The 57,671-nt window shown below is 75.4% G+C and carries 43 protein-coding genes and 1 pseudogene (2 of these 44 only partly in view); 28 read left to right on the top strand and 16 right to left on the bottom strand.

Annotated features, from left to right (window positions below; genetic code table 11):
- The 4 genes from ACI769_RS11410 to ACI769_RS11425 form a co-directional block, all read left to right on the top strand.
- On the top strand, positions 1 to 470 hold the 3' portion of the coding sequence (locus ACI769_RS11410; protein WP_034650615.1) for a glycosyltransferase family 2 protein. Its footprint begins 247 nt before the window's first position; the window shows 470 of its 717 coding nt (coding positions 248–717); its start codon lies off the left edge, out of view; it ends in the stop codon at positions 468 to 470.
- 12 nt (positions 471 to 482) lie between these two features.
- Complete coding sequence (locus ACI769_RS11415) at positions 483 to 911, top strand: DUF2304 domain-containing protein (RefSeq protein WP_051876380.1); 429 nt, start codon at positions 483 to 485, stop codon at positions 909 to 911.
- Positions 912 to 980: 69 nt separating this feature from the next.
- Positions 981 to 2,267: an LCP family protein gene (locus tag ACI769_RS11420; protein WP_081599807.1), complete on the top strand. Its 1,287-nt coding sequence runs from the start codon at positions 981 to 983 to the stop codon at positions 2,265 to 2,267.
- A gap of 4 nt (positions 2,268 to 2,271) precedes the next feature.
- Positions 2,272 to 3,717 carry an LCP family protein gene (locus tag ACI769_RS11425; protein WP_409141605.1) on the top strand — a complete coding sequence of 482 codons (1,446 nt, stop codon included), beginning with the start codon at positions 2,272 to 2,274 and terminating at the stop codon, positions 3,715 to 3,717.
- 9 nt (positions 3,718 to 3,726) lie between these two features.
- Here ACI769_RS11425 and purE read toward each other — a convergent pair whose 3' ends face one another.
- Positions 3,727 to 4,266, bottom strand: coding sequence for a 5-(carboxyamino)imidazole ribonucleotide mutase (gene purE, locus ACI769_RS11430; protein WP_085387509.1), 540 nt, complete (start codon positions 4,264 to 4,266; stop codon positions 3,727 to 3,729).
- Positions 4,263 to 5,504, bottom strand: coding sequence for a 5-(carboxyamino)imidazole ribonucleotide synthase (locus ACI769_RS11435; RefSeq protein WP_085387508.1), 1,242 nt, complete (start codon positions 5,502 to 5,504; stop codon positions 4,263 to 4,265). The genes purE and ACI769_RS11435 overlap by 4 nt, the downstream gene beginning before the upstream one ends.
- Positions 5,505 to 5,614: 110 nt before the next feature.
- Between ACI769_RS11435 and ACI769_RS11440 the strand changes: the two genes are divergently transcribed.
- Entirely contained in the window at positions 5,615 to 6,166 is a 552-nt protein-coding gene (locus tag ACI769_RS11440; RefSeq protein WP_085387507.1) for a GtrA family protein, read from the top strand.
- Positions 6,167 to 6,187: 21 nt separating this feature from the next.
- Here ACI769_RS11440 and ACI769_RS11445 read toward each other — a convergent pair whose 3' ends face one another.
- Both ACI769_RS11445 and ACI769_RS11450 read right to left on the bottom strand, forming a co-directional pair.
- Entirely contained in the window at positions 6,188 to 7,519 is a 1,332-nt protein-coding gene (locus tag ACI769_RS11445; RefSeq protein WP_086150836.1) for an ATP-binding protein, read from the bottom strand.
- Positions 7,520 to 7,562: 43 nt separating this feature from the next.
- Positions 7,563 to 8,246: a response regulator transcription factor gene (locus ACI769_RS11450; protein WP_031316534.1), complete on the bottom strand. Its 684-nt coding sequence runs from the start codon at positions 8,244 to 8,246 to the stop codon at positions 7,563 to 7,565.
- A 104-nt stretch (positions 8,247 to 8,350) separates the two neighbouring features.
- Between ACI769_RS11450 and ACI769_RS11455 the strand changes: the two genes are divergently transcribed.
- The 5 genes from ACI769_RS11455 (at position 8,351) to ACI769_RS11475 (ending at position 18,957) form a co-directional block, all read left to right on the top strand.
- Positions 8,351 to 9,922: a sensor histidine kinase gene (locus tag ACI769_RS11455; protein ID WP_144722727.1), complete on the top strand. Its 1,572-nt coding sequence runs from the start codon at positions 8,351 to 8,353 to the stop codon at positions 9,920 to 9,922.
- 42 nt (positions 9,923 to 9,964) lie between these two features.
- Complete coding sequence (locus ACI769_RS11460; RefSeq protein ID WP_051028602.1) at positions 9,965 to 10,699, top strand: response regulator transcription factor; 735 nt, start codon at positions 9,965 to 9,967, stop codon at positions 10,697 to 10,699.
- 218 nt (positions 10,700 to 10,917) lie between these two features.
- Complete coding sequence (locus ACI769_RS11465) at positions 10,918 to 11,730, top strand: ABC transporter ATP-binding protein (RefSeq protein WP_085387504.1); 813 nt, start codon at positions 10,918 to 10,920, stop codon at positions 11,728 to 11,730.
- Positions 11,730 to 14,288, top strand: a complete 2,559-nt coding sequence (locus tag ACI769_RS11470) for an ABC transporter permease (RefSeq protein WP_409141606.1) — start codon at positions 11,730 to 11,732, stop codon at positions 14,286 to 14,288. Before ACI769_RS11465 ends, ACI769_RS11470 begins: the two co-directional genes overlap by 1 nt.
- A gap of 112 nt (positions 14,289 to 14,400) precedes the next feature.
- On the top strand, positions 14,401 to 18,957 hold the full coding sequence (locus tag ACI769_RS11475) for an FtsK/SpoIIIE domain-containing protein (RefSeq protein ID WP_409141607.1): 4,557 nt from the start codon (positions 14,401 to 14,403) through the stop codon (positions 18,955 to 18,957).
- A 123-nt stretch (positions 18,958 to 19,080) separates the two neighbouring features.
- On the opposite strand, the gene ACI769_RS11480 is transcribed toward ACI769_RS11475, so the two are convergent.
- Positions 19,081 to 19,542: a hypothetical protein gene (locus ACI769_RS11480; protein ID WP_228485038.1), complete on the bottom strand. Its 462-nt coding sequence runs from the start codon at positions 19,540 to 19,542 to the stop codon at positions 19,081 to 19,083.
- A 240-nt stretch (positions 19,543 to 19,782) separates the two neighbouring features.
- On the opposite strand from ACI769_RS11480, the gene ACI769_RS11485 reads away from it, so the two are divergent.
- The gene (locus tag ACI769_RS11485; RefSeq protein WP_021481972.1) at positions 19,783 to 20,031 is read left to right on the top strand and encodes a WhiB family transcriptional regulator; all 249 of its coding nucleotides are present in this window, start codon (positions 19,783 to 19,785) and stop codon (positions 20,029 to 20,031) included.
- Between the two features lie 140 nt (positions 20,032 to 20,171).
- On the opposite strand, the gene ACI769_RS11490 is transcribed toward ACI769_RS11485, so the two are convergent.
- Positions 20,172 to 21,653, bottom strand: coding sequence for a sensor histidine kinase (locus ACI769_RS11490; RefSeq protein ID WP_085387501.1), 1,482 nt, complete (start codon positions 21,651 to 21,653; stop codon positions 20,172 to 20,174).
- Between the two features lie 134 nt (positions 21,654 to 21,787).
- On the opposite strand from ACI769_RS11490, the gene ACI769_RS11495 reads away from it, so the two are divergent.
- The 7 genes from ACI769_RS11495 to ACI769_RS11525 all read left to right on the top strand — a co-directional run bounded on the left by ACI769_RS11495 (position 21,788) and on the right by ACI769_RS11525 (position 30,143).
- Entirely contained in the window at positions 21,788 to 22,288 is a 501-nt protein-coding gene (locus tag ACI769_RS11495) for a DUF2505 domain-containing protein (protein WP_021481970.1), read from the top strand.
- 292 nt (positions 22,289 to 22,580) lie between these two features.
- Positions 22,581 to 23,915, top strand: coding sequence for an ABC transporter substrate-binding protein (locus tag ACI769_RS11500; protein WP_043653372.1), 1,335 nt, complete (start codon positions 22,581 to 22,583; stop codon positions 23,913 to 23,915).
- Positions 23,916 to 24,031: 116 nt separating this feature from the next.
- Entirely contained in the window at positions 24,032 to 25,156 is a 1,125-nt protein-coding gene (locus tag ACI769_RS11505; RefSeq protein ID WP_409141608.1) for a carbohydrate ABC transporter permease, read from the top strand.
- Positions 25,153 to 26,073 (top strand): carbohydrate ABC transporter permease, encoded by a 921-nt coding sequence (locus tag ACI769_RS11510; RefSeq protein ID WP_034651858.1) that lies wholly within the window; start codon positions 25,153 to 25,155, stop codon positions 26,071 to 26,073. Before ACI769_RS11505 ends, ACI769_RS11510 begins: the two co-directional genes overlap by 4 nt.
- A 135-nt stretch (positions 26,074 to 26,208) precedes the next feature.
- Positions 26,209 to 27,759 (top strand): glycoside hydrolase family 1 protein, encoded by a 1,551-nt coding sequence (locus ACI769_RS11515; protein ID WP_163188318.1) that lies wholly within the window; start codon positions 26,209 to 26,211, stop codon positions 27,757 to 27,759.
- A 67-nt stretch (positions 27,760 to 27,826) separates the two neighbouring features.
- Positions 27,827 to 28,843 carry a LacI family DNA-binding transcriptional regulator gene (locus ACI769_RS11520; RefSeq protein WP_144722733.1) on the top strand — a complete coding sequence of 339 codons (1,017 nt, stop codon included), beginning with the start codon at positions 27,827 to 27,829 and terminating at the stop codon, positions 28,841 to 28,843.
- Between the two features lie 82 nt (positions 28,844 to 28,925).
- Entirely contained in the window at positions 28,926 to 30,143 is a 1,218-nt protein-coding gene (locus ACI769_RS11525; RefSeq protein WP_409141609.1) for a DNA glycosylase AlkZ-like family protein, read from the top strand.
- 73 nt (positions 30,144 to 30,216) lie between these two features.
- Here the strand turns inward: ACI769_RS11525 and ACI769_RS11530 are convergent, their stop codons facing one another.
- Positions 30,217 to 33,753, bottom strand: coding sequence for a bifunctional proline dehydrogenase/L-glutamate gamma-semialdehyde dehydrogenase (locus ACI769_RS11530; RefSeq protein ID WP_409141610.1), 3,537 nt, complete (start codon positions 33,751 to 33,753; stop codon positions 30,217 to 30,219).
- Between the two features lie 53 nt (positions 33,754 to 33,806).
- On the opposite strand from ACI769_RS11530, the gene ACI769_RS11535 reads away from it, so the two are divergent.
- The 3 genes from ACI769_RS11535 to ACI769_RS11545 all read left to right on the top strand — a co-directional run bounded on the left by ACI769_RS11535 (position 33,807) and on the right by ACI769_RS11545 (position 36,880).
- Positions 33,807 to 34,556, top strand: coding sequence for an AraC family transcriptional regulator (locus ACI769_RS11535; RefSeq protein ID WP_076405902.1), 750 nt, complete (start codon positions 33,807 to 33,809; stop codon positions 34,554 to 34,556).
- A gap of 90 nt (positions 34,557 to 34,646) precedes the next feature.
- Positions 34,647 to 35,447: an aldo/keto reductase gene (locus ACI769_RS11540; RefSeq protein WP_144722735.1), complete on the top strand. Its 801-nt coding sequence runs from the start codon at positions 34,647 to 34,649 to the stop codon at positions 35,445 to 35,447.
- Positions 35,448 to 35,533: 86 nt separating this feature from the next.
- On the top strand, positions 35,534 to 36,880 hold the full coding sequence (locus tag ACI769_RS11545) for a Glu/Leu/Phe/Val dehydrogenase (protein WP_249355976.1): 1,347 nt from the start codon (positions 35,534 to 35,536) through the stop codon (positions 36,878 to 36,880).
- An 84-nt stretch (positions 36,881 to 36,964) separates the two neighbouring features.
- Here ACI769_RS11545 and ACI769_RS11550 read toward each other — a convergent pair whose 3' ends face one another.
- The 3 genes from ACI769_RS11550 to ACI769_RS11560 all read right to left on the bottom strand — a co-directional run bounded on the left by ACI769_RS11550 (position 36,965) and on the right by ACI769_RS11560 (position 40,044).
- Complete coding sequence (locus ACI769_RS11550) at positions 36,965 to 37,798, bottom strand: tryptophan-rich sensory protein (RefSeq protein WP_137281163.1); 834 nt, start codon at positions 37,796 to 37,798, stop codon at positions 36,965 to 36,967.
- A 232-nt stretch (positions 37,799 to 38,030) separates the two neighbouring features.
- Positions 38,031 to 38,765 carry a hydrogen peroxide-dependent heme synthase gene (gene hemQ / locus ACI769_RS11555; RefSeq protein ID WP_061267467.1) on the bottom strand — a complete coding sequence of 245 codons (735 nt, stop codon included), beginning with the start codon at positions 38,763 to 38,765 and terminating at the stop codon, positions 38,031 to 38,033.
- Positions 38,766 to 38,805: 40 nt separating this feature from the next.
- Positions 38,806 to 40,044 (bottom strand): ferrochelatase, encoded by a 1,239-nt coding sequence (locus tag ACI769_RS11560; RefSeq protein WP_114553513.1) that lies wholly within the window; start codon positions 40,042 to 40,044, stop codon positions 38,806 to 38,808.
- A gap of 201 nt (positions 40,045 to 40,245) precedes the next feature.
- On the opposite strand from ACI769_RS11560, the gene ACI769_RS11565 reads away from it, so the two are divergent.
- Entirely contained in the window at positions 40,246 to 41,286 is a 1,041-nt protein-coding gene (locus ACI769_RS11565; RefSeq protein ID WP_409141611.1) for a DUF2804 domain-containing protein, read from the top strand.
- 163 nt (positions 41,287 to 41,449) lie between these two features.
- Positions 41,450 to 42,757: an alkaline phosphatase gene (locus ACI769_RS11570; protein WP_085387496.1), complete on the top strand. Its 1,308-nt coding sequence runs from the start codon at positions 41,450 to 41,452 to the stop codon at positions 42,755 to 42,757.
- A 124-nt stretch (positions 42,758 to 42,881) separates the two neighbouring features.
- Here the strand turns inward: ACI769_RS11570 and ACI769_RS11575 are convergent, their stop codons facing one another.
- The 5 genes and pseudogenes from ACI769_RS11575 to ACI769_RS11595 all read right to left on the bottom strand — a co-directional run bounded on the left by ACI769_RS11575 (position 42,882) and on the right by ACI769_RS11595 (position 49,723).
- The gene (locus ACI769_RS11575; RefSeq protein ID WP_255179421.1) at positions 42,882 to 43,943 is read right to left on the bottom strand and encodes a carbohydrate ABC transporter permease; all 1,062 of its coding nucleotides are present in this window, start codon (positions 43,941 to 43,943) and stop codon (positions 42,882 to 42,884) included.
- Positions 43,940 to 44,905 carry a carbohydrate ABC transporter permease gene (locus ACI769_RS11580; protein ID WP_170982177.1) on the bottom strand — a complete coding sequence of 322 codons (966 nt, stop codon included), beginning with the start codon at positions 44,903 to 44,905 and terminating at the stop codon, positions 43,940 to 43,942. Before ACI769_RS11580 ends, ACI769_RS11575 begins: the two co-directional genes overlap by 4 nt.
- A gap of 161 nt (positions 44,906 to 45,066) precedes the next feature.
- Positions 45,067 to 46,467 (bottom strand): ABC transporter substrate-binding protein, encoded by a 1,401-nt coding sequence (locus ACI769_RS11585; RefSeq protein WP_409141612.1) that lies wholly within the window; start codon positions 46,465 to 46,467, stop codon positions 45,067 to 45,069.
- A 110-nt stretch (positions 46,468 to 46,577) separates the two neighbouring features.
- Positions 46,578 to 48,237: pseudogene (locus ACI769_RS11590) on the bottom strand (glycoside hydrolase family 13 protein).
- 454 nt (positions 48,238 to 48,691) lie between these two features.
- Positions 48,692 to 49,723 (bottom strand): LacI family DNA-binding transcriptional regulator, encoded by a 1,032-nt coding sequence (locus ACI769_RS11595; RefSeq protein ID WP_043658239.1) that lies wholly within the window; start codon positions 49,721 to 49,723, stop codon positions 48,692 to 48,694.
- A gap of 132 nt (positions 49,724 to 49,855) precedes the next feature.
- Between ACI769_RS11595 and ACI769_RS11600 the strand changes: the two genes are divergently transcribed.
- From ACI769_RS11600 to ACI769_RS11620, 5 genes are all read left to right on the top strand, one after another.
- Positions 49,856 to 51,637, top strand: coding sequence for a beta-N-acetylhexosaminidase (locus tag ACI769_RS11600; RefSeq protein ID WP_391516180.1), 1,782 nt, complete (start codon positions 49,856 to 49,858; stop codon positions 51,635 to 51,637).
- Positions 51,634 to 53,286, top strand: a complete 1,653-nt coding sequence (locus ACI769_RS11605; RefSeq protein ID WP_137281157.1) for an amidohydrolase family protein — start codon at positions 51,634 to 51,636, stop codon at positions 53,284 to 53,286. Before ACI769_RS11600 ends, ACI769_RS11605 begins: the two co-directional genes overlap by 4 nt.
- Before the next feature lie 49 nt (positions 53,287 to 53,335).
- Entirely contained in the window at positions 53,336 to 54,712 is a 1,377-nt protein-coding gene (locus ACI769_RS11610; protein ID WP_085387490.1) for an alanine racemase, read from the top strand.
- Positions 54,713 to 54,779: 67 nt separating this feature from the next.
- Complete coding sequence (locus tag ACI769_RS11615) at positions 54,780 to 55,187, top strand: RidA family protein (RefSeq protein WP_021483739.1); 408 nt, start codon at positions 54,780 to 54,782, stop codon at positions 55,185 to 55,187.
- A gap of 98 nt (positions 55,188 to 55,285) precedes the next feature.
- On the top strand, positions 55,286 to 56,494 hold the full coding sequence (locus tag ACI769_RS11620) for an AAA family ATPase (protein WP_409141613.1): 1,209 nt from the start codon (positions 55,286 to 55,288) through the stop codon (positions 56,492 to 56,494).
- A 54-nt stretch (positions 56,495 to 56,548) separates the two neighbouring features.
- Here the strand turns inward: ACI769_RS11620 and ACI769_RS11625 are convergent, their stop codons facing one another.
- Positions 56,549 to 57,671, bottom strand: partial view of a glycerate kinase gene (locus ACI769_RS11625; protein WP_409141614.1) — the 3' portion only. The gene runs 80 nt beyond the window's last position; the window shows 1,123 of its 1,203 coding nt (coding positions 81–1,203); its start codon lies off the right edge, out of view — the gene reads right to left on this strand; the stop codon is at positions 56,549 to 56,551.

Below are 57,671 nucleotides of genomic sequence, written 5' to 3' on the forward strand. Positions count from 1 at the left end.
TCCAGACCGGCATCGAGTACGCGCGGGCGCAGGAGGGCGCGCGGTACCTCGTGACGTTCGACGCGGACGGCCAGCACCAGGTCGAGGACGCGCTCGCGATGGTGGAGCTCGCGCGCGCCGAGGACGTGGCGATCGTGTTCGGCTCGCGCTTCCTCGACGACCGCACGAGGCCGGGGCTCCTCAAGCGCCTCGTCCTGCGGACGGCGGTGTGGTTCACCAACCAGAGCACCGGGCTGCGGCTCACCGACGCGCACAACGGCCTGCGGGTCATCCGCGTGGACGCGGCGCGGCACGTCGACCTTCGCCAGGACCGGATGGCCCACGCGAGCGAGATCGTCCTCCAGCTCGGCCGGACGCGGCTGCCGTGGCGGGAGCACCCGGTCCACGTCCTGTACACGGACTACTCCAAGGCCAAGGGCCAGTCGCTCTGGAACTCGGTCAACATCCTCGTCGACCTCGTCTTCAAGTAGCAGGGATCGGTCATGCTCATCCAGGTCATCCTCGTCGCCGCGGTCGTCGTGGTGACCGTGCTGCTCACCCGGTCGACCGCGAACGCCCGGCACCAGGCGATCCGTCGGCTGCTGCTCGTCGCGTTCGTCATCGGCGCGGTCCTCGCGATCCTCTTCCCGGAGTGGCTCACCTTCGTCGCCAACCTGCTCGACGTCGGGCGAGGCACCGACCTGCTGCTCTACGCGCTGGTGATCGCGTTCGTCAGCTTCATCGCGACGAGCCACCGGCGCACGAACCAGCTCGAGCGGAAGATCACCGTGCTCACGCGCGAGCTCGGCCTGGCCGAGGCCACGCTCGAGCGCGTCGACGACTCGGTCGGCCAGCTCGAGCACGACGAGACCGCGCGGACCGCCACGATCGACGACGGCGCGGTGCCCACGCGTCCCCGGTCGGAACCGTAGGTTCCACAACTCCTCCACGCCGCGAGCCCCGTGCACGCGCCAGCGCGTCGCGGCGTCCGCCTATGCTCGATGCCCGTGACCCCACGCTCCCGCGCCCAGAACCGCAGCGCCGCGGCCTCCCGGCCGTCGCGCGGTCCTGCGCACGCGAGACGGCAGCGCACCCACCGGGTCGCGCGCTCGGTGGGCCTCGTCGCCACGGCCGTCCTCGCGTTCGGCGCGGTCGGCGGCGCCTCGGCGCTGTCGAACATCCAGGGCAACATCACGTCGTCGAGCGCGCTCGACCTGCTCGACGACCGTCCCGCGCAGACCACCCCGGACCCGAGCGACCCGAACGCCGGGAAGCCCCTCAACATCCTCGTGATGGGGTCCGACGCGCGCGGCGGGGAGAACGGCCACGAGGTCGAGGGCGTCGAGGGCATGCGCTCGGACACGACGATCCTCGTGCACGTGTCCGCCGACCGCTCGCGCGTGGAGATGATCTCGATCCCGCGCGACTCGCGCGTCGACGTCCCGGCGTGCAACACGACGAGCGGGAAGACGACCGCCCCCGCCAACACCCGCTTCAACGCGGCCTTCGCCAACGGGGCGACCGTCGGCGGCGACGTGGACTCCGCCGCCGCGTGCACCATGCAGACCGTCGAGAGCCTCACCGACGTCTACGTCGACGGTTTCGTCGTCGTCGACTTCGCGGGCTTCCAGAACATGGTGTCCGCGATCGGCGGGGTGCGCATGTGCATCCCCGAGGCGATCGACTCCCCCAAGGCGGACCTGAAGCTCGCCGCGGGGTGGCAGACGCTCGACGGTGCCCAGGCGCTCGGCTTCGCGCGCGCCCGGTACGGGGTGGGCGACGGGTCGGACCTCAGCCGCATCGGCCGGCAGCAGCAGCTCCTCGCCGCGACGGTCAACCAGGTGCTGTCGAAGAACGTGCTCTCGGACCTCGGCCAGATCTACGGTTTCGTCGACGCGGGCACCAGGTCGCTGACGACGAGCGACAACCTCTCGTCGATCCCGAGCCTCGCCGGGCTCGCCTTCAGCCTCCGGGGCGCGACGAGTGGCAACATCACCTTCATGACCGTTCCCAACGCGCCGGACCCGCGGGACCCCGACGCGAAGGTCGTCTGGACCTCGGAGGCCGACGAGCTGTGGGCGAAGGTGCGCGCGGACGAGCCGATCGTGACGCCCGCCCCCGCGGCCGACCAGCCGGCGGACGACGCCGCGACCGACGCGCCACCGGCGAGCGAGGGCGACGACGCCCCGGTGCCGGACACCGCCTCGGACGAGCCCGCGCCGGTGCAGACGAAGGAAGCCGGCAAGGAGGCGTTCTCCGCCGCCGACGAGACCGCGCAGTGCGGGTGATCCCATGACCGACTCCCGCGATCCCCGGTCGCTGCCCCCGAGCTTCACGCCCCAGGGCGGTCGCTCGCCTCGGCCTACGTCGGCCGACGACGCGATCGCCGTCGGGAACAGCGGTCGCCCCCGTCCGCCGGCCCGGCCCGTGCCCGACGACGCCGTCCGGGCCGAGCCACGCATCCGGCGCCAGTCGTCGCGCGAGATCCCCGTGACCCCGGCCCGCCAGGGCACGCCGCCGCCGGCGCCGCCCGCGGGGCGCGCACGACCTCGGAGCGAGCCCGTGGCCTCGGCGCTGCCCCCGTCCGTCGCGCCGGCGCGGTCGCCCGAGCGCTCGGCTCCCGCTCGCGTCTCGTCGTCCCCGCACGCGAGCGCGCGCGCCGCGACCGCGACCGCGGGACGTCGACCCACCGCGGCACCTCGCCCGCGCCCGGCCGGCCCCGGCGGCCCGGGCAGCGGACGCCCACCCACCGCCACCGGGGCGTCCCGTCCGGGCGGCGGCTTCCGCGTCCGCAAGGGCCGCATCGTCGGGCTCGTCGCCGGCGTCGTCATCGTCGCGCTCCTCGCCTGGCCCGTCGGCCTCCTCATCTGGGCCAACGGCAAGATCCAGCACGTCGAGGCGCTCTCCGGCGCTCCCGGCACCGCGGGCAACACCTACCTGCTCGCCGGGTCGGACGCGCGGGGGGACGGCATCAGCGAGGACGGCACCGAGGGCGCCCGCACCGACACGATCATGGTCCTCCACGCGCCGCCGAGCGGCCCGGTCGCCCTCATCAGCCTGCCGCGCGACACGTACGCGGAGATCCCGGGCAACGGGTCGAGCAAGCTCAACTCGGCGTACTCCTGGGGCGGCCCGGCGCTGCTCGTGCAGACCGTCGAGCAGCTCACCGGCCTCACGGTCGACCACTACGTCGAGGTCGGGTTCGGCGGTGTCGAGGGGATCGTGGACGCCGTCGGCGGCGTCGAGCTGTGCCTCGACTACGACGTCGACGACCCGAAGAGCGAGCTCGTCTGGACGGCAGGCTGCCACGTGGCCGACGGGCACACCGCGCTCGCCTTCTCGCGTATGCGGTACTCCGACCCGCAGGGCGACATCGGACGGGCCGAGCGCCAGCGCCAGGTCGTCGGCGCGATCAGCTCGCAGGCGGCGAACCCCAGCATCCTCTTCCGCCCGGGCGACCAGGTCTCGTTGCTCGACTCCGGGCTGGGTGCCCTCACCGTGGACGAGAAGACCGGCATCGTGGACCTCGGCAAGCTCGCGCTCGCCTTCCGCAAGGCCAACGGGCCGGACGGCATCACCGGCACCCCGCCGATCTCGAACCCCGACTTCCGCCCCGGCGGGAACCTCGGGTCGACCGTGCAGCTCGACCCCGAGACGGTCGGCCAGTTCTGGGTCGACATCCGGGACGGCAACCTCGCGCCCGGTCAGGTGGGCGGCCTCCCGCAACCGACGGGCTGACGCCTCGGCTCAGGCGCCGAAGCCGGTGCGCTGCTCGCCGGCGCGCGACGCGCGCAGCCGGCCACCCTTGGCACGCGCCTGCTCCCCCAGGTCCGCCTGGAAGGCGACCATGCGCTCGCGCAGCCGCGCGGCGTCGTCGTCGGTGCCCGCGGCGAGGATGCGCGCGGCGAGCAGGCCCGCGTTGCGCGCGCCGCCGACCGACACCGTCGCGACGGGGACGCCCGCGGGCATCTGCACGATCGACAGCAGCGAGTCCATGCCGTCGAGGTGGCGCAGCGGCACGGGGACGCCGATGACGGGCAGGGGCGTGACGGCGGCGAGCATGCCCGGCAGGTGGGCCGCTCCCCCGGCGCCCGCGACGATCACGCGCAGGCCGCGCTCCGCGGCGGTGCGGCCGTAGTCGATCATCTCGACGGGCATCCGGTGGGCGGAGACGACGTCGACCTCGACGGGCACGTCGAACTCGGCCAGCGCGTCGGCGGCGGCCTCCATGACGGGCCAGTCGGAGTCCGACCCCATGACGATGCCGACGACAGGGTTCTGGCTCATGCGCGCTCCTCGTTCGGGTCGGTCGCGGGGCGCTCGCCCCGCAGGGTCGCGGCGGCGGCCAGGGCCCGACGCCGGACGTCGTCCAGGTCGTCGCCGCTCACGTTGACGTGGCCGAGCTTGCGCCCGGGACGCACGCCCTTGCCGTAGAGGTTGACCCGGGCGTCGGGGAACGCGGCGAGGACGTCGGGCAGCGCGTCGGTGAGCTCGTCGAGGGTCGAGCCGAGGACGTTCGCCATCACGGTCCAGCGCGCGGTCGCCGCGGTGTCGCCGAGCGGGAGGTCGAGCACGGCGCGCAGGTGCTGCTCGAACTGGCTCGTCACCGCGCCGTCGATCGTCCAGTGGCCGGAGTTGTGGGGGCGCATCGCGAGCTCGTTGACCAGCACGCGCGGGCCCTCCTCCCCCGGGACTTCGAACATCTCGACCGCGAGCACCCCCGTGACGCCGAGCCCCTCGGCGATCCGCACGGCGGCGTCGCGTGCGCGCTCCGCCTCGGCGTCGGTGAGGCCGGGCGCGGGCGCGATCACCTCGGCGCACACGCCGTCGCGCTGGATCGACTCCACGACGGGCCAGGTACGCACCTCGCCCCGCCCGTCCGCGCCGCCGCTCGGGCGCCGGGCGACGAGCACGGCGAGCTCGCGCGTGAACGGGACCTTCTCCTCGACGAGGAGCTCGGGGCCGTCCGTCGCGGCCGACTCGATCCACTCCGCCACCTGCTCGGGGCCGCCCTCCGCGGCCGAGACCACGCGGACGCCCTTGCCGTCGTACCCGCCGCGCGCCGTCTTCACCACGGCCTCGCCCCCGACCTCGGCGAGGAAGTCGGTGAGCGCGGCCCGCGCCGCCGTCGGGTCCGTGGGGAGCGCGGCCCAGCGCGGGCACGGCACGCCGAGCTCGGTGAGCCGGCGGCGCATGACGATCTTGTCCTGGGCGTGGACGAGCGCGTCCGGGCCCGGGCGCACGGGCGTGCCGTGCTCGAGGAGGTCGGTGAGCAGCGCGTTCGGGACGTGCTCGTGCTCGAACGTCAGGACGTCCGCCGGGGCGGCGCCCGCGGGGGCGATGAGGGAGCGCACCGCGGCCTCGTCGGACGCGACGCCGACGGGCGCGTCCACGACGACCTGGGCCGCGGACGAGTCCGCGGCCTCCACGAGCACACGCAGGTGCACGCCGAGCTCTCCGGCCGCGGGGGCCATCATGCGTGCGAGCTGTCCTCCGCCGACCACGGCGATCACTGGGGCTGCCACGTGCACCCACCCTAGTGCCTGGCCGCGGGACGGCCCTCCTTCGACCGCCCGTCGGACGGACGGCGGACGGCACCCGGGCGGGGCCCAGGACCGGCCGGTAGCCTCGAGGGGTGGTGAACGACCTGGACCGGCGAGCGGAGACGTCCGCGACGTCCGGGTCGCGCCGCGAGCGCGTGCTGGCGCGGGTCCGCGAGCTCGCGAAGTTCGGGTCGGTCGGCGCGCTCGCGTACGTCGTCGACCTGGGCCTGTTCAACCTGCTGAGCTTCGGCCCGGGCGAGCTGCTCGGCCACAAGCCGCTCACCGCGAAGATCGTCTCCGTCGCCGTCGCGACGCTCGTGGCGTGGGTCGGCAACCGGTACTGGACGTTCTCGGACCGGCGCACGCAGTCGCGCGGGCGCGAGCTCGCGGCGTTCGTCGTCGTCAACGTGGGCGGCATGCTCATCGCCGTGGGGTGCCTCGCGATCTCGACGTACGCGCTCGGGCTGACGTCGCCGCTCGCCAAGAACGTCTCGGCGAACGTCGTGGGGCTCGCCCTGGGCACGGCGTTCCGCTACGTCGCGTACCGCCACCTCGTCTTCACGGGAGACCGCGCCGACGCCGCGACCCCGGCGAAGGCCGCGGACGGCGCGCCTCGCCCTCCTGCGGACGTGCGGACCGACTGAGCCGCACGCGTCCCGGAGGTGTCAGCCGCGTCGGCGCCGGCGTCGGCCACCGGCCGCGACGGCCGTCCCCGTCGGCAGCACGACGCGCGGGTCGAGGCGCCGCGGCACCCCCGCGAGGAAGAGCGCGAAGACCGCGGGCCGACGCTGCGCCAGCTCCAGGCGGCCGCCGTCGGACGCGGCGAGGTCCCGGGCGAGCGCGAGGCCGAGACCGGTCCCCGCGCCCGAGGTGACCTCACGCTCGAAGATGCGCGGCGCGAGGTCGTCGGGGACGCCCGCGCCCTCGTCGGACACCTCGGTGACGATGGCGCCGCTCGTGCCGGACGGGCGCGCGCGGACCGTCGTCGTGCCGCCGCCGTGCTTGAGCGAGTTCTCGATGAGCGTGGCCAACACCTGAGCGAGCGCGCCGGGCGTCGCGAGCACCTGGTACTCGGGCGGCACGTCGACGACGAGCCGGCGTCCCGCCTTGGCGAACGTCGGCACCCACTCCTCCTCCTGCTGGTGCACGACGTCGAGCAGGCTCACCGCCTCCGTCGTCCCGCCCTGCGCGCGCCGTGACGACGCGAGGAGGTCGTCGACGACCCCGACCAGCCGCTCGACCTGCTCGAGGGAGATCCGCGCCTCCTCCTGGACGGCCGGGTCGTCGGACGCGAGGGAGATCTCCTCGAGCCGCATGCTCAGGGCCGTGAGGGGCGTGCGGAGCTGGTGCGACGCGTCGGCCGCGAACTGACGCTCCGCGGCGAGCCGGCCCGCGAGCCGGTCGGAGCTGCGCGCGAGCTCGGCCGCGACGAGGTCGATCTCCTCGACGCCCGAGGGTTCGAGCCGTGGGCGCACCTGCCCCGAGCCGAGCTGCTCCGCCGACGCCGCGAGGTACACGAGCGGCGCGGCGATGCGGTTCGCCTGCCACACCGCCATCCCGATGCCCGCGGCGAACGCGACGATCGCCGCGGCCACGACGAGCAGCACGACCTGCGCGGCCTGGAGATAGGCGTCCCAGTAGGAGACGGTGAGGGTCACGAGCGCGCCCGAGTCGGAGTGCAGGGGCTGCTCGATCTCGCGGCCGGTGACCTCGTCGCCCGCCGTGAGCACCGTGCCGTCGGGCAGCGCGACGTAGACGTGCGCCGGCGGGTCGCTCGCGCGCGGCTGGACCGCGTCCTCGATGACGTAGTCGGGGATCTCGTCGCCCGCCGCGAGGCGCGCGTCGATGGACCGGGAGAGGCGCTCCACGCGCGAGGAGACGTCGTCGACCTCGCCCTGGAGTACGAACCGGGCGCCGTAGAAGGCGAGGGGGAACCCGAGGAGGATCACGGCGACGGCCACGGCCGCCACCGTCGCCTGCAGCATCCGACGCCGCACGCTGCTCCTCGCTCCCCGTGTCCCTCGTCCCGTCAGGGGACGGTCAGCTCTCGCCGGTCTCGAAGCGGAAGCCGAGGCCCCGGACGGTCGAGATGTAGCGCGGCGCGTTGGCGTCGTCACCGAGCTTGCGACGCAGCCACGACACGTGCATGTCGAGCGTCTTCGTCGAGCCGACGGGCTCCGAGCCCCACACGTCGCGCATCAGGGCGTCGCGGACGACGACCGAGCCCGCGCTCGCGACGAGCACGCGCAGCAGCTCGAACTCCTTGGTGGTCAGGTGGAGCTCGCGCTCGCCCTGGAACGCCCGGTGCGCGGAGACGTCGATGCGGACGTCCTGCGCCGCGAGCTCCTCCTCGTCGACCTGCTCGCCGTGCGAGCGCCGCAGGAGCGCCCGGACCCGGGCGAGGAGCTCCGCGAGGCGGAACGGCTTGGTGACGTAGTCGTCGGCGCCCGCGTCGAGCCCCACGACGAGGTCGACCTCGTCGGCGCGCGCGGTGAGCACGAGCACGGGCGTGGTCAGGCCCTTGTGACGGATCTCGCGTGCGACGTCGAGACCGTCCATGTCCGGAAGGCCCAGATCGAGCACCACGATGTCCGCACCGCTGGCCGAGTCGATCGCCCCTTGACCAGTTCCTTGGACGACGACGTTGTAACCCTCACGTGTCAGTGCGCGCGCCAAAGGTTCGGCAATCGCCGGGTCGTCCTCCGCTAGCAGTACGTGGGTCATTCGCTCATGCTAGGGCATCAGTACGACTTCGGTCCCATCGTGCCCGATGAACTCTGCGACCCTGGTCGGACGCCACGGGAGCGCCCCCTGCCTAGGCTGGACGCATGGGTTGGTACGAGCGCCTCGGGCAGTGGTCCGACGAGCACCGCTTCGGTGTGGACCTCACCGTCACGCTCGTCCTCGCGGTGGTGTTCGTGCCCGCGTCGGCGGCGTTCTCCGCGTCCGGCGCGAGCGGCGTCGGCACGAGCGGCGGCTGGGCCGCGTTCTGGGCCGTGCTGCTCCTCGCCCCGCTCCCCTGGCGACGCTCGCACCCGCTCGCGTCGGCGGTCACGGTGTACTCGGTCGCGCTCGTGCACCTGCTCGCGGGCTACCTCCTCATCTTCCCCGCCGACTTCGCCGTGCTCGTCGCGCTCTACTCGGTCACGGTCTACGGGCCGCGCTGGGCGCACCGCACCGCGATCGTCGCCTCGCTCGTCGGGGCGGTCGTCCTGGGCGTCGCGCTCGGGCTGCTGTCGGGCCGGCTCCAAGACCTCGCGCTCATGGTGTTCCTCACGTCCGCGTTCGGCGGCATGACGTTCCTCGCCGTCTGGGCGTTCGGCCTCGTGCGGCGGTCCCGGCGCGAGACGATCGCCGCGCTCGTCGACCGCGCCGAGCGCCTCGAGGTCGAGCGCGACCAGCAGGCCCAGATCGCGACCGCCGCCGAGCGGGCGCGCATCGCCCGCGAGATGCACGACATCGTGGCCCACTCGCTGTCCGTCATCATCGCCCAGGCCGACGGCGGCCGGTACGCCGCCGCCCACGACCCCGACGCCGCGGCCCGCGCGCTCGCGACCGTCTCGGAGACGGGCCGCACCGCCCTGGCCGACATGCGTCGTCTGCTCGGCGTGCTGCGGTCCGAGCCGCCGCGCCCGCCCGCGCCGGGGGCCGCCGTCGGGCCCGGGGGCACCCTGGCGCTGCCCGCGGGGCGCGGCGGCGTCCTCGGCCCGGGCTCGCCGTCCGGACCCGGTGCGGCCACGCAGCAGCTCCCGGGGAACCCCCCGCCGGCCGCCCTCGAGCGCGCGCCGCAGCCCGACGCCGCCGACCTCGAGAGCCTCGTCGCCCAGGTGCGCGACAGCGGGATGCGCGTGTCGTTCGTGCGCGTGGGCGAGGCGCGCACCCTGCCGCCCGGGGCCGGGCTCACGGTCTACCGCGTCTGCCAGGAGGCGCTCACCAACGTCCTCAAGCACGCGGGACCGGACCCGGAGGTCACGGTCGTCGTGCGCTGGGGCGCCACGACCCTCGACCTCGAGGTCGAGGACGACGGCCGGGGCGCCTCCAGCGCGGCGGAGGCCCGGCAGGACGCCCGCTCCGGCGGCTACGGCGTGCTCGGGATGCGCGAGCGGGCCGCGCTCTTCGGCGGGTCCGTCCAGGTGGGGCCGCGCGCGGGCGGCGGGTTCCGCGTGCACCTGCGCCTGCCCGTGCCGCCGGTCCCCGGTCGCGCGCCCGTGCCGCCCGGCCCCGTGCCGTCGGGACCTGCGCCGTCGGGACCTGTGCCGCCGGGCCCCGCGCCGTCTGGCCCCGTGCCGTCGGGGCCCGCGCTGCCGGGCAGGTCGGGACCGTCGGGCAGGATGGGACCGGGCAGGACGGCCACCGGACCGGCGCCGGGCCTGTTCGCCCCGCCCCCGCCGCCCCCCTGACCCGCGCGCGAGCCCTCCGACCGGACCGACCGACAGGACACCATGACCGACGCCCTCCCCGTGCCCGGCGACGCGTACGCCGCCGAGCCGCACGCCCCCGTGCGCATCGCGCTCGTCGACGACCAGCAGCTCGTGCGCGCGGGCTTCCGCATGGTGATCGACTCCCAGCCCGACCTCACGGTCGCCGTCGAGGCGGGCGACGGGCTCCAGGCGCTGCGCCTGCTCGCGGACCACCCGGTCGACGTCGTGCTCATGGACGTGCGCATGCCGCACCTCGACGGGCTCCAGACGACGGCCCGCCTCACGGCCGCGGCGGCCGACGGCGCGCACGCCCCCAAGGTCATCGTCCTCACGACGTTCGACCTCGACGAGTACGTGCTGGAGGCCATCCGCTCGGGCGCGAGCGGCTTCCTGCTCAAGGACGCGCCGCCCGAGGAGATGCTGGCCGCGATCCGCACGGTGCACCGCGGTGACGCGGTCATCGCGCCGTCGTCCACGCGGCGCCTGCTCGAGCACCTCGTGACGGCGCTGCCCGCCGAGCAGGTCCAGGACTCGCCCGCGCACGCGGCCGTCGAGGGCCTCACCGAGCGCGAGCGCGAGGTGCTCGTGCTCATGGCGCGCGGCCGCTCCAACACCGAGATCGCGAGCGACCTGTTCGTCGCCGAGGCGACGGTCAAGACGCACGTCGGGCGCATCCTCGCCAAGCTCGGCGCACGCGACCGCGTGCAGGCCGTCGTGACGGCCTACGAGACGGGGCTCGTGCGCCCCGGCGCCTGACCCGCTCCGCCCGCGCCCCACCGGTCCCCGACCGGTGGGGCGTCGTCGTGTCCACCCTGGGCGGGGCACTCCTACGACCAGAGGATGACCCGGCCCGCGGCCATGACCCGACCGTCGCCGGACGCGGCGGGCCGGGCCCTCTCCGTAGCGTCGTCCACGATCCCGACGCACGCCCGTGACCACCGGTCCGCGTGCGGCACGACGAACCAGGAGACGACGTGGACACGACCGTGTACCGACCCACCGACCCGGCCCCCGCCGGCCCGCCCGCGGTGCGGGCCCGCACGCTGCGCAAGACCTACGGCACGGGCGAGGCGGCGGTGCACGCGCTCGACGGCGTCGACGTGGACTTCGAGCGCGGGCACTTCACGGCCATCATGGGGCCGTCGGGCTCGGGCAAGTCGACGCTCATGCACCTGCTCGCGGGCCTCGACACCGCGACGAGCGGGCACGCCTTCATCGGGGACACCGAGGTCACTGGGCTCAACGACAGCGCGCTCACGCAGCTGCGCCGCGACCGCGTGGGCTTCGTGTTCCAGTCGTTCAACCTCCTGCCGATGTTCACGGCGGAGCAGAACATCACGCTCCCCGTGGAGCTCGCGGGCGGCAAGGTGGACCGTGCGTGGTTCGAGACGCTCGTGCGCACGCTCGGCCTCGAGGCGCGCCTGAGCCACCGTCCGAGCGAGCTGTCCGGCGGGCAGCAGCAGCGCGTCGCCATCGCGCGCGCCCTCATCGCCGGCCCGGAGGTCGTGTTCGCCGACGAGCCGACGGGCAACCTCGACTCGCGCTCGGGCGCGGAGGTGCTGAGCTTCCTGCGCCGCTCGGTGCGCGAGCTCGGCCGCACGATCATCATGGTCACGCACGACCCGACGGCCGCGGCCTACGCGGACCGCGTCGTGCTCATCGCCGACGGGCGCATCGCGGGCGACATCACGGACCCGACGCCGGAGTCGGTGCTCGCAGGGCTCGACGCGCTCCGCACGCTCGACGCCGGCACCGACGGCCCCGCCCCGCAGGCGGTGCGCGCCTGATGTTCCGGCTCACCCTGGCGCAGATGCGCCGCAGCATCGGCCGCCTCGTCGCGGCCGGCGTCGCGATCGTCATCGGGACGGCCTTCGTCACGGCGACGCTCATCGCGGGCAACGTCATCACCCAGACCACGAACGACTCGATCGCCGCGCAGTACGCGGACGCCGACCTCGTCGTGTCCGTCCCGGACGACCTCACGGCGCCCGACGTCGAGGCCCTGCGCTCCGTGCCCGGCGTCGAGGCCGTCGACGCCACGGCGTTCACCTACCTCGACCTCTCGCACGGTGCGAAGCGCGTGTTCCAGCTCGGCGTCCCGGCGCCGTCCGACCCGCGCTTCGAGGCGCTCGAGGTCGTCGAGGGCTCGATGCCCACCGCGTCGGGCCAGGTCTCGCTGCCCACCGCCGTGGCCGAGCGCCTCGGCGTCGGGATCGGCGACACCGTCACGAGCTCGCGCAACGTGTGGGACGAGACCGCGCCCGACGGCGGCGACTACACGGAGGTCCGCGACGAGCTGACCGTCGTCGGGACGACCGACGACCCGTACGGCGCGTACGCCCAGATGGGCGGCGCCGTCGTCGTCCCGGCCGAGGACGTCGCCGCCTGGGAGGCCGCACAGGCCACGCCCGACGACCCGGCCCGCACCTACTCGTCGGCGATGGTGGCCCTCGCGCCCGCCACGGACCTCGAGACGGCGCGCGCCGAGCTCGTCGCCGCCTCGCCGGACGGGGCGAAGGCCGTCACGCCGGACGAGCACGCGCAGGAGCAGGCGCGCAAGATGACCGGCGACCAGGACGTCTTCACGTACGTCATCCTCTCGTTCGCCGCCGTCGCGCTGCTCGTCGCCGCGCTCGTCATCGCGAACACGTTCCAGGTCCTCGTCGCGCAGCGCACGCGCACCCTCGCGCTCCTGCGGGCGGTCGGCGCGAACAAGTCGCAGCTCGCCCGGTCCGTCCTCACCGAGGCGACGATCCTCGGCGTCGTGTCGTCGCTCGCCGGCATCGTCCTGGGCGGCCTGCTCACGCAGATCGCGCTCCTCGTGGCGCGCGGCGCCGACCTGGGCGTCCCGGTCCCCGCGACCATCACGGTCACGCCCGTGGTGGTGCTCGTGCCGCTCGTGGTCGGCACGCTCGTGACGGTCGTCGCGTCGCTCGCCCCCGCTCGCGCCGCGACCCGCGTCGCCCCGCTCGAGGCGCTGCGCCCGGCCGACGCGCCGAGCATCCTGCGCGGCGGCGGCCGCGTGCGGCTCGTCATCGCGTCCCTGCTCACGCTGGGCGGCGTCGCCGTCCTCGCGGGCGGGATCTGGCTCGGGCTCACCGACAAGCCCGAGATCGGGCTCCTCGCCGGGGTCGCCGGCGGCGCGCTGTCGTTCGTGGGCGTCCTCGTCGGAGCGGTCTACTGGTTGCCCGCCGTCGTGTCGTTCGTCGGCCGGCTGCTCGCGGGCACCGGGTCGACGGCGCGCCTCGCCACCGCGAACACGCTGCGCAACCCGCGCCGCACCACCGCGACGAGCACCGCGCTGCTCATCGGCGTCACGCTCGTCGCGATGATGTCGACCGGCGCCGCGAGCGCGCGCACCTCGCTCGACGCCGCGCTCGACGACCAGTACCCCGTCGACGTCATGGTCGCGACGGACGCGTACGGGTCGACCGGTGAGCCCGTGCCGTCCGACGTCGTGCGCGCCGTGTCCGGCACCGAGGGCGTGTCCCGCGTCGTCGAGCTGTACGCCGCGACGGTGACCATGCCGGACGGCACCGAGACGTCGTTCCACGGCGCCGACCCCGACGCCGCGCGCTCCGTGGTGCGGACGCCGGACGACCTCGCGGCCTTCGGGCCCGGGACGCTTCTCCTCTCGGAGGGCGAGGCGGAGAACTACGGCCTCGCGGACGGCGAGACCGCCGAGCTCACGGGCCCGACGGGCGAGACGCTCGACCTGACGGTCCGCACCGGGGGGATCGGCTCCGGCGGGCTGCTCACCGTCGACGACGCGCGTGCCGTCGACCCGACGAGCCTCATGTCCCGGCTGTGGGTCGGCCTCGACGACACCGGCGCCGCCGCGCAGGTGGTCCCTGCGATCCAGGACGCCGTCGTGGAGTCGGACACGCCCGTGGAGGTCGCCGGGATCGCCGTCGAGCGCGCGGCGATGCAGAGCGTCATCGACACGATCCTCGGGGTCATCGTCGGGCTGCTCGCGGTCGCGGTCGTCATCGCGCTCATCGGCGTGGCGAACACGCTCTCGCTCTCGGTCATCGAGCGGCGGCGCGAGTCCGCGACGCTCCGGGCGATCGGCCTCAGCCGCTCCCAGCTGCGCTGGATGCTCGCGATCGAGGGCATGCTCATCGCGGGCGTCGGGGCGGTCCTCGGGATCGTGCTGGGCGTCCTCTACGGGTGGGCCGGAGCGGCCACGGCGCTGAGCGTCATGGGTGACGTGTCGCTCGCCGTGCCGTGGCGCGACATCGCGCTCGTGCTCGTGGTCGCGCTCGTCGCGGGGCTCGTCGCCTCCGTCGTCCCCGGCCGCACCGCGGCCCGGACGTCGCCCGTCGCGGCGCTCGCCGTGGACTGAGCGACACGCCCCACCGGCCTTCGGCCGACGCGCGCCCCTGTGGACGGACCCCCGTCCACAGGGGCGCGGTCGTGCCCGGCCCGCGCGGACCGCCGTCGGGCACGATCGCCGGGTGCTCTCCCCCGCCCCGCCCCTCGCTCCCGGTGCACCGCCGGGCGGCACTCCCGCGCCCCCGTCCGACGGCGGGGTGTGGGTGCGCGTGACGGTCCACCCGGGCACGGACGTCCTGCTCGCCGCGGGCACGCGCCTGGGCGACGCGCGACCCGCTCTCGCCGACCTCGGGTGCCGCCCCGAGCTGCGCACGGCACCGCTCGCCGTGGACGGCGTCCCCGTCGACGACGACCAGCGCTGCGGCACGCGCCCGCTGCTCCCCGGGGCGACGGTCACGGTCGTGCGGGCGGGGTCGGACCCGCGCAGTCGCGACGACGGGCCGGTGCCCGAGGACGTGCTCGCGGCGCCCCGGCACGTCGCGGTCCTGGGCGGCCCGGACGCCGGGCGGCTCGTCGCCGTCGGGCACGGCGACCGGGGACGCACCCGCGTCGACCGGCTCGACGTCCGCTGGCGCACCACGCGGCGCGGGCCCCGGGTGCGGGTCCGCGTTCCGCGCGGCACGCGCCGAGTGCCCGACGACGCTGCCGTCCTTCGTACGCGCCCGGCCCGGGCCGGTCGGCGGGTGGGCTCGTGGCGCGCGGTGCGCTGGCGCGTCGGCCGCGCCCTGGTGACGCCCGACGGCGCGTACGCCCTGCGCGCGCGGCCCGCGCTCGTGCACGGTCCCCGGTCGGGACCGGCCGTGGGTCCGGACCGTCCCACCGAGGCCGGCCGCCTCGGGACGGCGCAGCTCGCGACCGCGCTCGTGCCGGCCGTCGCGTCGGTCGGGCTCGCGGTGGCGCTGCGCCAGCCGCTCCTCGCGCTGCTCGCGCTCGTGGGGCCGCTCGCGGTCCTCGGTCCCGCGATCGCCGAGGCGCGCCGCCGCCGCGTCGCGCAGCGCGCCGCGCCGTCCGAGGCCGCGGCGGACGTCGGCACCGCCCCCGGCACCGTGCCGGTGGACCCGCTGGGCCCCCGGCCCGCCGACGTCCTGCTCTGGGCGACGATCGCCCGGCTCGCCCCGGGCGCCGACCTGGCGCGGACGGGAGCAGCGGGGGCGGGGGCGGCGGGCGCTCCCTCGGCGCACGCCGGGTCGTCAGGGGCGGCGCCGGGAACGACGGTCGGCACGACGTCGGGCGGGTCCGTGGGCGCGACCGGTGGCGGGGCGTCGCTCGCGGCGTCGGGTGGGACGAGCCCGTCGCGGGTCCGGCTGCCGGACGGGTGCGTGGCCGTCGTCGGGCCCCGGGACGTCGCGCTCGCCGCGGCCCGGGCCCTGCTCGTGGAGGTACTCGCCTCGGGGGCGCCACTGACGGTGCGGCCCGCGGCGCAGGACGCGACCGCGTGGTCGTGGTGCCGCTGGCTGCCGCACGCCCGCGCCGTCCGGACGCTCGACGCCGTGGCCGCCGCCGACCCGCCCGGCCTCGTCGTCGTCGACGGCCCGGTGCCTGCGGGCGAGCTCGCCCGGGCGTGGGAGCGGTGCGCACCCGTGGGCACGGACGTGCTGCTGGTGCTCGGGGACCGGGCGCAGGTCCCGGCGTGGTGCCGGACGCTCGTCGACGTCTCGGGAGCCGTCGCCGTCGTCACGGGTCCCGACGGCGCCCGGACGCCGCGCGAGCACGTCGGCGTGAGCGCCGGGTGGGCGCTCGGCCTCGCGCGGCGGCTCGCCGCGGCCGAGCACCTCGGCCGGCTGGGCACCGGGGACGGGGACCGTGCGGGTGAGCCCGACCCGGGCGACCCCACGGCGCGGTCGCTGCCGTCGGCGGTCGCGCTCGGTCCCCTGCTGGGCGCACCGCGAGCGCCGGACCGGCTCGCGACGTGGGTCGCCGAGCGCTGGCAGGACGCGGCCCGCCGGGACGGGCACGGTCTGCGGACCGTGCTCGGCGTCGGGCCCGGGGGCGCGCCCGTCGCCGTCGACCTCGTCCGCGAGGGGCCGCACGCGCTCGTCGCCGGCACGACGGGCGCCGGGAAGTCCGAGCTCCTGCAGTCCCTGGTCGCCGGGCTCGCGCTCGGACGCTCGCCCGACGAGCTGTCGTTCGCGCTCGTCGACTTCAAGGGTGGCGCGAGCTTCGGGGCGTGCGGCCGGCTGCCGCACGTCGTGGGCCAGGTGACCGACCTCGACCCGGGGCTCGCGGGACGGGCGCTGGCCGGGCTCCGGGCCGAGCTGCACCGGCGCGAGCGGATCCTCGCCGCGGCGGAGGTCGCGAGCATCGACGCCCTCCCCCGGGGACGGCTCGCGCGGCTCGTGGTCGTGGTGGACGAGTTCCGCGCGCTCGCCGACGACCTGCCCGACCTCGTGCCCGGGCTGCTGCGTGTTGCCGCGCAGGGCCGGTCGCTCGGCGTGCACCTGGTCCTCGCGACGCAGCGGCCCGCAGGCGCCGTCAGCGCCGACGTGCGGGCGAACGTCACGCTGCGGATCGCGCTCCGGGTCGTGGACGTCGCCGACTCGCGCGACGTCGTCGACTCGCCGCACGCGGCCCGCGTCCCGGCATCGACGCCCGGGCGCCTGGTCCTGCGCCGCGGCGCCGAGCCACCGGTGGCCGTGCAGTGCGCACGAGCCGGCGGGCCGCTCGCCCTGCCGGAGGCGCGCGTGCGGCTCGCGGACCCGTGGGGCGCTGGACGCGGCCCGGGCGGGCCTGCGCCGGGCTCCTCGGACGACCACCTGCCGCTCCTCGTCGCGGCGGCGCACGAGGTCGCGGCGCGCTCGGGACTGCGCCCCCACCCCGCGCCGTGGCTCCCCGCCCTGCCCGCTCGCGTCGGACCCGGCGAGCTCGCCGGGGTCGACGGGGTGGACGGGATCGACGGGACCGACGGGACCGACGGGACCGACGGGACCGACGGGACCGACGGGATCGACGGCGAGGCGGTGCGCTCCGACGACCGCGCGCTGCCCGTCGCGCTCGGTGACCTGCCGGCCCTACAGCGCCGCACGGTGGTCCGCTGGGACCCGCGCGACGGTCATCTCGCGGTCCAGGGCCGGCCCCGGTCGGGCCGCACCACGGCCCTGCGCACCGTCGGGCTGGCTGCGCTCGACCGCGGCTGGGCGGTCCACGCGATCGGGTCGGGGCTCGCGGACCTCGCGGCGCACCCCGGCACCGGCACGGTCGTGGACCGGAGCGACCCGCGCCGTGTCGTCCGCCTCCTCCGGCTCCTAGCCGGTCACGACGACGGTCAGTCCCGACCCGCGGGGCTCGACCGCACGACCGGACGCACCCTCCTCCTCGTGGACGACGTCGAGGCCGTGCGGGGCGTGCTCGCCGGCGTCGCGGGCGGAGCCGGCGCCGACGCCCTCGCGGACGTGCTCGCCGACTCCCCCACGGCGGTCGCCGTGAGCGCGAGCGGGCCGACGGTCGGCGGCCTGGCGTCGCTCGTCGGCGTCAGAGCGGTGCTGGCCTCGCGCGACCGCCACGACGACGTGTCGCTGGGCGTGCCAGCAGCGCTCGCCGGGCAAGGCGGACCGCCCGGCCGGGCGGTGTGGCTCGGGCCGGGCGACCCGCTCGTGTGCCAGGTCGTGCTGCCACCGACCGTCGCGCGAGGACGAGCACGGCGCCCGGCGCCGCCCCTGCGGGGCGCGTTCCGGCTGCACCCGCTGCCCGACGACGTCGGGACCGCCGATCTCGACGTGGCCGGGCACGCGCCGGGCGGGATCGACGCGGGCACCGTCCTCGTCGTGACGGACCCCGGCCTCGCGGTCGCCTCGACTGACCGAGACGGCACGGACGTCGCGCCCGGCCCGAGACCCACCTGCGACCCGGTCGGTCGAGGCGCCGCGGACGTCGCGGTCGGCCGGGGCGGCGACGACGGCCGGACGCTGTGGATGGACGTCGCGCGGGGCGCGCTCGTCGTCGGGCCGCCCGGGAGCGGCCGCACGAGCACGCTCGCGCTGCTCGCCCGGCACGCGGCCGCCACCGGCTCGCTCCGCGCGGTCGTGAGCCGCGACGGCGCGCTGGCGGGCGCGGCGATGCCTGCCCCCGGGCGCACCGCGCGCACCACCGGCCGGGCCAGGAGCGGGAACGGCAGGAAAGACGGGAGGGCGAGCAGCAACAGCCATGGCAACCGGGACGGGAGCGGGACGACCGACTGGAGAGCGAGCGGCAGCAGCAACGGGAACCAGAGCGGGAACGGGATCCGGAACGGGAACGGAAACGGGAACCGGAACGGGGCGATCGTCGTGCGGCGGTACACGCCGGCGGACGTCGCGCGCCTCCTCGACACGCTGGAGGCAGGTCAGGGCGCTGCGACGTTCCCGAGCAGGGCGACGGCGCCGCGGGTCGTGGTGGTCGACGACCTGGACGTGCTGACCCAGCTCTGCGTGCTGGAGGCCGACCGGCTCGCGGCGCTGTGCCGGGACGGGCTCGTGCTGCTCGCGTCGGCGACCACGGGCGCCGCGGCCTCGGCGTTGCGCGGTCCGCTCGCGGACCTGCGCGGGGCGCGCAGCGGGATCGTCCTCGCGCCGCGGGAACGCGGGAGCGCCGAGGTGTTCGGGCACGGGCTGGAGTGGCTCACCGAACCCGGCCGACCCCGACCGGGCCGAGGGGTGCTGGTCCAGGGCGCGTGGCTGGCGCCGCTCCAGGTCGCCCGCCCGTGACGGACGAGAGCCGCGCCCGGCGCAGCGTCGGCCACGGCGGGGGCAGGGCCGGTCCTCCGGGGCCGTCAGGCGAACAGGCCGGGCCGCAGGCGTGCGCGCCGGAATCGAGCAGCGCGCCGGGAGTCAGGCAGCCGGGCGGACGTCGCGCGTGGTCGCCTCGACGACGGGACGCAGCATGAGGAGGACGAGCACCACGACGGCGAGCACGAGCGCGACGACGACCCACGGGGTCACGCCCACCTGGAGCGAGCTGACCGCGACGACCCCCTGGAGGATCTGCCAGGTCGCGACGGGCGACCGCGCCCAGCGCTGCCCGCGCAGCAGCCCGCGCACGCTCGCGGCGAGCACGGCCCCCACGCCGAGGGCGAAGACGACGAGGAAGACGCTCACCCCGAACGACTGCGAACCACCGCGGAGGAGCTCGACGAGGATCAGCACGGCGCCCACCGCGAGCGCGGCGATCTCGATGCCGACCCCGGCGACGAGCGCCGTCAGCGCGGGCGGCCGCGACCCCCCGTCGGACGACGGTCCCGGGGGCGTCGGGCGGGGCTCGGGCGGGGTTCCGGAGGGCTCGCGGGAGGGCACGATCACCCAGCGTACGCGCCGACCTGCGGCTTCACACCCGTGTGACGAAGGCCTCACGATTCATGCGACGGAAACTTTCTCGTAACCCCTTGTGCTGTGCTTCACGAGGTGTGAACCTGGTTCAAGCATCAATCACCCCCCGCCTCGAGCCCTTGGCCCGGGCAGCCCCCTGCCGGGTCGCCCAGCGACGAGTCATCACCTCGCGACCAGGCTCCCCTCTGCCCGAAGGAGACGACGAACATGGACTGGCGCCACCGCGCAGCCTGCCTCGACGAAGACCCCGAGCTGTTCTTCCCCATCGGGAACACCGGCCCTGCGCTCCTCCAGATCGAGGAGGCGAAGGCCGTCTGCCGCCGCTGCGACGTCGTCGACACGTGCCTCAAGTGGGCCATCGAGTCCGGCCAGGACGCCGGCGTCTGGGGCGGTCTCTCCGAGGACGAGCGCCGCGCCCTCAAGCGCCGCACCGCGCGCGCACGCCGCGCCGGCTGACACGCCGCTCCGCCTCCGGGCGTCGAGCAGCACGACGGGCCGTCACCCTCCGGGGTGGCGGCCCGTCGTCGTGCGGTGCCTCCGCTCCGCGACCCGTGCCGTGCGCGCCTCCGCGCGGCGGCCGCCGCCGTGCCGGCCGGTCAGCCCTGGCGGTTGCCGTCGCGCAGCACGAGCGCGAGCACGACCTGGGTGCCCCCGCCGGGCCGCGGCGACCACTCGATGGTGCCGCCGAGCTCGTTCGTCACGAGGGTCTGCACGATCTGCGACCCCAGGCCGCTCTTGGCGGCCTTGCCCGCCCGGGCGACGTCGCCGTCGGGCATGCCGACACCGTCGTCCGACACGACGATCCGCAGGGCCGAGCCGTCGCGCTCGACCGCGACCTCGACCGTGCCGGTCTCCTGCTTCGCGAGGCCGTGCTCGACGGCGTTCGTGACGAGCTCGGTGAGGATGAGCGCGAGGGGGGTCGCGTCCTCCGCGGGCACGAGCCCGAAGCTCCCCGTGCGGACGGTGCGCACGCTCGTGTCGGCGGAGGCGACGTCGGCCGCGAGGCGCAGCGCGCGACCGACCATGTCGTCGAACTCCACCTCCTCGTCGAGCGTCTGCGACAGGCTCTCGTGCACGAGCGCGATCGTCGCGACGCGGCGCATCGCCTCCTCCAGCGCCGCGCGCGCCTCGGGGACGTCCATGCGCCGGGCCTGGAGCCGCAGGAGCGCCGCGACGGTCTGGAGGTTGTTCTTCACGCGGTGGTGGATCTCGCGGATCGTCGCGTCCTTGGTGATGAGCTCGCGCTCCCGGCGGCGCAGCTCCGAGACGTCGCGGCACAGCAGGACGGCGCCGATGCGCTGGCCGGACTCGGTGAGCGGGAGCGCGCGCAGCGACAGCGCGACGCGCTGCGCCTCGATCTCGGTGCGCCAGGGCGCGCGGCCCATGACGACGAGCGGGAGCGACTCGTCCACGGGGGTCTGGTGCTCGATGAGGTCGGCCGTCACCTCGGCGAGCGACCGCCCGACGAGCGGGCCGATGACCCCCAGGCGGTGGAAGCAGCTCAGCGCGTTGGGGCTCGCGTAGAGGACCTCGCCCTCGGAGTTCAGCCGGATGAGGCCGTCGCCGACGCGCGGCGCGCCGCGACGCGGACCGGTCGCGGCGTTCGGGAAGGGGAACTCCCCGCGCGAGATCATCGCGATGAGGTCGTCCGCGGCCTCGACGTAGTTGAGCTCGAGGCGGCTGGGCGTGCGCCCGCTCCCGAGGTTGGTCTGCCGCGCGACGACGGCGATCGCCTTCCCGGAGTGCAGGACCGGGATGGCCTCCTCGCGCACGGCGTACGCGCCGAACCAGCGTGGCTCGCGCGAGCGCTGCGACCGCACCTCGGTGAGCGCGCGCTCGAGCTGCGGGCGCTGGCCCTCCGGGGCGAACGACCCGACGATGTCGTCGTAGTGGACGGTCGCGCCCGTCGACGGCCGGCACTGGGAGACGGCGACGAAGTTGCCGTCGCTCGTGGGCAGCCACAGCACGAGGTCGGCGAACGCGAGGTCGGAGATCACCTGCCAGTCGCCCACGAGCAGGTGCAACCACTCGTTGTCCGCCGGGCTGAGGTCGGCGTGGCGGGAGATGAGGTCACTCATGGCAGACACGGACCCCAGCGTAGAGGGGCGCGACCGGTAGAGTCCCCTCAGCGCCCGCGTGCGCGGTCGCCCGAACCGTCAGCCGTCCCGTCGGCCGGTCCGTCACGGGCCGGCGCAGGGCCCGAGGAGGTCCCGTGCACCTGAGCGTCGAGCTCCGCTACCCCGCCCCCGTCCACGCCGTCGGGGCGATGCTCGCGGACGAGGAGTTCGTCCGCTGGCGCGCCGCCCGCTCGGGCGGCGAGGGCGCACACGTCGAGCAGGTGGACGTCACCGGCGGGCCGGACGAGGGGTTCACCGTCACGGTGCGACGGACGCTGCCCACGGACCAGATCCCGGCGCACGTCCGCTCGTTCGTCGGGGGTCGTCTCGAGATCCGGCAGGCGGAGGCCTGGGAGCCGGAGCGCGACGGCGAGCGGTCGGGCACGGTGTCGCTCGAGATCACGGGCGCACCGGTGCGGCTCACGGGCACCGTGACGCTCTCCCCGGAGGGGGACGGCACGGTCGAGCGCTACGACGGCGAGGTCAAGGCCAACGTGCCGCTCTTCGGCGGGGCGATCGAGCAGGCCGCGGCGGAGGCCGTGCGGACGGCGCTCGCCGCCGAGGAGTCCGCCGGTCTCGCGTGGCTGTCGCGCTGACCACCGACCGAGCGGCGCCCGGCCCGACCTGATCGGCGACCCGGCGACGCCGGCCCGGCGACCGGTCTCGAACCGGTAACGATTTCCACAGAACCCGACCAACTGGTAGGTCGCCGTAACGCCCTGACCTGCGGCGATACGTCGGTGGGAGCGCGACCACACCCGTGCGGACCCGACCCAGGCTTGACACGGGTTCGGGCGGGAACGCACGATCAGGCCGTTGTGTGGAAGCGCTACCACATTGGTGGTGGGAGCGCTGCCACGACCCCGCCCCACCGACAAGGGAGTCACCGTGCTGAGCAGCACCCGTACGACCCGCCGGCCCCGCAAGGCGATCACCGCCGTCGCAGGCCTCGCGGCCATCACCCTCACCCTGACCGCGTGCTCGAGCGGCTCCGGCTCGGACGACGACGCGACGGGCTCCGGCGACGGAGACAAGATCACGCTCACCGTCGCGACGTTCAACGACTTCGGCTACACGGACGAGCTCCTCGCCGCGTACACCGCGGAGCACCCGAACGTGACCGTCAAGCAGACGAAGGCCGCCAAGTCCGAGGACGCGCGGACCAACCTCACCACGAAGCTCGCCGCCGGCGGCGAGGGCCTCGCGGACATCGAGGCCATCGAGGTCGACTGGCTCCCGGAGCTCATGCAGTACCCCGACCTCTTCACCGACCTCACCGACTCGTCGCTCGACGGCCGCTGGGTGGACTGGAAGGTCCAGCAGGCGACGACGACCGACGGCAAGCTCATCGGCTACGGCACCGACATCGGCCCGAGCGCGATCTGCTACCGCCAGGACCTCTTCGAGGCTGCGGGCCTCCCGAGCGACCCGGCAGGCGTGGCGGAGCTCCTCGGTGGCGAGGACGCCACGTGGGACGACTACTTCGCCGCGGGCAAGACCTTCGTCGCCGCGAGCGACGCGGCCTGGTACGACTCCGCGATGTCCATCTCGCAGGCGATGGTCAACCAGATCGACAACGCCTACGAGGAGTCCGACGGCACGCCCAAGGACCTCGCGTCCAACCAGCCGATCATCGACATCTACGACACGGTGCTCGAGCAGTCGACGACGAACGAGCTCTCCGCCGGCCTCGAGCAGTGGTCGGGCGACTGGGACGCCGCGTTCCAGAACGACGGCTTCGCGACGATGATCTGCCCCGCGTGGATGACCGGCCCGGTCGAGGAGCGCTCGGGCGGCGTCACCGGCTGGAACGTCGCGGACGTCTTCCCCGGCGGCGGCCTCAACTGGGGCGGCTCGTTCCTCACGGTGCCGGCCTCCGGCCCGAACGCCGAGGCGGCCAAGGAGCTCGCCGCGTGGCTGACCGACCCGGCGCAGCAGACGACGGCCTTCGAGAACGCGGGCACGTTCCCGTCGCAGCTCGAGGCGCAGGAGTCCGACGCCGTGCAGTCCTTCACGAACGACTTCTTCAACGACGCCCCGGTCGGCACGATCTTCGTCAACCGTGCGCTCGCGATCGACAGCGCGCCGTTCAAGGGCGCGAACTACTTCTCGATCCACACGACCGTCCAGGACGGCATCAAGCGCGTGGACGTCGAGAAGACGGACGACGCCGCCTCCTCGTGGCAGAAGACGCTCCAGTCCTTCCAGGACCTGGGCCTGTGACCTGACGGGGCCGGGGGCGGCACGATCTGCCGCCCCCGGCCCCGCGCGCGTCCGCCCGCGGACGACGCCCCGCACCCGCAGCCACCCAGCGCCACCGAGCAGCCCAGGAATCCCACATGGCCGTCCTCACGCCCACCCAGCCCTCGCCGGGGCTCAGCGGGCCGCCGCCGCGCACGCCGCGCCGCGTCGGCTTCTCCCAGCGCCTCAGCCGCTGGGACGTCAAGGTCTCGCCCTACCTCTACATCTCGCCCTTCTTCATCCTGTTCGCGATCACGGGACTCTTCCCGCTCGTGTACACCGCCGTGGTGTCGGTCTACGACTGGAACCTGCTCGGCGGCCAGGGCGACTTCGTCGGTCTCCAGAACTACACGGACGTCCTCGCGCAGCCGACGTTCTGGAAGTCCCTGCGCAACACCGTCTCGATCTTCGTGCTCTCGTCCGTGCCGCAGGTCGTCGCCGCGATCGCGATCGCGGCCCTGCTCGACCAGAACCTGCGCGCCGCGACGTTCTGGCGCATGGGCGTCCTGCTGCCGTACGTCGTCGCGCCCGTCGCGGTCTCGATGATCTTCGGCCGCCTGTTCGCCGACCAGTACGGGCTCATCAACGAGCTGCTCAGCCTCGTCGGCGTCGACCCGATCCGCTGGCACGCCGACGCCCTCGCGAGCCACGTCGCCATCGCGTCGATGGTGAACTTCCGCTGGACCGGCTACAACGCGCTGATCTTCCTCGCCGCGATGCAGGCCGTGCCGCGCGAGCTCTACGAGGCCGCGATCATCGACGGCGCCGGGCGCGTGCGCCAGTTCTTCTCCGTGACCGTCCCCCAGATCCGCGCCACGATCATCTTCGTCGTCATCACGTCGACGATCGGCGGCCTGCAGATCTTCGACGAGCCGCGCATGTTCGACGCGCAGGGCCTCGGCGGCGCCGACCGGCAGTGGATGACGACCGTGCTCTACCTCTACGACGTCGCGTGGGGCAACCAGAAGAACTTCGGCCGTGCGGCCGCCGTCGCGTGGCTGCTGTTCCTGCTCATCATCCTCGTGGGCATCGTCAACTTCCTCGTCACCCGGCGGATCGCCACGTCGAACGCGCAGCCGCGCCCGCCACGCTGGGTGCGTCGCCGCCACGAGGCGCGCAAGCGCCTGCGCGCCGAGGACGCCATGTCCGCGCAGCGTTCCGCCGCGGGGACCGAGGCGTCCGTCCCGACCGCCGCCAGCCCGACCGACCGGAGGAAGCGATGAGCTCCGTCCCCGTCATCGCCCAGACCGCCGGCCCGGGCGCGGCCCGCGCCGCGTCCCGCCGCCGGAGCGCCGGGAAGAACGTCGGCGGCACGCAGCGCCGCCCGCGCTGGGTCACGTACACCATCCTCGGGATCGTCCTGCTCATCTCGGTGTTCCCGCTGTACTTCACGCTGATCCTCGGCTCCTCGACGCCCGAGGAGATCTCGCGCAGCGCGCTGCCCCAGCTCCTGCCCGACGCGAGCCTGTTCGACCGGTTCGCCGACGTCATGAGCTCGGACGCGATCAACTTCTGGAAGGCCGCCTGGAACTCCGTGGTCGTCGCGGTGCTCACGTCCCTCTCGGTCGTGCTGTTCTCGACGCTCGCCGGCTTCTCGTTCGCGAAGCTCCGGTTCCGCGGCCGCGGCCCGCTGCTCGTGTTCGTCATCGCGACGATGGCGGTGCCCACGCAGCTCGGCGTCATCCCGATGTACATCCTCATGTCGGACCTCGGGTGGATCGGCAAGCTCCAGGCCGTCATCGTGCCCGCGCTCGTCACGGCGTTCGGCGTCTTCTGGATGACGCAGTACCTCGGCGAGGCGCTCCCGTACGAGCTCATCGAGGCGGCCCGGGTCGACGGCGCGTCCATGATCCGCACGTTCTGGTCCATCGCGCTGCCGGCGGCCCGCCCGGCCGCCGCGATGCTGGGCCTGTTCACGTTCGTGCAGCAGTGGACGAACTTCTTCTGGCCGTCCATCGTGCTCAACCAGAACAACCCGACGCTGCCGCTCGTGGTGCGGTCCCTGCAGTCGAACTTCTTCGTCGACTACTCGCTCGTCATGGCCGGGATCTTCCTCGTCACGCTGCCGCTCATCGTCATCTTCATCTTCACCGGCCGCCAGCTCGTGGCGGGCATCATGCAGGGCGCCGTCAAGGGCTGACGCCCGACGCCCCGCGCCGCACGACCCGCCCACCGCCCGGTGGGCGCGGTCCGTGCTGCGCGCCGACCGTCGCGCGGGCGGGCCCGACCGGCCCGCCCGCGTGCCATCCCGCGACTTCTCGAAGGACAATCGACCATGACCAGCTTCGTCCCGTCCGCGCCCCTCCCCCCGAACCCGGCGACCGCGACCGGACGCGTCGAGATGCCCCCCGGCTTCCTCTGGGGCGCCGCGACGGCCGCGTTCCAGATCGAGGGCGCGGGGCACACCGACGGACGCACGGACTCCGTGTGGGACGCGTTCGCCCGCGTGCCGGGCGCCGTCGTGAACGGCGACGACGGCATGGTCGCGTGCGACCACTACCACCGGTACCGCGAGGACGTCGCGCTCCTGCGCGACCTCAACCTGGGGACGTACCGGTTCTCGACGTCGTGGGCCCGCGTGCGCCCCGACGGCGGCGCGGTCAACCCCGCCGGGCTCGCGTTCTACGACCGCCTCGTCGACGAGCTGCTCGCCGCGGACGTCCTGCCGTGGCTCACGCTGTACCACTGGGACCTCCCGCAGGCGCTCGAGGACAAGGGCGGCTGGACGTCGCGCGACACGGCGTACCTCTTCGCCGAGTACGCGGTGACGATGCACGAGGCGCTGGGCGACCGCGTCGGCGTGTGGACGACGCTCAACGAGCCGTGGTGCTCCGCGTTCCTCGGCTACACCGCGGGCGTGCACGCGCCCGGCCGGCAGTCGCGCGAGGACGGCCTCGCGGCCGCGCACCACCTGCTGCTCGGGCACGGCCTCGCGGTCCAGGCGCTGCGCGAGCGCGCGCCGGAGGCGAACCTCGGGCTCACGCTGAACTTCACGGTGTCCGACCCGGTCGACCCCCAGGACCCGGCCGACGTCGACGCCGCGCGCCGGATCGACGGCCAGTTCAACCGGATCTTCCTCGACCCCGTCTTCCACGGCGAGTACCCGGCCGACGTCCTCGAGGACGTCGCGCCCTACGGCCTGCTCGACCACGTCAAGGACGGGGACCTCGAGATCATCTCCACCCCGATCGACACGCTCGGGGTCAACTACTACAACGGCGGGGCGGTCTCGGCCCGCCCGCAGACGACGGCGCCCGGCACCGGGAGCGACGGCGGCGGGGGCACGCGCCCCGAGGGCGTCCGCGACGAGGAGGCCGACGCCGCGCCGGTGCGCCCGACGTCGTCCCCCTACCCCGCCGCGGACGGTGTGCACGCCCACTCCCGCGGCCTGCCGCGCACGGACATGGGCTGGGAGGTCCAGCCCGAGGGGCTGACGCGCCTCCTCACGCGCCTGCAGCGCGACTTCACCGGCCCGCGCGGCGTCGCGATGTACATCACCGAGAACGGCGCCGCCTACCCGGACCAGGTGGGCCCGGACGGCTCGGTCGACGACCAGGACCGGCTCGAGTTCCTCGACGCGCACCTGCGCGCGACGCGCGACGCGATCGACGCGGGGGCGGACGTGCGCGGCTACTTCGCGTGGTCCCTCATGGACAACTTCGAGTGGGCGCTCGGCTACACGAAGCGCTTCGGCATCGTCCGCGTCGACTACGAGACGCAGGAGCGCACCGTCAAGGCGAGCGGCGCCTGGTACGCCCAGGTCGCACGCGACAACGCGATCCCGGCGCGCGAGACGCCGGTCGCGGACGCCGCCCCGGCCGAGTGACGGCGACGGTGAGGACACGGTGAGCGGGGCGGTGCGGACCGGGGAGCGCGCGCGCCATACTGTCCCGATGAACAGCCTGCGCTCCGCGCCGACCCTGGACGAGGTGGCCCAGACGGCGGGTGTCTCGCGCTCGACGGCGTCGCGCGCCATCAACGGCGGCCTGCGGGTGTCGCCCGAGGCGCAGGCGGCGGTCGACGCCGCCGTCGCGCAGCTCGGCTACACGCCCAACCGCGCCGCCCGCTCGCTCGTGACGCGCCGCACGGACTCGATCGCCCTCGTGGTCCCCGAGCCCGACGAGCGCATCCTCACCGACCCGTTCCTCGCGGGCACGATGCGCGGCGTGAGCGCCGCGCTCGGCGGCACGGACCTGCAGCTCGTGCTGCTGTTCGCGCGCCCCGACGAGCAGCCGGGCCGCATCGTGCGGTACCTCAGCAGCGGCCACGTCGACGGCGCGATCGTCGCGTCGCACCACCGCGACGACGACCTCGAAGAAGCGCTCCTCGCGGCGCGCCTGCCCGCCGTGTTCGTGGGGCGGCCGTTCCACCCGACGCCGGACCTCCTGTACGTCGACGTGGACAACGTCGAGGGCGGCCGCCTCGCGGCGCGGCGTCTCGTCGAGGCGGGCCGGCGCCGTATCGCGACGATCGCCGGCCCGCAGGACATGACGGCGGGCGTGGACCGGCTCACGGGGTTCCGCGAGGTGCTGCGCGACGCCGGCCTGCCGGACGACGCGGTCGAGATCGGCGACTTCGCCGTCGCGGGCGGCGCGGCGGCCATGGAGCGCCTCATCGCCGCGCACCCGGACCTCGACGGCCTGTTCGTCGCGTCCGACCTCATGGCCGAGGGCGCGCTGCGCGTGCTCGCGGCCCACGGCCGCGACGTGCCGCGCGACGTGTCCGTCGTCGGCTTCGACAACCTCGCCACCGCCGCCACGACGTCGCCCCCGCTCACCACGGTCCAGAACCCCATGGTCGAGATGGTGCGCGGCGCGACCGACCTCCTGCTCGACCTCGTGGGGGGCCGCGGCGACGAGATCGCGTCGCAGGTCCTCGCGCCGGAGCTCGTCGAGCGCGACTCCGTCTGACCCCGCGCCGTCCGCGGCGCCGCGCGGCACCCGAGGCGTGGGGGGCCGAGACGCTGTGGGCGGTCGCTCGTAACCTGGCGTCGTGCACCCGTCCACGGAACCGGTGGTGGCCACGCTCTCGCGGGCCGACGTCCTCGCCGCGCGCTGGCACGCCCACGAGCTCGACCGGGCGCCGGGCGCGGCGGCCGCGGTGACGGACGTCGCCGTCCTCGACCTGGGCGTCCAGGACACGGGGTCCGACGGCGCCGCGTGGGCGCTCGCCGTCCGGGGCGCCCCGCCCGTCGCGCCCAGCACCCTGCCGCCCGACCTCGCGCTCGCGTGGACGCTGCGCGGCGCCCCGCACGTCTACCGCCGCGCGGACCTCGCCGACGTCGCGACCGCGACGGCGCCGTTCTCCGAGGCCGACGCCGCCAAGCGCGTCTACGACGCGAGCCGACCGCTCCGCGCGGCGGGTGTCGCCGTGCTCGACGCCCTGCGCACCGAGGCGCGGCTCGAGCGCGAGCTCGTCGAGACCCCGACCGTCAAGGGCGACCTCTCGACGCGGCTCACCGCGCGGCTCCCGGAGCCGCACCTGCGCTGGTGCGGGCCGTGCGGCGCCACCCACAGCTACGAGCAGACGTTCCGCCTCGCGGCCCTGCAGGCCGGGCTCGAGCTCGAACCGGGCTCGTCCCCGCCCGTGCTGCGGCGCGTCCCCGGCCTCGAGCCGCCGCTCTACGGGCGCCTCGGCGGCGACGCCCTGCCGCGCCTGGACGTCGTCCGCGGCTACCTGCGCTTCTTCCCCGCCGCCAGCGTCCAGGACGTCGCCGCGTTCCTCGACGCCCCGGTGAAGGACGTCCGGGACCGGTGGCCCGACGACGCGGTCCGCGTCGAGGTCGCCGACGTCGAGCCCGGCCCGCGGCCGACCGAGCGCTGGGTGCTCGCCGAGGATCTCGGTCGCGTCACGGGCGCCGCCGCGCGCGAGCGCGACGCGCGACCCGCGCCCGGCGCCCCGGTCGTGCGCCTCGTGGGCACCTACGACCTGTTCCTGCAGCTGCGCGACCGCGCGACGCTCGTCCCGGACGTGGCGCGTGCCAAGGACCTGTGGCGGGTCCTCGGCCGGCCCGGGGCCGTGCTCGCGGGCGGCGAGGTCGTGGGCACGTGGCGGCCCCGCGCGTCGGGCCGTCGCCTCACGGTCCTCACCGACCCCTGGGTCCCGTGGGACGCCGGGCTCGCCGACGCCGTCGCCGAGCAGGCGGAGCGCCTGCGCGCGTACCGCGACGCGGCGTCCGTGACCGTCTCGCCGGTGCCGGACGCGCGGTAGCGACCGGGGTGCCGCGCGGTCGTCGCGGGAGGGGCCCGGCGGTGGCCGAGCCTCTCCCGCGCGCCGGGAGCGGTCAGCGCTTCACGTGGCCGTACCGGTGCGTCGTGCGGCTGACGGCCTGCTCGTGGAGCACGGTGAGCAGCTCGCGGCGCCCGCTCGCGACGACGGGGTGGTCGAGCACCGTGACCTCGCCGACGCGCTCGGCCGCGGCCTCGTGCAGCCCCGGCGCGGAGCCGACGACGCGGACCCGGCCCCGGACGGCGCCCGACGCGACGCGGCGCGCGAACTCCTCGTCGCTCACCGCGGCGTCGCCCGTGCTCGGCACGACGACGGCCGGCACGCCCGCGGTGCGCGCGGCGTGCAGGACGCGCTCGACCTCGACGGGGAGCGCGTCCGCGCCGACGCGCACGGTGAGCACGTCGAACGGGCGGTAGCGGAAGACGTTCGCCTCGACGTGCAGGCCCGAGGGGTCGTGGCCCACGGAGAACTCCCGCTCCCACCAGCGCACGTCGTCGGCCTTCGCCCACGCGAGCCACGCCTCGGGCGCGGTCTCGCGCGCGGGCGGCACCGCGTCGTGCGTGCCGTCGGTGCCCGACGCCGACGCGCTCGTCGAGGTGTCGGGCGCGTCGCTCCAGCGCCCGAGCTGCGCGACGTAGTTCGGCCCGCCCGCCTTGGCGCCCGGCCCGACGGCCGACTGCTTCCAGCCGCCGAACGACTGCCGCTGCACGATCGCGCCGGTGATGTGCCGGTTGACGTAGGCGTTGCCCACCTGGACGGCGTCGAGCCAGCGTTCGACCTCGGCGTCGTCGAGGCTGTGGATGCCGCCGGTGAGGCCGAACGGGACCGCGTTCTGCAGCGCGATCGCCTCGTCGAGGGTCGCGGCCGTCATGATCCCGAGGACCGGCCCGAAGTACTCGGTGAGGTGGAACGGCGACCCGGGCGCGACGCCCTCCCTGAGACCCGGCGTCCAGAGGCGGCCCTCCAGCTCGGGCCCGCCGTCCAGCAGCCGCGGTCGCACGAGCCAGGACTCCCCCGGCTCGAGCGTCGTCAGGGCGTGCAGCAGCTTGCCCGACGCGGGCTCGGTCAGCGGGCCCATGGTCGTCGCGACGTCCGTCGCCGGACCGACGGCGAGCGAGCGCACCGCGTCCACGAGCTGGCGCCGCACCCGGCGGCCCGTCTCCGTCCGCGGGTCGCCCGCCGAGCCGACGAGGATCGCGAGCGACGCGGCCGAGCACTTCTGCCCCGCGTGCCCGAACGCCGACCGCACGAGGTCCGCGACCGCGAGGTCGAGGTCCGCCGACGGCGTGACGACGAGCGCGTTCTTGCCCGACGTCTCGGCGAGCACCGGCCGCGACGGCTTCCACCGCGCGAAGAGCTGCGCGGTCTCGATCGAGCCCGTGAGCACGACGCGCGCGACGTCGTCGTGCGTGACGAGGCGGGTGCCGAGCTCGTCGTCGGGCACGCGGACGTACTGCACGACCTCGGTCACCGAGCCCGCGTCCAGCCCCGCGAAGTCACCGGGCGCCGCGGCCACCGCGTCGCGCAGGCCCGCGTGGACCGCCTCGACGGCGACCTCGAGGCAGCGCGGCGTCGGCGGCGCGGGCTTGGCGAGCACGGCCGACCCGGCCGCGAGCGCCGCGAGGACCCCGCCCACGGGGATCGCGACGGGGAAGTTCCACGGCGGCGTGACGAGCGTGACGCCGTCGGGCGCGAACCGGGCACCGGGCACGTGGTCCAGCTCCTCGGCGGAGCGCGCGTAGTAGCGCGCGAAGTCGACGGCCTCGCTCACCTCGGGGTCGGCCTCGGCGACGGTCTTGCCCGGCTCGTGCACCATCGCGGCGACGAGGTCGGTGCGCGCCTCCTCCAGGCGCCGGGCGACGGCGCGCAGCGCGGCGGCGCGGGCCGCCGGGGCGACCTGCGACCACGCGGCGGTCGCGCGCACGGCGGTCGCGACGGCGTCGTCCACCTGGGCGGTCGTCGTGAGCTCGGGCGTGCGGACGGGGACGTACCCGGAGCCGGTCCCGGTGACGTGGCGGGCCCAGTCCCGCGAGGCGGCGACGGCGGGGTCGGTGTCGGGGGCGTTCGCGAAGCCGGCGCCGGTCCCGCCGCCGACGGCGGGCCGGGGCGTGCGGCGCGGCGCGACGTCGGTCTCGGCGTAGTGCACCCCGTGGCGCACGGACGCGCGGAACGCGGCCTCCTGGCGCTCCATGGGGCTGCCCGCGGGCGACCCGTCGGGCGCGAACATGGCGTGCAGGAAGTTCTGCTCGGCGGCGTTCTCCTCGAGGCGGCGCACGAGGTAGGAGATCGCGACGTCGAAGTCCTCGTCGCGCACGACGGGCGTGTACAGCACGACGCACCCGCCGCGCCCGGCGCGCGGGCCGCTCTCGACGCGGTCGGCCGCGACCTCGTCGCGCACGGCGCGCGCCTCGCCGGGGGCCATGCCCTGGAGCATCTCGACGTCGAGAGCGTGGCTCACGCCGCGGGCCCGGCCGAGGAGCACGGCGAGCGCGACGTGGAAGAGGTTGTGGCTCGCGACGCCGATGCGCACGGCGTCGGTCCGCGGCGCGCGCAGGGCGTGGTCGAGGAGGCGGACGTAGTTGGCGTCGACGTCGGGCTTGGTCGGGTAGGGCGCCTGCGGCCAGCCGTGCAGCTCGGCCTCGACGGCCTCCATCGCGAGGTTCGCGCCCTTGACGAGGCGCACCTTGACCGGCGCTCCCCCGGCGGCGACGCGCTCGGCCGCGAAGCGCGTGAGCCCGTCGAGCGCACCGAGCGCGTCGGGCAGGTACGCCTGGAGCACGATCCCGGCCTCGAGGTCGTGCAGGTCGTCGTGCGCGAGGATCTCGCGGAAGACCGCGGTCGTGAGCGCGAGGTCCTTGTACTCCTCCATGTCGAGGTTGAGGAAGACGCCGTGGTCGCGCGCCGCCCGGTACAGCGGCAGCAGCCGCTCGACGACGCGGGCGCACGACCCGTCGAGGTCCCACGTGACGAGCTGCGACGCGACGGACGACACCTTGACCGACACGTAGTCGACGTCGGGGCGCCGCACGAGCGCGAGCGTGCGCTCGAGGCGAGCGTCCGCCTCGGCCTCGCCGAGCACGGCCTCGCCGAGGAGGTTGACGTTGAGCGCGTAGCCCTCCGCGCGGGTGCGGGCCAGGTGCGGGCCGAGGCCGCGGCCGGCGTCGGCCACGAGGTGGCCCACGAGCTGGCGCAGGCGCACGCGCGCGGCCGGCACGACGACGCGCGGCAGCACCGGCGCGACGCCCGCCCCGACGCGCAGGAGGGACCGGTCGACCGGCCCGAGGAACGACCCCGCGCTGCCCGCGAGCTCGCCGAGGCGGCCGAGCGCCCGCGCGGCGACGTGCACGTCCTGGGGGCGCGCGACGTCGTCGACGAACCGGACCGCGAGCTCGAGGCCCGTGGGGTCGGAGACGAGCGCGCCGAGCCGCTCGGCGGTCCGGCGGGCGCGCGCGTCGCCCGCTCCCTCGCTGGCGGCGAGCCAGCGCCGGGCCAGCGCGACGGCCTCCTCGACGAGGTCGTCCGGGGAGGTGAGGCTCGTGCCGCCGACGGCTCCGGGGGTGGGGAGCGGCCGGGCGGGCGCGTCGTTGCTCATCCCTCCAGGGTGCCTCGGGTCGTGGTGGCTCGTCTTGTACGATCCGGGGCGACATGGCACCCGTCCGCGACAACCTGTGGCCCGAGGGCATGGCGCTCCTCGCCGCCCTCAGCCCCGCCATGGTCGCGCTCATGGACGAGCTGCCGGACACGATGTTCTGCGCGAAGGACGTCACGGGCCGGTACGTCGCGGTCAACCCGGTGTTCGTCGCGCGGACGAACGAGCGCTCGCGCCGCGCGGTGCTGGGCCGACGCGCGCGCGACCTGTTCGTCGCACAGCTCGCCGAGCGCTACGAGCAGCAGGACGCCGAGGTGCTGCGCGGGCGCGCGCTGCGCGGCGAGCTCGAGCGCATCCGGCGGCTCGGCGGCACGTCGGGCTGGTTCCTCACCTCCAAGCTCCCCGTGCACGACGACGCCGGTCACCTCGTGGGGATCGTCTCGGTCTCGCACGACCTGCGGGCGGGCGCGGCGGACGACGCGACGATGGACTCCCTCGCCGCGCTCGTCGCCGCGGTCGAGGCGGACCTCGGGGCGCGCTGGACGACGGCGCGGCTCGCCGAGGCGGCGGGGTGCACGCCCGCGGTCCTCGACCGGCGCGTGCGGCGCGTGTACGGCGTGACGCCGCGCCAGCTCGTGCTGCGCACCCGGGTCGACCACGCGACACGCCTGCTCGCGGGGAGCGCCGTGTCGATCGGCGACGTCGCGGCGGCGAGCGGGTTCTACGACCAGCCGTCGTTCACGCGCACGTTCGCGCGCCTCGCGGGCGAGACCCCGGCCCAGTACCGGCGCCGCACGCGGCGCTGACCGTTCCCGCCCGCGCGACGGCGGGCGGGCCCGCGGTGCCGAGCGCGCCCGCGGTGGCGAGGGACGGCGTCGGGCACGGAGACTGACGGCATGACCTCCACAGACCCCGCCCCCGTCCCCACGGTCGAGCTGCCCGGCGGCCCGATGCCCCTGCTCGGTCTCGGCACCTGGCAGTCCGAGGGCGACGACGCCTACCGCGCCGTGCGCCACGCGCTCGACGTGGGCTACCGGCACGTCGACACCGCGACGGGCTACGGCAACGAGGCGCAGGTGGGGCGCGCGCTCGCCGACTCCTCCGTCGACCGCGCCGACGTGTTCGTCACGACCAAGCTCCCGCCGGACGCCGCGGGCCGCGAGCGCGAGACTCTCGAGGCGTCGCTGCGCGACCTCGGCACGGACCACGTGGACCTGTGGCTCATCCACTGGCCGCCGGCGGGCGAGGCGTCGCCGTGGGTGTGGGAGCGGTTCGTCGAGCTGCGCGACGAGGGCAAGGTGCGCTCGATCGGGGTGAGCAACTACTCGGTCGAGCAGGTCGACGTGCTGTCCGAGCAGGTCGGCGAGACGCCCGCCGTCGACCAGATCCCGTGGAGCCCGGCCGACTACGACCACCGGGTCGTGCACGAGCTCGCGCAGCGCGGCGTCGTGCTCGAGGGGTACAGCCCGTTCAAGCGCACCGACCTCGACGCGCCGGTGCTCGCCGAGGTCGCGGCCGCGCACGGCGTCACCCCCGCGCAGGTCGTGCTGCGCTGGCACCTCGACCACGGGTTCGTCGTCATCCCGAAGTCCGTGACGCCGGAGCGCATCGAGGCGAACTTCCGGGTCACCGGGTTCTCCCTCACCGCCGACGAGCTCGCGGCGGTCGACGCCCTCGGGCACCGCCGGGGCGCGTGAGGGGCGAGCGACCGCGCCGGGGGTAGCGTGACCCTCGGTGCCGCACACCCCCGCGGCACCGAGGAGAACCTCGAACCGGAGGAACCGTGACGACGACGTCCGTGCCGCCCGCCACCACGAGCGACGGCCCCACCCCCACCGACAGCACCGATCTCCCCCGCGGCACGCGCCGCTCCCCCGACGCCGGCGCCCCGGCGTCCGCGCTCGACACCGCGCACGCGCAGCTCGCCGGCGCGGTCCGCTTCCTCGGCTACGACGACGGCCTGCACGAGATGCTCGCGACCCCGCGCCGCGAGGTGAACGTGGCCGTGCCGCTGCGGCGCGACGACGGCCGCACCGTCCTGTTCCACGGCTACCGCGTGCAGCACAACGTGTCGCGCGGTCCGGGCAAGGGCGGCCTGCGGTACGCGCCGAGCGTCGACATCGACGAGGTCCGCGCGCTCGCCATGTGGATGACGTGGAAGTGCGCCCTCGTGGACCTGCCGTACGGCGGCGCGAAGGGCGGCGTCGCGATCGACCCGCGCTCCTACTCCGACGCCGAGCTCGAGCGCGTGACGCGCCGCTACACGTCGGAGATCATGCCGGTCATCGGGCCCGAGCGGGACATCATGGCGCCCGACATGGGCACGAGCGAGCGGACCATGGCGTGGGTCATGGACACCTACTCCGTCAACCAGGGCTACACGATCCCGGCCGTCGTGACGGGCAAGCCCATCACCGTGGGCGGGTCGCTCGGCCGCACGACGGCGACGAGCGCCGGGGTCGTGCACGTCACCGCCGCGGCGCTCGAGGAGGCGGGCGTGCCGCTGTCCGACGTGCGCGTCGCCATCCAGGGCTTCGGCAAGGTCGGGTCGCACGCGGCCGCGATCTTCGCGGCCCGCGGGGCCCGCGTCGTGGCGGTCTCCGACCAGTACGGCGGGGTGCACGCCCCGGACGGTCTCGACGTGCGCGCCCTGGTCGAGCACGTCGCCGCGACGGGGAGCGTCGTGGGCTTCGACCGGGCCGACCCGGTGGACAACGACGCGCTGCTCGCGCTCGACGTCGACGTGCTCGTCCCGGCCGCGGTAGAGGGCGTGCTCGACGGCGACACCGCTCGCACCGTGCGCGCGCGCTGGGTCGTCGAGGGCGCCAACGGCCCGACGACCGCCGAGGGCGACCGCGTGCTCGCGAAGAACGGCGTGACCGTGGTGCCGGACGTGCTCGCGAACGCGGGCGGCGTCGTCGTCTCCTACTTCGAGTGGGTCCAGGCGAACCAGGCGTACTGGTGGACCGCGGAGGAGATCGGCGACAAGCTCGAGCACCGCATGCTCCACGCCTACGAGGAGGTCGCGGGTCTCGCGCGCCGAGAGGACCTGAGCCTGCGCGACGCAGCGCTCGTCATCGGCGTCCAGCGCGTAGCAGAGGCCCACCAGATCCGAGGCCTCTACCCCTGACGGACCACGCTCGGCCCCGCCGAGCACGGGGTCCGCGACCGTCCTGGGCTCGATCCGGTCGCGGATCCCGTGCTCGGCGGGTGATCAGGGGCGTGGGTGGCGGGTTGTCGCCAGGAGCGCCGACAGGAGGGCGATCGCGGATGCTGCGACGGCGGCCCAGGCGACGGTGGGGTTCACGAGCTCGCCCTGGAACCGCCCGACGGCGATCCACGCGAGGCCCCACGACATCGCGAGGCCGATGCCGAGCACGACCGCGCGGCGACCGGCGGCGAACGCCGCCCACGCGACCGAGAGGGCGGCGGCCGCCGCGACGAGCACGACCGACCAGCCCGTCGCGCCGAGGCCGAGCTCGCCGACGCCCGCGTCGGTGAGCGCCGCGGCGACGTTCGCGAGCGTCGCGACGCTCACCCAGCCGGTGTACAGGCCCATCGTCCCGTCGAGCACGACGGCCTGCGCCGCCGACTCGGGCCGACGGCGCACGAGCCGCACGACGACCACGGCGTTGACGGCGAGCAGCGCCGCGATGACGACGACGCTGAGCGGCACCCACCCGGCCTGCACGACGCCGATCCACGCGGCGTTGAGGACCATGGACACCAGGACCCACCACGCGGTCGCGCGCAGGCGGGGGCTCGTCGCGTGCCGCGGCAGCACCTGGTAGACGGCGAACGCGAAGAGGCCCAGGTAGATGACGGACCAGATGCGGAACGCCGGGTTGTCGGGCGCGACGGGCGTCGCGGTCGAGGACAGCGCTCCGCCGGCGGTCTGCTCGACGGACGTGCCGCCGAAGGCGCCCGCGCCGTACGCGGCGGCGCCGGCCGCGACGAGCGAGCCGACGAGGACGACGACCTGGCGGACCCGATCGGAGGGAGCGGGGGCGCGGACGCTTCCCGCGGGGACGGCGGCTGCGGTGGTCATACCTCCAGCCTGACATCACTCAGCATGCTGAGCACCTTGGGAGCGTCGCCGCTCCCCCGCCGAGAACGACGCTGCTCGCCGACGAGAACGACTCTGCTCCCCGCCGAGAACGACTCTGGTGTCGGTATCGCGGAGATACCGACACCAGAGTCGTTCTCGGCCGCAGGCCCGGGGCGGGGCCGGGCCTGCCGGGCGGGCGGGCGGGCGGTTGGGTTGAGTGGGTGGGTGGGGCTCAGGCCAGGGGCTGGCGGTCCGCCCAGTCGGCGAGCGTCGTGCGCGGGCCCGTGAAGAACGGGACCTCCTCGCGCACGTGGCGGCGCGCCTCGGTCGCGCGCAGCTCGCGCATGAGGTCGACGATGCGGTGCAGCTCGTCGGCCTCGAACGCGAGGATCCACTCGTAGTCGCCGAGCGCGAACGACGCGACCGTGTTGGCCCGCACGTCCGGGTAGTCCTTCGCCGCGAGGCCGTGGTCGCGCAGCATGGTGCGGCGCTCGGCGTCGGGCAGGAGGTACCAGTCGTACGAGCGCACGAACGGGTAGACCGACAGGTAGTCGCGCGGCTCCTCGCCCGCGAGGAACGCGGGCACGTGCCCCCGGTTGAACTCCGCCGGGCGGTGCAGCGCCACGTTCGACCACACGGGCTCGAGGTGCGCGCCCAGGCCGCTCGCGCGCAGGTGCTGGTAGGCGCGCTGCACCGACTCGACCGTCGGGCCGTGCCACCACACCATGAGGTCGGCGTCCGAGCGCAGGCCCGCGACGTCGTACCAGCCGCGCACGACGAGGTCGCCGTCCGTCGCGGACGGGTCGTCACCGCCGCCGACGGCGGCCAGCGCGTCGGCCACGAGGCCCGCGCGCTCGTCCGCGTCGGCGGGCAGGGGCGCCGCCGTCGCGAAGACGGACCACATCGCGTAGCGGATGGTGGTGTTGATCTGCTCGTGGTCCGCGGGCACGCGCGCGGCGTCGTTCATCGGGGTTCCTCTCGGGTCCGTGCGGGGTGTCCGCCGGGGTTCAGCTGTGGATGTCCGTGCTGCACAGCGCCGGGACGCCGCTCGGCTCGCCGTCGCGGCGCAGGCAGCAGCCCGGCGCGCACACCGAGCGGAACGCCGGGAGCGCGCCGACCGTGGCCTGCGCGACGTCCTCGCCGCGCGCGAGCGCCGCGCGCTCGACGAGCAGGTCCACGAGGCCGCGCACGAACGGCTCGCGCGTGCTCACGGTGCCTGCGCGGACGGCGGTCATCCCGAGCCCCGTCGCGGTCTCCATCGCCTCGGTGTCGAGGTCGTACGCGACCTCCATGTGGTCGGAGACGAAGCCGATCGGCGAGAGGACGACGTCGCGGACGCCGTCCTGCGCGAGGGCCTCCAGGTGGTCGTTCACGTCGGGCTCGAGCCACGGCTGGCTCGGCGGGCCGGACCGCGAGCAGTACGCGAGGTCCCACGCGACGTCGTGGCCCAGGCGCGCCGAGACCTCCGCGGCGATGACGCGCGCGAGGTCGAGGTGCTGCTCGGAGTACGTCGCGAACGAGATGCGCGACGCCGCCTCCATCGTGTCCGGGATGGAGTGCGTGACGAACACGAGCCGCGCGGCCGCGCCGTCGCCGCCCTTGTCCGCGAGCGCCGCGTAGCCGTCGAGCACCGCGTCGACGTTCGCCTGCGCGAAGCCCGGGTGGTTGAAGTAGGAGCGCACCTTGTCGAACTGCACGCCCGTGGAGCCGTCGGGGCCGAGCTGGCCGCGCCCGTCGAGCACGACCGCGAGGTCCTCGCGGTACTGGCGGCAGCCCGAGTACGACGAGTACGCGGACGTCACGAGCGCGACGGCGTTCTTCGCGCCCAGCGCCTCGAGCTCGTCGATCGCGTCGGTCGTGTACGGCTCCCAGTTGCGGTTGCCCCACACGACGGGCAGCTCGACGCCGCGGCGCGCGAGCTCGGCCTCGAGCGCCGCCTTGAGCGCGAGGTTCTGCTCGTTGATGGGGCTCTTGCCGCCGAAGCCGTAGTAGTGCTCGCCGACCTCCTCGAGGCGGGAGTCCGGGATGCCCTTGCCCGCGGTGACGTTGCGCAGGAACGGCACGACGTCCTCGGGCTTGTTGGGCCCGCCGAACGAGTACAGCAGCAGCGCGTCGTACGGGCGCAGGTCGGGCGCAGGGCCGGGGTCGACGGTGCTCGCGGGGGTGGCGGCGGGCTCGACGGGCTCGACAGGCTCGGCGGCCCGGCCCGTGTCGGCAGTGACGTCCTGGGGGGAGAACGGGGGCATGCTCCCGATCATGGCACCCGCTCCTGAGCCCGCTCGTCCGGAAGCGGGCACCTCGGACGTGACATTGACGGGACAGAGTGTCACCTCGTCCCTCGCGAGGCCGGTCGCACCCTAGACTCGGGCCGCTCGTCCCTCGGGCCGCGCCGCGGGCACCGACGCCCGCGCACGAGCCGCCCGAGCCGACCACGTGGAGGTGGAGCCGTGCCGCTCCCGGAGATCACCGAGCGCGTGCCGCTCACGCGCCCCGACGGCCGCCTCGACCGCCGGGCCGTCGGCTGGGCCCGCCAGCCCCTCGTCGACACCGACGCGATCGGGCGCCGCGGGGCGGGCGGCCCGCGCCGGTTCGGCCGGAACAAGCGCTGGGAGTACTGGGGCGTCACCACCCCGACGCACGTCCTCGCCCTCACCGTCTCCTCGATCGACTACGCCGCGGTGCACGAGGTGTGGGTCCTGGACCGGGAGTCGGGCCGGACGTGGGGTGCCGCCGCGACCGTGGCGCCGGCGCGCGGCGTCGAGCTCCCCGGCACGCTGGGCGACGGCCCGGCGCGCGCCCGGGCGAGGAACCTCGCGATCGACCTCGACGAGGTCGACGGCGGCACGCGCCTGCGGGCGCGCACGCGCGACGTCTCGTTCGACGTCGTCGCCACGCTGCCGCCGGGTCACGAGCGGCTCGCGGTGGTGGTCCCGTGGAGCGACACGCGGTTCCAGTACACGGTCAAGGACGTGGCCCGCCCGGCGCACGGGACGCTGTGGGTCGACGGCCGGACGGTCGACGTGCCGGCCGGGTCGTCGTGGGCCGTGCTCGACCACGGGCGCGGCCGCTGGCCGTACGACGTCCGGTGGAACTGGGGCGCGGGCTCGGGCGAGAGCCACGGCCGGGTCGTCGGGATCCAGGTGGGCGGCCGCTGGACGGTCGGCACGGGATCGACCGAGAACGCGGTCCTCGTCGACGGGCGCCTCCACCACCTCCCCGACGAGCTCGTGTGGGACTACGACCTCGCCGACCCGGACCGGCCGTGGCGCGTCACCGGCGGCGGCCTCGACGCGACGTTCGTGCCCTTCCACACCAAGGTCACGCGCACGCACCTCGGGGTCGTCTCGTCGTCGACCGACCAGTGCTTCGGGCACTGGTCGGGCACGTTCACGCCGCCGGCCGCGCCGGGTGCGGGCGGCACCCCGCCCGCGCCGGTGCGGTTCGACGGGCTCGTCGGCTGGGCCGAGGAGGTCCACAACCGCTGGTGACCGCCCCGCACCCCGGCCCGGCTTGCCAGTCCCCCGCCCCTGCCTAGCGTGGGGAACGTCCCGACGGCACCGACGCCGTCGGGCGTGCCCCGCGACGACGGCGACCCCGTCCGCGGCGGCCGTGCCGGCACCGGAGCCGGCGCCGGTGGGAAAGGGGAGTCTCATGCAGGCACGACGAGGACGGTTCAGCGCGGGGACGACGGGGGTCGCGGCCGCCGCGGCGCTCGTGATGCTCCTGCCGCTCGGCGGCGGTGGCGAGCGCGGCGACGACCGGGGCGGCGACCGCGGCGGCGGCCAGGGCCACGGGAACGACCGCGCCCGCAACGTCATCTTCATCCAGGGCGACGGGCTCGGGCTCTCGCACCGCGAGCTGATCCGGCTCGCGACGGTGGGCAAGGACGGGCAGCTCGCGATGGACTCGCTCGAGCACGCCGGGTGGACCACGACGGACTCGGCCGACCCCGAGGAGGCCGTCACGGACTCCGCGGCGGGCGCCACGGCGTTCGCGTCGGGGGTCCGGACGTACAACGGGGCGGTGGGCGTCGACGTCGACGGCAACCCGGTCCCGACGCTCCTCGAGGCGGCCCGGGGCGCGGGCAAGGCCACCGGACTCGTCACGACGGCGCAGGTCACCGACGCGACACCGGCGGCGTTCGGCGCGCACGTGCCCGACCGGGGCGACCAGAGCGAGATCGCGCGCCAGCTCCTCGAGGGCTCACGGCCCGACGTCGTCCTCGGCGGCGGCGAGGACTGGTGGTACCCGGCGGGCGACCCCGGCGCGTGGGAGGACAACCCCGCCAAGGACCCGACCGAGCAGAGCAAGGGGACGAAGGGGAACCTGGTCGAGCGCGCGCAGGACCTCGGCTACACGTACGTGAGCGACGCCGAGGGGCTCGCGGACGCGCGCGGGCGCAAGCTGCTCGGCCTGTTCGCGAACGAGGAGATGTTCGAGCAGCGCAACGAGGGCGAGGGCGACCTCTACGAGCCGGAGGTGCCGCTCGTCGACATGACGGCCAAGGCGCTCGACGTGCTGTCGCGCGATCGCGACGGGTTCTTCCTGCTCGTCGAGGAGGAGGGCGTGGACGAGTTCGCGCACCGCTCCAACGCGACGCGCACGATCCAGGCCGGGCAGGCGCTCGACGAGACCGTCGCGCTGGCGCTCGACTTCCAGAAGCGGAACCGGGACACGCTCGTGCTCGTCGTGGGCGACCACGCGACGGGCGGGCTCGCGATCGAGAACGTCGACCCCGACGACGAGGGCGGCGAGGGCGCGACGGCCGAGGACGGCCCGTTCGACCTCGCGGGCTCCGACCTGCAGTTCACGGTCGACTGGACGACCGGCGGCCACACGGGCGAGGCGACGCCGATCACGGCGCAGGGCCCGGGCGCCGCGCGCCTCGCGGGCGCGCAGCGCAACACCGACGTCCACGACGCCGTCCTGCGCGCGATGCAGCCCCGCGGCCGCGGCTGAGGCGACCTGACCGTCCGGGCCGCGTGCGCCGTCGAGCACGACCCTGCGCGCGGTCGAGTACGACTTTGGTGTCGTTATCCGCGGGATAACGACACCAAAGTCGTGTTCGGCGACGTACCGGGTTTCAGCCCTTGACCGCTCCTCCCAGGCCGGCGCCCTGGAGGAACATGCGCTGGAAGACGAGGAACAGGCCGACGGGGATGAGGGTCGAGATCGCGAGGGCCGCGAGGAAGACGCCGAGGTCGGTCGACGCCTCGATGGACGGCAGGCGCACGGACAGCGGCTGGATCGCCGGGTCCTTGAGGACGAGCAGCGGCCAGAGGAAGTCCTTCCAGGCCGCGATGACCGCGAACACCGAGACGACGCCGACGATCGGGCGCGACATCGGCAGCACGACCGACCAGAACAGCCGGTACGGCCCGGCGCCGTCCATGCGCGCGGCCTCGAACACCTCGCGCGGGAGGCTGTCGAAGAACCGCTGGACGAGCAGCACGTTGAACGCGCTCGCGCCCGCGGGCAGCCACACGGCCCAGAAGCTGTTGATGAGCGAGCGCCCCAGCAGCGGCGGGTCGAGGATCGTCAGGTACAGCGGGACGAGCAGGACGATCGCGGGCACGAACATCGTCGACAGCACGAGCGCCTGCACGACCTTCCCGTACCGCGGCCGCAGCACGGACAGCGCGTAGCCGCCCGTCGTCGCGACGAGGATCTGCGACGCCCACGACCCGACCGCGAGCCAGATCGTGTTGAGGAAGTACCGGCTGACCTGGACGTCGTTCCAGGCCTTGTCGAGGTTGTCCCACGCGATGCCGTTCGGGAAGACGGCCATCGGCGTGCGCAGGATGTCCTGCGTCGGGGTGACGGCGTACTTCGCGAGCAGCAGCATCGGCCCGAGGCCCGCGACGACGAGGACCACGAGCAGCAGGACGTGGGTCGTGCCCATCCCCCACCGCACCGACGGGCGGCGCCAGTCCGCCTCGGAGAGCGCGCCGCGGTCCTCGACGCCGTCGAGCACCTTCCGGCGGCGCGCGCGCAGCCGACGGCGGTCCGCCTCGCGACGGGTGCGGCTCGCCTCCGCGGCGCGGCGAGCGGTGCCCGCCGGGTCGTCGGCGGCGTCCGTAGCCGCCGCGGAGTCCTGCGAGACGACGCCGATCTCGCTCGGGTTGTCGGTGGGCGAGAGGGTCATGACGTGCTCCAGGACCGGGTGAGCCGGAAGTAGAGGACCGAGAAGACGGCGAGGACGGCGGCGAGCATGATCGACAGCGCGGTCGCGGCCCCGTAGTCGCCGCCCAGGCTGTTCTGGAAGGCGTAGCGGTAGATGAGCAGCAGGATCGTCAGGGTCGCGTTGTTCGGCCCGCCCCCGGTGAAGAGGTAGGGCTCGAGGAAGACCTGCGCCGTGCCGATCACCTGGAGGATCAGGGTGATGAACAGGACGCCGCGCAGCGCGGGCAGCGTGACGTGCCAGATCTTGCGCCACAGCCCGGCGCCGTCGACCTCGGACGCGTCGTAGAGCTCGGGCGGCACGCTCGTGAGCGCCGCGAGGTAGATGATGATCGTCCCGCCCGCGCCGGCCCACGTGGCCGCGAGCACGAGCGAGGGCATCGCGGTCGAGGCGTCCTGGAGCCACGGGTACGGGCCGAGCCCGACCCAGCCGAGGATCGTGTTGAACACGCCCGTCGGGCTGCCGTTGTAGAAGAACTTCCACAGCAGCACCGCGACGACCGGCGGCACGACGACCGGCAGGTACGCGAGCGCGGAGTACAGCCCGCGCGCCCGGCGGACCTCGCGCATGAGCACCGCGGCGACGAGCGGGATCGGGTAGCCGAAGAGCAGTGCGAGGAACGCGAAGTAGAGCGTGTTCTTCACGGCCTTGCCCAGGAGCGGGTCGCTGAGCACCTGGCGGAAGTTGTCCAGCCCGACGAACGTCGGGTCGCTCACGAGGTTCGTCTCCTGGAAGCTCATGATCACCGCGCGCACGATCGGGAACCACGAGAAGACGCCGAAGATCACGATCAGCGGGAGCAGGAACACGAGGTTGCTCAGGCCGCCGCCGCGGAACCACGTCACGGGGCTGCGGCGTCGGCCGCCGCGGTCGGCCCGCGCGTGCGAGGCGGGTCCCCGTCGCGGCGGGGCGGTGGTGGCGGTCACGGGCGGACGTCCTTCGGTGCGGTGGGAGGTGCCCGACGACGCGAGGTGCGTCGCGCCGTCGGGCACCGGCGGGGTACGGGTCGGCCGGCAGGGGGTGCCGCCGGCCGACCCGGGTCTGCGGGCCGGGACGCGCGGACGGTGCCCGCGCGCCCCGACGGGCGTCAGCCCTGGTCGAGCAGGGCCTGCGCCTCGGTGTTCGCCTGCTCCAGCAGCGCGTCCACGTCGGCGTTCTCGTCGGTGAGGACGGCCTGGACGACGGGGTCGAGCAGGGCGTAGATCTCCTGCGTCTTCTGCGACGGCTCACCCACGAGCGGCAGGTCGAACATCGTGTCCGTGTAGCTCGTCATCTGGTCGAGCGGGACGTTGATGTAGTCCTTGATCCACTCCTGGTTCTGCTGGTACTGCTCCGGGGAGAACATCGGCAGGACCGGGGTGCCGACGGGCTGGTCGTTCGCGACGAGCGTCTCGGCGTCGGCGACGGCGCGCTTCTCGTCGACGAGCTTGCCGAGGTAGAAGAAGTCGATCCACTTGATCGCGGCCTCCTTCTTCGCCTCGTCCACGTCCGCCGGCATCGCGGCGAGCGTGCCGCCGGTGAGGACGCCCGCGTCGTCGCCCTCGAGCGGCAGCGCCGCGAGGCCGTAGGTGGGGGGGTCGATCGCGTTCGTCTGGACGAGCGACGTGAAGACGTCCGAGCCCGACGTGTACATGGCGACCTGGCCCGCGGCGAACGCCTGGTTCATGGTCCCCCAGTCGAGGAGGAAGTTGCTCCCGAGGGAGTTGTCCTCCCAGCGCATGGCCTGGAGCCACTCGAGCGCTTCCTTGGTGCCGTCGTTCGTGAGCGTCGACGTGGCGGTGCCGTCGTCGGCGACCTCCTGCGTCCGGCCGCCGCGCGCGAACGTGTTGACCGTGAGCTGCCAGCCGCCCGTGTTGTTCTGCGACATCTGCATGTAGCCCGCCACGCCCGGGTTGGCGTCCGCGATCTTCTTCGCGTCCTCACGGACCTCGTCCCACGTGGTCGGCGGCTGGTCGGGGTCGAGGCCGGCGGACTCGAACAGCTCCCGGTTGTAGTGCAGGCCCACGCCGTACACGTTCTTCGCGGGGATCGCGTAGACGTGGCCGTCGGAGCCCGTCCCGGCCTCGAGGATCGCCGGGTTGAACTTGTCGGCGTACGGCAGGGTCCGGAACTGCTCGTCGAGGTCGGCGAGCTGACCGTTCTCGACGAGCGTCTTGGCGTCGGTGAAGGGGATCTCGAAGACGTCGGGCAGCGTGCCGCCGGCGAGCTGTGGGGCGAACGTCGTCGCCTTCCACTCGTACTCCTCCGGCTGCACGTCGATGTCCGGGTTCGCGGCCTCGAACTCCTCGACCTGCGCGTTGAAGGCGTCGATCGCCTCCTGCTCGGAGCCCGGCAGGAGGGACACCACCTTGAGGGTGACCTTCCCGTCGCCGCCCGAGCCGCTGCTCTCGTCGTCGCTGCCCGAGCCGCCGCTCGAGCACGCGGCGAGCGTGCTGAACGCGAGCGCCCCCGCGAGGGTGAGGGCGGTCGCCTGACGTGTGGACTTCATCGTCACTCCTGGGTTCCGGTGGTGCTGGGTGGGTTACGGGGTGCTGGGTAGCGGGTGCGGGTCGGGGGGCCGGGGCCCCGCGGCCCGGGTTCTCGTGGCGGTCGCCGCGGTCAGGCCCGGAGCCAGACGGCGGTGTCGGTGGGCAGGCGCGCCGCGCCCGGCGCGTCGCTCGCGCGGGGCGCGCTCCCGGGCGCGTCGCTGCGCAGGAGGACCTCGGCGTCCGCGGGGAGCGGGACGTCGTCGGGCCCGAGGTTGACGACGCACGCGACCGCGCGCCCGTCGCCGTCGTGGGGGGCCTCGCGGACGAAGGCGAGCACGTCGTCGCCGAGCACGACCCCGCCGAGGGAGTCCAGCCAGCGGAACCCGCCGGCCCGGAGCGCGGGCTCGGCCCGGCGGGTCGCGAGGACGCGCCGGTAGAGCGTGAGCACCGAGGTCTCGTCGCCGGTCTGCGCCTCGACGGAGAGCTCGCCCCAGCCGCGCGGCTGGGGCAGCCAGGGCTGCGCCCCGCCGTCGGGCCCGAAGCCGTGGCTCGTGCCGCCGCGCGTCCACGGGAGCGGGACGCGGCAGCCGTCGCGGCCCGGGTCGACGCCGCCGGACCGCGCGTGCATCGGGTCCTGGATCGCGTCGGGCGGGAGGTCCTCCACCTCGGGCAGGCCGAGCTCGTCGCCCTGGTAGAGGTACAGCGAGCCGGGCAGCGCGGCGGAGAGCAGCGCGGCCGCGCGGGCCCGACGCCGCCCGGTAGCGAGGTCCGTCGGCGTGCCGAACCGCTTGGTGGCGAACGCGAACGAGCTGTCCTCGCGTCCGTAGCGCGTCACGGGTCGGGTCACGTCGTGGTTGGACAGGACCCAGGTCGCGGGGGCGGCGACCGGCGCGTGCGCGTCGAGCGTGGTCTGGACCGATTCGCGCAGCGCCTTCGCGTCCCACGGGCGGGCCATGAAGTCGAAGTTGAACGCCGTGTGCATCTCGTCCGGGCGCAGGTACCGGGCGAACCGCTCCCGGTCCGCGAGCCAGACCTCGCCCACGAGCACGCGCGGCTCGTCGTACGCGTCGGCGACGGCGCGCCAGCCGCGGTAGATGTCGTGGAGCTCGTCGCGGTCGACGTGCGGGTGCTCGCCGGGGCCGGGGTGGTCCGGGACCTCGGGCAGCGCCGGGTCCTTGACGAGCTGCGCCGCCGAGTCGATGCGGATGCCCGCGGCGCCGCGGTCGAACCAGAACCGCAGGATGTCCTCGTGCTCGCGGCGCACGTCGGGGTGGTCCCAGTTGAGGTCGGGCTGCTCGGGCGCGAACACGTGGAGGTACCACTCGCCGGGCGTGCCGTCGGGGTTCGTCGTGCGCGTCCACGTGCCGCCCTGGAAACTCCGAGACCCAGTGCGTCGGGACCTGCGAGCCGTCCTCGCCCCGGCCCGGGTGGAACCAGAAGCGCTCGCGCTCGGGCGACCCGGGCCCGGCCGCGAGGGCCGCGCGGAACCACTCGTGCTCGGACGAGACGTGGTTCGGGACGACGTCGACGATCGTGCGGATGCCGAGCGCGCGGGCCTCCGCGATGAGCTGCTCGGCCTCGGCGAGCGTGCCGAACTGCGGGTCGATCGCGCGGTAGTCGGCGACGTCGTAGCCGCCGTCCGCGAGCGGGGACACGTACCAGGGGGTGAACCAGATCGCGTCGACGCCGAGGTCGCGCAGGTAGCCGAGGCGCTGGCGCACGCCTGCGAGGTCACCGGTCCCGTCGCCGTTCCCGTCCGCGAAGCTGCGCACGTACACCTGGTAGATCACGGCGCTGCGCCACCAGTCGGGCGACGAGGCCGCCGGCCGTGCCGCCGCCGCGGGGGCCGCGTCGGGGGTGGGCGCGCCGTCGGCGGCTCGGGGGTGGTCGTTGCTCACCGCGTCCTCTTCCGTGAGTGCGTGGCCGGTGGTCGGGGCGGTCGCCCCGTCGGTCGGCGCACGGCGTTCGATGCAGTCCGGGATGGTCCCGGGATGGTCCCGGGATGGTCCCGGGACGGCCGTCGTGCACCGGGTGCCGACCGCGCCGTCGGGCATGACAGTAACTAGTCGACAGAATGAGCGCAAGAACCTGACAGCAGCGTTATTGAAAACTATCTCGACGTGTCCAGACCGCGACGGCGGTCAGCCAGAGGCGAGACCTGCCCCGCCGCAGGGCAGACGACGAGGGCCCCGGCCCGGCGCGCACGAGGCGGCCGGGCCGGGGCCCAGGAGGAAGAGGGTGCGGTCAGGCGACCGTCGCGTCACGACCCGTCGTGCGTGCGGCGGCCGTCGAGCCGCGCACGACGAGCTCTGGCTCGAAGAGCAGCTCGTCGCGGGAGACGTCGGCGCCCGCGATCATGCCGGCGAGCAGGTCGACGGCCGCGCGACCCATCGGCTCGATGGGCTGGCGCACGGTCGTCAGCGCGGGGTCCGTCGAGTTCATGAGGTTCGAGTCGTCGTAGCCGACGACGGAGACGTCGGCGGGCACGTCGAGCCCCGCGCGGCGGACGGCGCGGACCGCGCCGAGCGCGAGGGGGTCGCTCGCGCACACGATCGCCGTCGCGCCGGCCTCGAGGAGCCGGTTCGCGGCGGCCTGACCGCTCTCGAGCGAGTACTGGCTGTGCACGACGAGCGCCGGGTCCAGCGCGTGGCCGTGCCGCTCGGCGAAGGCCTGCGCGGCAGCGAGCTTGCGCTCGGACGGTACGTGGTCGGCCGGGCCGAGGAGCAGGCCGACCCTCTCGTGGCCGAGGGACAGCACGTGGCCGAGCGCCTGGTTCATCGCGACGAGGTCGTCGCACGAGACGCGCGGGAAGTCGAGGTCCTCGACGGACGCGTTCATCAGCACGACGGGCAGGCCGAGCTTCTCGAGCCGGCGGAAGTGCGCGTGGTCGGCCTGGCGCTCGGCGTAGAAGCCGCCCGCGAAGATCACGCCCGACACGTGCTGCCCCAGGAGCAGGTCGATGTACTCGGCCTCCGTCACGCCGCCCGCCGTGCGCGTGCACAGCACCGGGGTGAACCCCTGCTGCGCGAGCGCGCCCCCGATGACCTCGGCGAACGCCGGGAAGATGGGGTTGACGAGCTCCGGGAGCACGAGCCCCACGAGCCGGCCGCGCTCCCCGCGCAGCTTGGTGGGCCGTTCGTAGCCGAGCACGTCGAGCGCCGTGAGCACCGCGTCCCGCGTGGCCTGCGAGACGCCGGGCTTCCCGTTGAGCACGCGGCTCACGGTGGCCTCGCTGACACCGACCTTGGTGGCGACCTCCGCCAGACGTCTCGACATGCCGTCGACTATACGTCCGGCCGCAAGCGGCTTGCGTGATCCTCCCGGCCGCGAACGCACGCTTGCGGCAGCGCTGTCCCACTCGTCCACAGCCGGGTAGGAACGCCCCCGCGGGCCCGCTAGGCTCGTTCGGTGTCCTTCCAAAAGGTGCCCACCTCGTCCACGGCGGACCCCGCCGGGATCCTCCCCGCCCCGGTGACGCTCGAGCCCGGCGCCGGGACGACCGTCGTCGCGGACGGGACGACCGTCGTCGCGGACCCCGCCCTGCACCGGGCGGCGCGCTGGTGGCGGCGCGTCACCGAGGACGCGTTCGGCCTGGACCTCGTGCCCGCCCCGGCGGGCACCGCGCCCACCGACGGCACCCCGTCCGTGGTCTTCGCGGTCGACGACGACCTCCCGCCGTCGGGCTACCGCCTCGTCGTCGGCGACGACGGCGTCCGGGTCGGTGCGGCCGACCTCGACGGCGCGCACGCCGCGGCCCAGACCCTGCGCCAGCTCGCCGGCCCCGCCGCGTTCCGCCGCGCCCCCACCGTGACGGGCGCGGGCGGTCGCGCGACGCTCGCGCTCCCCCACGTCGCGGTCACCGACCACCCGCGGTTCGCGTGGCGTGGCGTGCTGCTCGACGTCGCGCGCCACTTCCTGCCGAAGGCCGACGTCCTGCGGTTCGTCGACCTCGCCGCCGCGCACCGGCTCAACGTGCTCCAGCTCCACCTCACGGACGACCAGGGGTGGCGCGTCGAGATCGCGCGCTACCCCCGGCTCACCGAGGTGGGCGCGTGGCGGCGCGAGTCCGGGCTCGGCACCTGGCGCGCCGGCGTCGCCGACGGCCGTCCGCACGGCGGCTTCTACACGCAGGACGACCTGCGCGAGATCGTCGCGTACGCGCGCGAGCGCGGCGTCACCGTGGTCCCGGAGATCGACGCGCCGGGGCACGTGGAGGCCGCCGTCGCCGCGTACCCGGAGCTCGGCACGCGCAAGCGGCCGCACGAGGTCCGCACCACGTGGGGCGTGAGCACCGAGGTGCTCGACCCGTCGGAGGAGTCGCTGACGTTCTTCCGGCACGTGCTCGACGAGGTGCTGGAGATCTTCGACGCGCCGTTCGTCGCGATCGGCGGCGACGAGGTGCCCACCACGCTGTGGCGCGAGAACCCCGCGATCGTCGCGCGCGCGCAGGCGCTCGGGCTCGACGACGTCGGCGGGCTGCACGGCTGGTTCCTCGCGCGGCTCGCCGAGCACGTCGCGTCCCGCGGTCGGCGGGCGGTCGTGTGGGACGAGGCGTTCGGCCCCGCGCTCCCGCGCGGCGTCGTCGTGACGTCGTGGCGCGGCTGGGCCGTGGGCGCGGACGCGCTCGCGGCGGGCCACGACGTCGTCATGGCGCCCGAGCAGGTCGTGTACCTCGACCACCGCGGCGGCGACACCCCGGACGAGCCCGTGCCGGTCGGGTTCCTCACCACGCTCGACGACGTGTACGCGTTCGAGCCCCTGCCGGCCGAGCTCGCGGGTGCCGCGCGCGGCACGGCGGGCGGTCGCGCCACGGACCCCGCGCCGGGCGCGCTGCTCGGCGGGCAGGCGGAGCTCTGGTCCGAGCACCTCGACTCCGCGCGCCGCGTCGACTACGCCGCGTTCCCGCGCCTCGCGGCGTTCGCCGAGGTCATGTGGTCCCCCGAGGCCGACCGCTCCCCCGGGTCCCCCGCGGCGCGCGCGTTCCGCGAGCGCCTCGTCGCGCACCACCTGCCGCGCCTCGACGCGGCCGGAGTGGAGTACCGGCCGCTCGACGGGCCGCACCCGTGGCAGACCCGGCCCGGGGTCGCGGGCTGGCCGCGCGACCGCGCCGAGGAGCTCGCCGCGGGCGGCCTGCGCGGCGTCGGCGGCTGGGTCGAGGGTCGCGACGAGGACGCGGGCGGCCCGGCATGAGCGCCCTCGTGGTGCGCGGGGCGCGCCTCGTCGAGCCCGACGGCGGCCCCTCCTCCCCCGTCGACGTCACCGTGCGCGCGGGCCGGGTCGAGGGCGTCGCGCCCGCGGCCGGTACCGCTCCGGCGGGCGCCGACGTGCTGGACGCGGACGGCCGGCTCCTGCTGCCCGGGTTCGTCGACGCGCACGTGCACGGGGAGGCCGCCGTGCTCGACGACGACGTGCAGCTCGCGATGCTGCGCCAGGGCGTGACGAGCGTCGTCGTCGGGCAGGACGGGGTGTCCTACGCGCCCTCGCCGCGCCCGGACGCCGACGGCGGGCCCGCGGCGTCGGGCCTGCACGACGCCGCCGCCTGGGCGAGCGGGTACTTCGCGGCGATCAACGGCGAGCACCCGACGTTCCGCGGCGGGTCCGTCGCCGACCTCCTCGCCACGTACGACGGCACGACCCGCGTCAACGTGGGCTACCTCGCCCCGCACGGCACGATCCGCTACGCGGTGCTCGGCGCCGCCGCGCGCCCCGCGACGCCCGCCGAGACGGACCGGATGCTCGTACTGCTCGCCTCGGCGCTCGACGACGGCGCGCTCGGTCTGTCGACCGGCCTCGAGTACGTCCCCGCGACGTACGCCGACGAGGCCGAGCTCGTCGCGCTCGCGCGCGTGCTCGCAGCCCGCGGCGTGCCGCACGTGTCCCACATGCGCGGCTACGAGGACCGGGCCGGCCCGGCCTTCGCGGAGCTCGTGCGCGTGGCGCGCGCGTCCGGGGTCGCGACGCACGTCTCGCACTACCACGGCCCGGCCGCGGAGCTGCTGGGGTACGTCGACGACGCGCACGCCGCGGGCCTGGACGTCACGTTCGACTCGTACCCGTACCTGCGCGGCTGCTCGATCCTGTCGATGGTGTCGCTGCCGACGTGGCTCCCCATCGCGGACGTCGACGCGACCGTCGCGGCGCTCTCCGACCCCGCGGTGCTCGAGCGCCTGCACCGCGAGCACTTCCCGCACCTGGCCGACCTGTGGCCGCGCGTGACGATGGCCGCGGTCCCGACCGGCCCCCTCGCCGGGGCCGCGCCGGGCCCGGCCGAGGACCTGTCGTGGACGGAGGGCATGACGTTGCCCGACGTCGCCGCGCGCCTGGGGCTGTCCCCCGCCGAGACCGCGGTGCGGCTGCTCGTCGCGACGCGGCTGCGCGCGTCATGCGTGTTCGCCCAGCCGCCCACGAACTCCCCCGAGTCCGTCCGCGCCCTGCTGCGCCACCGGGCGCACGTCGGCGGGTCCGACGCGATCTACGCACCGGTCGGGGGCGGCGGCCGCCCCCACCCGCGCGGCTGGGGCGCGTTCGCGCGCTTCCTCGCCGAGCACGTGCGTACGCTCGGGGACTGGACGTGGCACGACGCCGTCACGCACCTGTCCGCGCGGCCCGCCGCGCGCTTCGGGCTCGCCGGGCGCGGTGCGGTCGTCCCGGGGGCGGTCGCGGACCTCGCGCTCGTCGACCCCGACCGCGTGCGCGACGAGGCGACGTACGAGGACCCGCGCCGACCGGCGTCGGGCGTGGACGACGTGCTCGTCGCGGGCGTGCGCGTCCTGCGCGACGGCGCGCTCACCGGCGCGCTCCCGGGCCGCCCGCTGCGCCCGGGCGCCCCGGCGGCGTGAGCCGCCCCCTGCACCCGTCCACGAGAGCCCCGTCCCCGAGGAGGACCCCATGACCGGCACGACGCACGACGCCGCGCGGCCCGCACCCGACCGCCCCTGGGCGCGCGACGTCGTCGGGCCCCGGACCAAGGGGCTGCGGCTCCCGGCCGGGACCACCGTCGCGGACGTGCTCGCGGGCTCGCCGCGCGTCACCGACGACGCGTTCTCCTGGCCGCTGCTCACGCTCGACGACGCGGCGCTCGACCACAACGTCGGCACCGTCGCGCGCGTGTGCGCCGAGCGCGGGGTCGAGCACGCGCCGCACGTGAAGACGACGATGTCGCGCGCGCTCTACGCGCGCCAGGCCGCGGCCGGGGCGTGGGGCGCGACGGTCGCGACGCCGTCCCAGCTGCGCACGGTGCGCGACTGGGGCGTGCCGCGCGTGCTGCTCGCCAACGAGCTGCTCGACCCGCGCGAGATCGCGTCGCTGCGCGACGACCTGGCGCGCGCCGAGGCCGCGGGAGGCGACGACGAGGTGTGGCTGTGCGTCGACTCGCCGCACGGGGTCGACCTGCTCGCCCGCGGGTTCGCCGACGCCCCGACGGCCGTCCGCGCGCGCCTCGGCGTGCTCGTCGAGCTCGGCGTCCCCGGCGGGCGCACCGGCGTCCGCAGCACCGCCGCGGCGCTCGACCTCGCGCGCGCGGTCCGCGCGTCGGGCCTGCGCCTGCTCGGCGCGACGGGGTACGAGGGCTCGGTCGCGGGCGGCACGACCGCCGACGAGCTCGCCGCCGTCGGCGCCTGGTGCGACGGGCTGCGCGAGCTCGGCGCCGCGTTCGTGCGCGAGGGTCTCGCGGGCGTCGACGAGCCGCTCGTGCTGTCGGCGGGCGGCAGCACGTTCCTCGACGTCGTGCTCGCCGGGCTCCCCGGCCCGGTCCCCGGCGCGGACGGGCGCGAGGTCGAGGTCCGCGTCGTCGTGCGCTCGGGCGCGTACGTGACGCACGACCACGGCTTCTACTCGCGCACCGACCCGTGGAGCCGCATCCCCGGCGCGGAGCCGCTGCGCGCCGCCGCGACCGTCTGGGGCCAGGTGCTCTCCGTCCCGGAGCCCGGGCTCGCGGTCTGCGGCATCGGCCGGCGCGACGTCTCGTTCGACATCGACCTGCCCGTCGCGCTCTGGCTGCGCTCGCAGTCCGACGACGGCTGGCTCGCCCCGCGCGAGCTCGCCGGCACCCGTGTCACCGCGCTCAACGACCAGCACCTCTACCTCGCGCTGGACGCGGACGAGGCCGGCGGCGGGCAGGTCGGCGGTCCCGCCACCGCCCAGGTCCGCCCGGGCGACGTCGTCGGCTTCGGCATCTCCCACCCCTGCACGACGTTCGACCGGTGGCGCGTCGCCGCCGTCGTGCGGGGCGACGAGGTCGTGGACCTCGCGACGATCGACCTCTGACCCACCCCGACGACCCGCACGACCCCGCACGAGTCCCAGACACCCAGACGCTCCGAGAGGACCCCGCATGACCACCGAGAAGACCGCGATCTCCACCCCCGACGCCCCGGCCCCCGCGCACACGTTCCACCAGGGCGTGCGCAAGGGACCGTTCGTCCAGGTATCGGGCCAGGGGCCCGTCGACCCGGCGACGAACGAGTACCTCTACCCCGGCGACGTCGCGGCGCAGACCACACGCACGCTCGAGAACGTGCGCGCCATCGTCGAGGCGTCCGGCGCCACGTTCGACGACGTCGTCATGCTCCGCGTGTACCTCACGAAGCGCGAGGACTTCCCGATCATGAACGACGCCTACGGCGCGTTCGTCGCGCAGCACACCACGAAGGGCGTGCTCCCCAGCCGCACCACGGTGTTCACGGGTCTGCCGCGCGAGGAGATGCTCGTCGAGATCGACGCGTTCGCGATCACCGACTGACGCGCCACGCGGCCCGACGCCGCCTCGACGCGCACCGCGCCGGGGCCCGCGCCGCCGCGTGGGACCCGGCGCGTAGCGTGCCGGGCGGGAGGTGACCGATGCTCGCGACGATCGCGGTGGAGGGCTACCGCTCGCTGCGGAGCCTCGTGCTGCCGCTCGGGCGGCTCACGGTCGTGACCGGGGCGAACGGGACGGGCAAGTCGAGCCTGTACCGCGCGCTGCGTCTGCTGTCCGGGTGCGCGCTCGGCGGCGCCGTCGGCGCGGTGGCCCGCGAAGGCGGCCTGCGGTCGACGCTCTGGGCCGGGCCCGAGCAGGGCGGACGGGCCGCGCGCGCGGGCGGCCCGGTCCAGGGCATGCGCCGGACGGCGCCCGTCGCGCTGCGCCTCGGGTTCGCGGGGGCCACGCCGGACGACCTGGGCTACGCGGTGGACCTCGGACTGCCGCAGCACCCGGGGTCGGCGTTCGCCCTCGACCCGGAGATCAAGGTCGAGACCGTCTGGTCGGGGCCCGTCCCGCGGCCCGCGACGCTCCAGGTCGAGCGGCGCGGACCGGCCGTCCGCGTGCGCGACGACGCGGGCCGCTGGCAGTCCTCGCCCGCACGCCTGCGGCCCTTCGACAGCGTGCTCACCGAGCTCGTCGACCCGGTGGGCGCGCCGGAGGTCGTCGCGGTGCGCGAGCGCCTGCGGTCGTGGCGCTTCTACGACCAGCTGCGCACCGACGCCGACGCCCCGGCGCGCTCGCCGCAGCTCGGCACCCGCACGCCCGTCCTTGCGCACGACGGCGCGGACCTCGCCGCGGCGCTGGAGACCGTGCGCGACCTGGGGCGCGGCGACGAGCTGGACGACGCCGTCGCCCGCGCCTTCCCCGGCAGCCGGCTCGCGGTGCACGCCGACGACGGCCGGTTCGAGGTCGCCTTCCACCAGGACGGGCTGCTCCGGCCGCTCACCGGCGCCGAGCTCAGCGACGGGACGCTGCGCTACCTGTTCCTCGTCGCCGCGCTGCTCTCGCCGCGACCGCCCGAGCTCCTCGTGCTCAACGAGCCGGAGACGAGCCTGCACCCCGACCTCCTGCCCGCGCTCGGCGCGCTCGTGCACGCGGCGGGCCGCGAGACGCAGGTCGTGGTCGTCACGCACGCGCCGCCGCTCGTCGAGGCGCTGCGCGACGCGGCCGCGTCGGGCCCGGCGGACCTGTCCGGCGCGGACGAGCTCGTGGAGGTCGAGCTCGTGCGGTCACCGTTCGGCGAGACGACGGTCGCCGGGCGCGAGGGGCTCCTCGACCAGCCCGCGTGGGCCTGGCCGAAGCGCTGACGGCGGCACCGTCCCCCGGGAGCCGGCCGAGGGCAGCGGCGAGGGACGCGCCGGTCAGCGCCGCGACGCGACGTGCAGGCTCGTGACGGTCGCCGCGAGGTCGACGAGGCGGGACGCCGTGCGGTCGAGCAGCTCGTCGAGCGCGATGGGCCCGGGCGCGATGCTGAACGCCGCGGCGATCCCGGCCTCGCGCGCCTGGTGGGCGGGCAGCAGCACCCGGCCCGCGAGCACGACGACCGGAGGCCGGTGCGGTGCCTCCGCCGCGAGGGCGCCCATCGCGTCCGCGACCTTCCCGTTGACGGACTGCGAGTCGAACGACCCCTCGCCCGTGACGACGAGGTCGGCGGCGCGGATGGCAGCGGGCAGCCCGACCGCCTCGGCGACGAGGCGCGCGCCCGGCTCGAGCTCGGCGCCGAGGACGCCGACCATGCCCGAGGGCACGCCGCCCGCGGCGCCCGCACCCGCGAGCTCAGCCACCTCGACGCCGGTCTCCTGCGCGAGGACTCCCGCCCAGCGCCGCAGCGCGTCGTCGAGGAACGCCACGTCCGCCGGCTGGGCGCCCTTCTGCGGTCCGAACACGTGTGCCGCGCCCCGCTCGCCGTGCAGGGGGTTGGTGACGTCGACCGCGAGGCGCCAGCGGACCTCGCGCGCCCGCGGGTGCAGGCCGGACAGGTCGAGCCGCGCGACCCGCGCGAGGCCCTCCCCGCCGTCGGGAACGGGCGCACCGTCGGCGTCGAGGAGCCGCGCGCCGAGGCCGGTGAGGATGCCCGCGCCGCCGTCGGTGGACGCCGACCCGCCGAGGCACACGATCACCTCGTCGACCCCCGCGTCGAGCACGGCGGCCGCCGCCGCACCCGTGCCGCGGGTGTGCGCGTGCAGGGGCTGGAGCGCGACGTCGCTCACCTGGGGCAGCCCGCTCGCCTCGGCGAGCTCGACCACGCCGAGGCGGCCGTCGGCCGAGACCCCGTACCGCGCGGTGCGGGGACGGCCGATCGCGTCGACCGTGGCGACCTCGCGGGCCGGGACGCCCCACACGGCGAGCAGGGCCTCGAGCGTGCCCTCGCCGCCGTCGGCCATGGGGAGCTCGACGACCTCCGCGTCGGGGACGACGCTGCGCACGCCCGTCGCGACGGCGCGCGCGACGTCGGCGGCGCTCAGGCTGCCCTTGAACGAGTCG

Origin of the sequence: Cellulosimicrobium sp. RS (assembly GCF_046159675.1) — a bacterium.
GTDB lineage: Bacteria > Actinomycetota > Actinomycetes > Actinomycetales > Cellulomonadaceae > Cellulosimicrobium > Cellulosimicrobium funkei.

Coding starts and splice junctions, on each gene's coding strand:
- ACI769_RS11415 (WP_051876380.1), top strand. CDS start 483: ATGCTCATCCAGGTCATCCTCGTCGCCGCGGTCGTCGTGGTGACCGTG.
- ACI769_RS11420 (WP_081599807.1), top strand. CDS start 981: ATGCCCGTGACCCCACGCTCCCGCGCCCAGAACCGCAGCGCCGCGGCC.
- ACI769_RS11425 (WP_409141605.1), top strand. CDS start 2,272: ATGACCGACTCCCGCGATCCCCGGTCGCTGCCCCCGAGCTTCACGCCC.
- purE (WP_085387509.1), bottom strand. CDS start 4,266: ATGAGCCAGAACCCTGTCGTCGGCATCGTCATGGGGTCGGACTCCGAC.
- ACI769_RS11450 (WP_031316534.1), bottom strand. CDS start 8,246: ATGACCCACGTACTGCTAGCGGAGGACGACCCGGCGATTGCCGAACCT.
- ACI769_RS11455 (WP_144722727.1), top strand. CDS start 8,351: ATGGGTTGGTACGAGCGCCTCGGGCAGTGGTCCGACGAGCACCGCTTC.
- ACI769_RS11460 (WP_051028602.1), top strand. CDS start 9,965: ATGACCGACGCCCTCCCCGTGCCCGGCGACGCGTACGCCGCCGAGCCG.
- ACI769_RS11470 (WP_409141606.1), top strand. CDS start 11,730: ATGTTCCGGCTCACCCTGGCGCAGATGCGCCGCAGCATCGGCCGCCTC.
- ACI769_RS11485 (WP_021481972.1), top strand. CDS start 19,783: ATGGACTGGCGCCACCGCGCAGCCTGCCTCGACGAAGACCCCGAGCTG.
- ACI769_RS11490 (WP_085387501.1), bottom strand. CDS start 21,653: ATGAGTGACCTCATCTCCCGCCACGCCGACCTCAGCCCGGCGGACAAC.
- ACI769_RS11505 (WP_409141608.1), top strand. CDS start 24,032: ATGGCCGTCCTCACGCCCACCCAGCCCTCGCCGGGGCTCAGCGGGCCG.
- ACI769_RS11510 (WP_034651858.1), top strand. CDS start 25,153: ATGAGCTCCGTCCCCGTCATCGCCCAGACCGCCGGCCCGGGCGCGGCC.
- ACI769_RS11515 (WP_163188318.1), top strand. CDS start 26,209: ATGACCAGCTTCGTCCCGTCCGCGCCCCTCCCCCCGAACCCGGCGACC.
- ACI769_RS11520 (WP_144722733.1), top strand. CDS start 27,827: ATGAACAGCCTGCGCTCCGCGCCGACCCTGGACGAGGTGGCCCAGACG.
- ACI769_RS11530 (WP_409141610.1), bottom strand. CDS start 33,753: ATGAGCAACGACGCGCCCGCCCGGCCGCTCCCCACCCCCGGAGCCGTC.
- ACI769_RS11535 (WP_076405902.1), top strand. CDS start 33,807: ATGGCACCCGTCCGCGACAACCTGTGGCCCGAGGGCATGGCGCTCCTC.
- ACI769_RS11540 (WP_144722735.1), top strand. CDS start 34,647: ATGACCTCCACAGACCCCGCCCCCGTCCCCACGGTCGAGCTGCCCGGC.
- ACI769_RS11550 (WP_137281163.1), bottom strand. CDS start 37,798: ATGACCACCGCAGCCGCCGTCCCCGCGGGAAGCGTCCGCGCCCCCGCT.
- hemQ (WP_061267467.1), bottom strand. CDS start 38,765: ATGAACGACGCCGCGCGCGTGCCCGCGGACCACGAGCAGATCAACACC.
- ACI769_RS11560 (WP_114553513.1), bottom strand. CDS start 40,044: ATGCCCCCGTTCTCCCCCCAGGACGTCACTGCCGACACGGGCCGGGCC.
- ACI769_RS11570 (WP_085387496.1), top strand. CDS start 41,450: ATGCAGGCACGACGAGGACGGTTCAGCGCGGGGACGACGGGGGTCGCG.
- ACI769_RS11575 (WP_255179421.1), bottom strand. CDS start 43,943: ATGACCCTCTCGCCCACCGACAACCCGAGCGAGATCGGCGTCGTCTCG.
- ACI769_RS11585 (WP_409141612.1), bottom strand. CDS start 46,467: ATGAAGTCCACACGTCAGGCGACCGCCCTCACCCTCGCGGGGGCGCTC.
- ACI769_RS11595 (WP_043658239.1), bottom strand. CDS start 49,723: ATGTCGAGACGTCTGGCGGAGGTCGCCACCAAGGTCGGTGTCAGCGAG.
- ACI769_RS11605 (WP_137281157.1), top strand. CDS start 51,634: ATGAGCGCCCTCGTGGTGCGCGGGGCGCGCCTCGTCGAGCCCGACGGC.
- ACI769_RS11610 (WP_085387490.1), top strand. CDS start 53,336: ATGACCGGCACGACGCACGACGCCGCGCGGCCCGCACCCGACCGCCCC.
- ACI769_RS11615 (WP_021483739.1), top strand. CDS start 54,780: ATGACCACCGAGAAGACCGCGATCTCCACCCCCGACGCCCCGGCCCCC.
- ACI769_RS11620 (WP_409141613.1), top strand. CDS start 55,286: ATGCTCGCGACGATCGCGGTGGAGGGCTACCGCTCGCTGCGGAGCCTC.